Annotated in this window: 38 protein-coding genes and 3 pseudogenes (1 of these 41 running past the window's edge); 23 read left to right on the forward strand and 18 right to left on the reverse strand. The window is 72.3% G+C overall.

Annotated features, from left to right (window positions below; genetic code table 11):
* From AB0N17_RS33845 to AB0N17_RS33890, 10 genes and pseudogenes are all read left to right on the forward strand, one after another.
* Nucleotides 1-5,888, forward strand: a 5,888-nt coding sequence (locus AB0N17_RS33845) for an SDR family NAD(P)-dependent oxidoreductase (protein ID WP_366015428.1), incomplete at its 5' end; no start/stop codon positions are given.
* Between the two features lie 4 nt (nucleotides 5,889-5,892).
* Nucleotides 5,893-9,879 (forward strand): alpha/beta fold hydrolase, encoded by a 3,987-nt coding sequence (locus tag AB0N17_RS33850; protein ID WP_366015429.1) that lies wholly within the window; start codon nucleotides 5,893-5,895, stop codon nucleotides 9,877-9,879.
* Nucleotides 9,861-10,877 carry a 3-oxoacyl-[acyl-carrier-protein] synthase III C-terminal domain-containing protein gene (locus AB0N17_RS33855; RefSeq protein WP_366015430.1) on the forward strand — a complete coding sequence of 339 codons (1,017 nt, stop codon included), beginning with the start codon at nucleotides 9,861-9,863 and terminating at the stop codon, nucleotides 10,875-10,877. The genes AB0N17_RS33850 and AB0N17_RS33855 overlap by 19 nt, the downstream gene beginning before the upstream one ends.
* Nucleotides 10,874-12,355, forward strand: a complete 1,482-nt coding sequence (locus AB0N17_RS33860; RefSeq protein ID WP_366015431.1) for an NAD(P)/FAD-dependent oxidoreductase — start codon at nucleotides 10,874-10,876, stop codon at nucleotides 12,353-12,355. Before AB0N17_RS33855 ends, AB0N17_RS33860 begins: the two co-directional genes overlap by 4 nt.
* Entirely contained in the window at nucleotides 12,352-13,410 is a 1,059-nt protein-coding gene (locus AB0N17_RS33865; RefSeq protein WP_366015432.1) for an AfsA-related hotdog domain-containing protein, read from the forward strand. Before AB0N17_RS33860 ends, AB0N17_RS33865 begins: the two co-directional genes overlap by 4 nt.
* Before the next feature lie 48 nt (nucleotides 13,411-13,458).
* A complete protein-coding gene (locus AB0N17_RS33870) occupies nucleotides 13,459-14,775 on the forward strand; it encodes an FAD-dependent oxidoreductase (protein WP_366015433.1) in 1,317 nt (438 codons plus the stop codon).
* A complete protein-coding gene (locus tag AB0N17_RS33875) occupies nucleotides 14,772-15,614 on the forward strand; it encodes an SDR family oxidoreductase (protein WP_366015434.1) in 843 nt (280 codons plus the stop codon). The genes AB0N17_RS33870 and AB0N17_RS33875 overlap by 4 nt, the downstream gene beginning before the upstream one ends.
* A gap of 17 nt (nucleotides 15,615-15,631) precedes the next feature.
* Complete coding sequence (locus tag AB0N17_RS33880) at nucleotides 15,632-16,648, forward strand: acyl-CoA desaturase (protein WP_366015435.1); 1,017 nt, start codon at nucleotides 15,632-15,634, stop codon at nucleotides 16,646-16,648.
* A 44-nt stretch (nucleotides 16,649-16,692) separates the two neighbouring features.
* Nucleotides 16,693-18,318, forward strand: coding sequence for an AMP-binding protein (locus tag AB0N17_RS33885; RefSeq protein ID WP_366015436.1), 1,626 nt, complete (start codon nucleotides 16,693-16,695; stop codon nucleotides 18,316-18,318).
* A 90-nt stretch (nucleotides 18,319-18,408) separates the two neighbouring features.
* Nucleotides 18,409-20,249, forward strand: a pseudogene (locus AB0N17_RS33890) (acyl-CoA dehydrogenase).
* A gap of 17 nt (nucleotides 20,250-20,266) precedes the next feature.
* Here the strand turns inward: AB0N17_RS33890 and AB0N17_RS33895 are convergent.
* The 5 genes from AB0N17_RS33895 to AB0N17_RS33915 form a co-directional block, all read right to left on the reverse strand.
* Complete coding sequence (locus AB0N17_RS33895) at nucleotides 20,267-21,052, reverse strand: alpha/beta fold hydrolase (RefSeq protein WP_366015437.1); 786 nt, start codon at nucleotides 21,050-21,052, stop codon at nucleotides 20,267-20,269.
* A gap of 131 nt (nucleotides 21,053-21,183) precedes the next feature.
* Entirely contained in the window at nucleotides 21,184-21,426 is a 243-nt protein-coding gene (locus tag AB0N17_RS33900) for a DUF5302 domain-containing protein (protein ID WP_366015439.1), read from the reverse strand.
* Nucleotides 21,427-21,525: 99 nt separating this feature from the next.
* Nucleotides 21,526-22,941: a DEAD/DEAH box helicase gene (locus AB0N17_RS33905; protein ID WP_366015441.1), complete on the reverse strand. Its 1,416-nt coding sequence runs from the start codon at nucleotides 22,939-22,941 to the stop codon at nucleotides 21,526-21,528.
* Between the two features lie 105 nt (nucleotides 22,942-23,046).
* Entirely contained in the window at nucleotides 23,047-23,535 is a 489-nt protein-coding gene (locus AB0N17_RS33910) for a GNAT family N-acetyltransferase (protein ID WP_366015442.1), read from the reverse strand.
* Between the two features lie 216 nt (nucleotides 23,536-23,751).
* Nucleotides 23,752-24,174: a secondary thiamine-phosphate synthase enzyme YjbQ gene (locus AB0N17_RS33915; protein ID WP_366015443.1), complete on the reverse strand. Its 423-nt coding sequence runs from the start codon at nucleotides 24,172-24,174 to the stop codon at nucleotides 23,752-23,754.
* A 188-nt stretch (nucleotides 24,175-24,362) separates the two neighbouring features.
* Between AB0N17_RS33915 and AB0N17_RS33920 the strand changes: the two genes are divergently transcribed.
* Nucleotides 24,363-26,333 (forward strand): potassium transporter Kup, encoded by a 1,971-nt coding sequence (locus AB0N17_RS33920; protein WP_366015444.1) that lies wholly within the window; start codon nucleotides 24,363-24,365, stop codon nucleotides 26,331-26,333.
* 140 nt (nucleotides 26,334-26,473) lie between these two features.
* Here the strand turns inward: AB0N17_RS33920 and lysA are convergent, their stop codons facing one another.
* Both lysA and AB0N17_RS33930 read right to left on the reverse strand, forming a co-directional pair.
* A complete protein-coding gene (gene lysA / locus AB0N17_RS33925; protein ID WP_366015445.1) occupies nucleotides 26,474-27,808 on the reverse strand; it encodes a diaminopimelate decarboxylase in 1,335 nt (444 codons plus the stop codon).
* 14 nt (nucleotides 27,809-27,822) lie between these two features.
* Nucleotides 27,823-28,158, reverse strand: a complete 336-nt coding sequence (locus tag AB0N17_RS33930; protein WP_366015446.1) for an SAV_915 family protein — start codon at nucleotides 28,156-28,158, stop codon at nucleotides 27,823-27,825.
* 319 nt (nucleotides 28,159-28,477) lie between these two features.
* Between AB0N17_RS33930 and AB0N17_RS33935 the strand changes: the two genes are divergently transcribed.
* Nucleotides 28,478-29,044: a universal stress protein gene (locus tag AB0N17_RS33935; protein ID WP_366015447.1), complete on the forward strand. Its 567-nt coding sequence runs from the start codon at nucleotides 28,478-28,480 to the stop codon at nucleotides 29,042-29,044.
* Nucleotides 29,045-29,049: 5 nt separating this feature from the next.
* Here the strand turns inward: AB0N17_RS33935 and AB0N17_RS33940 are convergent.
* The 5 genes and pseudogenes from AB0N17_RS33940 to kdpF all read right to left on the reverse strand — a co-directional run.
* Nucleotides 29,050-29,502, reverse strand: a pseudogene (locus AB0N17_RS33940) (ATP-binding protein); the annotation flags it as partial.
* Nucleotides 29,503-29,768: 266 nt separating this feature from the next.
* Nucleotides 29,769-30,476, reverse strand: coding sequence for a potassium-transporting ATPase subunit C (locus AB0N17_RS33945; RefSeq protein ID WP_366015449.1), 708 nt, complete (start codon nucleotides 30,474-30,476; stop codon nucleotides 29,769-29,771).
* A 5-nt stretch (nucleotides 30,477-30,481) separates the two neighbouring features.
* Entirely contained in the window at nucleotides 30,482-32,608 is a 2,127-nt protein-coding gene (gene kdpB, locus AB0N17_RS33950; RefSeq protein ID WP_366015450.1) for a potassium-transporting ATPase subunit KdpB, read from the reverse strand.
* Nucleotides 32,605-34,269, reverse strand: a complete 1,665-nt coding sequence (gene kdpA, locus AB0N17_RS33955) for a potassium-transporting ATPase subunit KdpA (protein WP_366015451.1) — start codon at nucleotides 34,267-34,269, stop codon at nucleotides 32,605-32,607. The genes kdpB and kdpA overlap by 4 nt, the downstream gene beginning before the upstream one ends.
* A gap of 8 nt (nucleotides 34,270-34,277) precedes the next feature.
* Nucleotides 34,278-34,367: a K(+)-transporting ATPase subunit F gene (gene kdpF, locus AB0N17_RS33960; RefSeq protein WP_016434100.1), complete on the reverse strand. Its 90-nt coding sequence runs from the start codon at nucleotides 34,365-34,367 to the stop codon at nucleotides 34,278-34,280.
* 929 nt (nucleotides 34,368-35,296) lie between these two features.
* On the opposite strand from kdpF, the gene AB0N17_RS33965 reads away from it, so the two are divergent.
* Complete coding sequence (locus AB0N17_RS33965) at nucleotides 35,297-35,755, forward strand: DoxX family protein (RefSeq protein WP_366015452.1); 459 nt, start codon at nucleotides 35,297-35,299, stop codon at nucleotides 35,753-35,755.
* A 242-nt stretch (nucleotides 35,756-35,997) separates the two neighbouring features.
* Nucleotides 35,998-37,074, forward strand: coding sequence for an NAD(P)-binding domain-containing protein (locus AB0N17_RS33970; RefSeq protein ID WP_366015454.1), 1,077 nt, complete (start codon nucleotides 35,998-36,000; stop codon nucleotides 37,072-37,074).
* A gap of 12 nt (nucleotides 37,075-37,086) precedes the next feature.
* Here the strand turns inward: AB0N17_RS33970 and mltG are convergent, their stop codons facing one another.
* Together mltG and AB0N17_RS33980 are read right to left on the reverse strand one after the other, a co-directional pair.
* Entirely contained in the window at nucleotides 37,087-38,022 is a 936-nt protein-coding gene (gene mltG / locus AB0N17_RS33975; protein WP_366015455.1) for an endolytic transglycosylase MltG, read from the reverse strand.
* A gap of 54 nt (nucleotides 38,023-38,076) precedes the next feature.
* A complete protein-coding gene (locus tag AB0N17_RS33980) occupies nucleotides 38,077-39,879 on the reverse strand; it encodes an ABC transporter ATP-binding protein (protein WP_366015456.1) in 1,803 nt (600 codons plus the stop codon).
* Nucleotides 39,880-39,993: 114 nt separating this feature from the next.
* Between AB0N17_RS33980 and AB0N17_RS33985 the strand changes: the two genes are divergently transcribed.
* Nucleotides 39,994-40,443: a MarR family transcriptional regulator gene (locus tag AB0N17_RS33985; protein ID WP_366015457.1), complete on the forward strand. Its 450-nt coding sequence runs from the start codon at nucleotides 39,994-39,996 to the stop codon at nucleotides 40,441-40,443.
* 81 nt (nucleotides 40,444-40,524) lie between these two features.
* Here the strand turns inward: AB0N17_RS33985 and AB0N17_RS33990 are convergent, their stop codons facing one another.
* The gene (locus AB0N17_RS33990; protein ID WP_366015458.1) at nucleotides 40,525-42,135 is read right to left on the reverse strand and encodes a peptide-N4-asparagine amidase; all 1,611 of its coding nucleotides are present in this window, start codon (nucleotides 42,133-42,135) and stop codon (nucleotides 40,525-40,527) included.
* Between the two features lie 151 nt (nucleotides 42,136-42,286).
* Here AB0N17_RS33990 and AB0N17_RS33995 point away from each other — a divergent pair, with 151 nt between their 5' ends.
* From AB0N17_RS33995 to AB0N17_RS34020, 6 genes are all read left to right on the forward strand, one after another.
* Nucleotides 42,287-43,867, forward strand: a complete 1,581-nt coding sequence (locus AB0N17_RS33995) for a M1 family metallopeptidase (RefSeq protein WP_366015459.1) — start codon at nucleotides 42,287-42,289, stop codon at nucleotides 43,865-43,867.
* Nucleotides 43,868-44,101: 234 nt separating this feature from the next.
* Nucleotides 44,102-46,045, forward strand: coding sequence for a peptidoglycan recognition family protein (locus AB0N17_RS34000; protein ID WP_366015461.1), 1,944 nt, complete (start codon nucleotides 44,102-44,104; stop codon nucleotides 46,043-46,045).
* Nucleotides 46,046-46,678: 633 nt separating this feature from the next.
* Complete coding sequence (locus AB0N17_RS34005) at nucleotides 46,679-48,484, forward strand: ABC transporter ATP-binding protein (RefSeq protein WP_366015462.1); 1,806 nt, start codon at nucleotides 46,679-46,681, stop codon at nucleotides 48,482-48,484.
* On the forward strand, nucleotides 48,481-50,262 hold the full coding sequence (locus AB0N17_RS34010; protein ID WP_366015463.1) for an ABC transporter ATP-binding protein: 1,782 nt from the start codon (nucleotides 48,481-48,483) through the stop codon (nucleotides 50,260-50,262). The genes AB0N17_RS34005 and AB0N17_RS34010 overlap by 4 nt, the downstream gene beginning before the upstream one ends.
* A 651-nt stretch (nucleotides 50,263-50,913) precedes the next feature.
* On the forward strand, nucleotides 50,914-51,384 hold the full coding sequence (locus AB0N17_RS34015; protein WP_366015464.1) for a DUF5709 domain-containing protein: 471 nt from the start codon (nucleotides 50,914-50,916) through the stop codon (nucleotides 51,382-51,384).
* A gap of 60 nt (nucleotides 51,385-51,444) precedes the next feature.
* Nucleotides 51,445-51,699, forward strand: a complete 255-nt coding sequence (locus tag AB0N17_RS34020) for a type B 50S ribosomal protein L31 (RefSeq protein ID WP_366015465.1) — start codon at nucleotides 51,445-51,447, stop codon at nucleotides 51,697-51,699.
* Nucleotides 51,700-51,713: 14 nt separating this feature from the next.
* Here AB0N17_RS34020 and AB0N17_RS34025 read toward each other — a convergent pair whose 3' ends face one another.
* Nucleotides 51,714-52,508: a metal-dependent hydrolase gene (locus AB0N17_RS34025; protein ID WP_366015466.1), complete on the reverse strand. Its 795-nt coding sequence runs from the start codon at nucleotides 52,506-52,508 to the stop codon at nucleotides 51,714-51,716.
* Nucleotides 52,509-52,653: 145 nt separating this feature from the next.
* Here AB0N17_RS34025 and AB0N17_RS34030 point away from each other — a divergent pair, with 145 nt between their 5' ends.
* On the forward strand, nucleotides 52,654-55,167 hold the full coding sequence (locus AB0N17_RS34030; protein WP_366015467.1) for a DUF3516 domain-containing protein: 2,514 nt from the start codon (nucleotides 52,654-52,656) through the stop codon (nucleotides 55,165-55,167).
* A gap of 19 nt (nucleotides 55,168-55,186) precedes the next feature.
* Complete coding sequence (locus AB0N17_RS34035) at nucleotides 55,187-56,056, forward strand: acyl-CoA thioesterase II (RefSeq protein ID WP_366015468.1); 870 nt, start codon at nucleotides 55,187-55,189, stop codon at nucleotides 56,054-56,056.
* 601 nt (nucleotides 56,057-56,657) lie between these two features.
* Here the strand turns inward: AB0N17_RS34035 and AB0N17_RS34040 are convergent.
* Nucleotides 56,658-57,443: pseudogene (locus tag AB0N17_RS34040) on the reverse strand (DUF6397 family protein); the annotation flags it as partial.
* 125 nt (nucleotides 57,444-57,568) lie between these two features.
* Nucleotides 57,569-57,671, reverse strand: the 3' portion of a protein-coding gene (locus AB0N17_RS34045; RefSeq protein WP_366015469.1) for a roadblock/LC7 domain-containing protein. 311 nt of this gene lie beyond the right edge of the window; 103 of the gene's 414 nt are visible here — the last part of the coding sequence; its start codon lies off the right edge, out of view; its stop codon occupies nucleotides 57,569-57,571.

Below are 57,671 nucleotides of genomic sequence, written 5' to 3' on the forward strand. Positions count from 1 at the left end.
CGGCGGCCCTGCTCGACCTGGTCCGCGAGGAGACCGCGGGCCTCGCGGGCACGGACCCGCTCGACATCGACCCGGAGATGGCCTACCGCGACTACGGCTACGGCTCCCTCGCGGCCGTGGAGCTGACCGGTCGGCTGAGCCGGGCCACCGGCCTCGAACTGCCGCTCACCCTGCTCTTCGACCACCCGACGGCGGCCGCCGTCGCGGAGCACCTGCTCGGCCTGCTCGGCTTCGCGCATTCCGAGGACGAGGCCCCGGAGGCGGAAGCGGCGGGCGTCGGCGCGGGCCCCGGACCTGACGACGACCCCATCGCGGTGGTGGGCATGGCCTGCCGCTACCCGGGCGGCGTGGCCTCCCCCGTCGGCCTGTGGGACGTGGTGGCCGAAGGGCGCGACGTCATCTCCGGTTTCCCCCGCGACCGGGGCTGGGACCTCGACCGCCTCTTCTCCGCCGATCCCGAGCAGCCCGGCACCAGTTACGCCCGTACCGGCGGATTCCTGGACGCGGTCGCCGACTTCGACGCGGAGTTCTTCGGCATCGCGCGCCGCGAGGCCCTGGCGATGGACCCGCAGCAGCGGCTGCTCCTGCAGACCGTCTGGGAGTCCCTGGAGAACGCGGGCATCGACCCCGGCCGCCTGAGGAAGTCGCCGACCGCCGTGTACATGGGCAGCAGCGGCCAGGACTACGAGAACGTGGCACGGTCCGGCCCCGGCGAGCTGGAGGGGTACTGGGGCATCGGCTCCGCGGGCAGCGTCCTGTCGGGCCGGGTCTCCTACGCGTTCGGCTTCGAGGGCCCGGCCCTCACCGTCGACACGGCCTGTTCGTCGTCGCTGGTGAGCGTCCACCTGGCCGTGCAGGCCCTGCGCAACGGCGAGTGCACGCTGGCCGTTGCGGGCGGCGCCTGCGTGATGGCCACGCCGAAGGTCTTCACCGAGTTCAGCAGGCAGCGGGCGCTCTCGCCGGACGGCCGGTGCCGTTCGTACGCGGAGGCCGCCGACGGCACCGGCTGGGCGGAAGGCGTCGGGGTCCTCCTCCTGGAGCGCCTCAGCGAGGCCCGCCGCAACGACCACCGCGTCCTCGCCCTCATCCCGGGCACGGCGGTCAACCAGGACGGCGCCAGCAACGGCCTGACCGCCCCGAACGGCGGCTCCCAGCAACGCGTCATCAGGCAGGCGCTCACCGACGCCGGCCTGCGCCCCCGTGACATCGACGCGGTCGAGGGGCACGGCACCGGCACCACGCTCGGCGACCCCATCGAGATCGACGCCCTCACGGCCGTGTTCGGCCAGGACCGCCCCGCCGGACAGCCCCTGCGGCTGGGCTCGCTGAAGTCCAACATCGGGCACAGCCAGGCCGCGGCGGGCGTCGGCGGACTCATCAAGATGATCCAGGCACTGGATCACGAGGTGCTCCCGCGGACTCTGCACGTCGACCGGCCCACGCCGAAGGCCGACTGGTCCGGCGACGTGGTCTCCCTGCTGACCGAGGCCACCCCGTGGCCGCGCGGCGAGCGGGTCCGCCGGGCCGGGGTGTCGGCCTTCGGCGTGGGCGGGACCAACGCGCATGTCCTGGTGGAGGAGGCGCCCGCCGTGCAGACGGAGACCGCCGCGCCCGAGGCCCGGACGCCGGGCTCCGAACCCTCCTCCCCCGGCGCGACGCCCCCCGCGGTGCCGTGGGTGCTGTCCGCCAGGACGCCGGCCGCCCTGCGCGCCCAGGCCCGCCGCCTGCACACCCACCTCACCACCGCCCACCCGGACGCCACCCCCCTCCAGGTCGGAGCCGCACTCGCCCACACCCGCACCCACTTCGACCACCGAGCCGCCCTCACCGGCACCACCCGCGCCGAACTCCTCGACGCGGTCGCCGCGCTCGCCCGGGGAGAGGAGGCGGATCAGCTGACCCGGGCCCGCGCCCGCACCGGAAAGACCGTCTTCGTCTTCCCCGGCCAGGGCTCCCAGTGGCTCGGCATGGCACGCGAACTCGCCGCCGCCGAACCGGTGTTCGCCGCCGAGCTCGGCGCGTGCGCCGACGCGCTCGCGCCCTACACCGACTTCTCGTTCGACGAGGTCCTGAACGGGGCGCCCGGCGCTCCCCCGCTGGACCGGGTGGACGTCGTACAGCCCGCGCTGTTCGCGGTGATGGCGGCACTCGCGGCGCTCTGGCGCCACCATGGCGTGCAGCCGGACGCCGTGGTCGGGCACTCGCAGGGCGAGATAGCCGCCGCGTACGTCGCCGGGGGCCTCTCGCTCCAGGACGCCGCCCGCGTGGTGGCGCTGCGCAGCAAGGCCATCGCGGACATGGCGGGGCTGGGCGGCATGGCGTCGGTGACGGCGTCGCCCGAGCGGCTGCTGCCGCTCCTGGCGGACTGGGACGGACTCATCTCCGTGGCCGCCGTCAACGGCCCCTCGTCCATGACGGTTTCGGGGGACCCCGACGCCCTGGACGGGCTTCTCGCCCGCTGCTCGGCCGAGGACATCTGGGCCCGGCGGATCCCCGTCGACTACGCCTCGCACTCCCCCCAGGTCGAGTCGCTCGAACAGCGTCTGGCCGAGGTCCTGGCACCGATCGCGCCCCGCTCCGCAGAGGTGCCCTTCCACTCCACGGTCACCGCGGGCGCGTTCGACACCCGCGGCCTCGACGCCGGCTACTGGTACCGGAACCTGCGCCGGACCGTGCGGTTCGAGGAGGTCGTCCGCGCGCTGCTCGACCAGGGGCACACCACGTTCATCGAGGTGAGTCCGCACCCGATCCTCACCTTCGCGGTGGAGCAGACCGTGGAGCGGGCAGGGGGCCGCGAAGGCGGGACCGGCCGGTCCGCCCCGGCCGTCCTGGGCTCCGCCCGGCGCGAGCGGGAACAGGCGCAGTTCACCGCCTCCCTGGCCGCCGCGCATGCCCACGGGGTGCCCGTGCGCTGGGACGCGATGTTCGACCCGGCCGCCGCGCGTGACGTCGAACTCCCCACGTACGCCTTCGAGTCGACCCGTCACTGGGCGGCGCCCCGGGCCGCCGTGGGCGACGTCGGAACAGCCGGACTGCATTCCACCGGGCACCGGCTGCTGACCGTCGGAGCCGAACTGGCCGACGGCAGCGGGTGGGTCTTCACCGGGCGCGTCTCGCGGGACACCCACGGCTGGCTGGACGACCACGCGGTCCACGGCACGGTCCTGCTGCCGGGCACCGCCTTCGTGGACATGGCCGTCCTCGCCGCCTCGCACGTCGGCTGCGACATGGTCGAGGAACTGACGCTGGAGGAGCCGCTGGTACTCCCCGACGAGGGTGCCGCCGACCTCCAGGCGTCGGTCGGCGCCCCGGACGGCCGGGGACGACGGCCGGTGGCGGTCCACTCCCGGCCGGCCGACACGGCGGGCGGCGGCGAGTGGACACGGCATGCCGCGGGTTTCCTGGCGCCCGCCCCGGCGCACGGTGACGGCGCCCCCGGCCCCGTCTCCTGGCCCCCGTCGGGCGCCGACCCGCTGGACGTCGACGGCCTCTACGACCGGCTCGCCGACCGGGGCTTCGGCTACGGACCCGTCTTCCGCGGGCTGCGCGCGGCCTGGCGGCGCGACGGTGCGCTCCTCGCCGAGGTGGACGCCACGACGACCGCCGACGGCGGGGGCGCCGAGGGGTACGGGGTGCACCCGGCCCTGCTCGACGCCGCGTTCCACGCCCAGCTGACCGAACTGGCCGATGACGGCGGGGCGTCCGGGCAGGCGTGGCTGCCGTTCACCTGGTCCGGGGTACGCGTCATCCGGGCCGGCGCCACACACCTGCGGGTGTCCCTCACCGCACTCGGCGAGGGCACCGTCCGGATGTCCGCGTTCGACGAGGCGGGCGCCCCCGTGGTCACCGTCGACTCGGTCGTGGCCCGCCCGGTGGACCCCTCCCGCCTGGCCGGCGGGCGCGGGCCGGCCGACTCCCTCTTCCGTGTGGACTGGCAGGCTGCACCGGCCCCGGACCTCGGACCCGTGTCCGGACACTGGGCGGTCCTGGCCGAGGACGGGATGACCATGGCGCGCCCGGGTGCCGTGAGCGGCTCGGACGCCGGGGCCGGCTCGAACGCCCCCACCGGCTCCGCAGCCGCGCACCTCCCCGCCTACCCCGCCCTCGCCGACCTCGCCGGCGCGCTCGACGCGGGCGGACCCGTGCCGGACACCGTCGTCGCGTTCGTGCCTGCGGCCCACGGCAGGCCCACCGCTGAGGCGGCACGTGCCCGCGCCGACCACACCCTCGCACTGCTGCGCGGCTGGCTGGCCGATGAGCGGTTCGCCGACGCGCGCCTGGTGCTGGTCACCCGGAACGCCGTGGCCACCGCTCCCGGCGCGGCCGTCGCCCCCGACCTCGCGCCCCTGTGGGGGCTGGTGCGTACCGCGCAGTCCGAGCACCCCGGGCGCTTCACGCTCGTCGATCTGGCCGGTGACGCCTCCGAGGATCCCGCACGTCTCCTGCCCGTCGCGCTGGCCGCCGGGGAACCTCAGGTCGCCGTACGCAACGGCGTGCTCCACGTCCCTCGTGTCGTTCGTGCCCGCGGCACATCCGGCGGGCCGTTCCCCTTCGACCCGGACGGCACGGTCTTGATCACCGGGGGCACGAGCGGAATCGGCGCTCAGCTGGCCCGGCATCTCGCCGCCGAACGGGGTGCGCGGCATCTGCTCCTGGCCAGCCGTCGCGGCCCGGACGCCGAGGGCGTGTCGGAGCTGACGGCCGAACTGGTCGGCCTCGGCGCCCAGGTCACGGTCGCGGCCTGCGACGTCACGGACCGGCCGGCGACGGCGGCGCTCCTCGCGTCGGTCGACGCCGCGCATCCACTGACCGCCGTCGTCCACTCCGCGGGAACGCTCGACGACGGCCTTCTGGAGGTGCTGACGCCCGAGCGGCTGGACCACGTGCTGCGCCCCAAGGTGGACGCGGCGCTGCACCTGCACGAGCTGACCGAGTCCGTGCCGCTCGCCTCGTTCGTCCTGTTCTCCTCGGTCGCGGGCACCTTCGGCGGCCCGGGGCAGGGCAACTACGCGGCGGCCAACACGTTCCTCGACGCGTTCGCCCACTGGCGGCGCGCCCAGGGGCTGCCCGCGCTCTCGCTGGCCTGGGGCCTGTGGGAGGAGGCGAGCGACATGACCCGCCACCTCGGGGCCACCGAGGTGGCGCAGCTGGGCAGGTCGGGGCTGGCGCCGCTCGCCACCGACGAGGCGCTGCACCTGTTCGAAGCGGTGCACGGCACGCAGGACGCGCTGCTGCTGCCCGCTCGGCTCGACCCGGGCGCGCTGCGTGCCCAGGCCCGGGAGGGTTCACTGCCCGGCGTGCTGCGGGCCTTGGTGCCGGCCGCGCAGAACCTCGCGGACCGGTCGGGCGCGGCGCTGCCCGCGCGCCTCGCGGCCGCTCCGCCCGAGGAGCGGGACGCGCTGGTGCTGACGGCGGTCGCGGCGGAGGTCGCCGGGGTCCTCGGGTACGGGGACACGGGCGCGGTCGACCCGGAGCGTCCCTTCAAGGAAATGGGCCTGGACTCGCTGGGCGCGGTGCGGCTGCGCAACCGGCTGAGCCGGGTGACCGGGCTCAGCCTGCCGTCCACCCTGGTGTTCGGCCACCCGACGGTTCCGGCGCTCGCCGCGCACCTGCGCACCCTGCTCGATGCGCACGCCGCCGGGAACCAGAAGGCGACCGGGCCCGGTGTGCACGCGGATCTGGACCACCTCACCGAGCTGCTCCCGTCGGTCGCCGAGACCGACGTGGCGGCGGTGCGCACGCGGCTGCGGTCGCTGCTCGCGGCCCTCGACGACCGAGGCGGCGACGACAGAGGCGACGACGGTGGCGGCCTGCACCGGGACCGCATCGACGAAGCCTCCGCCGACGAGCTGTACGACCTGATCGACAACGACTTGGGGGTGGGCTGAAACCATGCCGGACGACGACAAGGCACTGCTGTACCTCAAGCGTGTCACCGCCGAACTGCAGTCCGCCCGACAGCAGTTGAGGCAGGTCGAGCAACGCGCCCACGAGCCGGTCGCGGTGGTGGGCATGGCCTGCCGCTATCCGGGCGGCGTGGCCTGCCCCGACGAGCTGTGGGACCTGGTGGCCGCCGGCCGCGACGTGGTCGCGGACTTCCCCGCGGACCGGGGCTGGGACCTGACCCGGCTCTTCCACGACGACCCGGACCACACCGGCACGACGTACGCCAGGGCCGGCGGGTTCCTGGAGGGGGCGACGGAGTTCGACGCGGAGTTCTTCGGCATCGGCCGCACCGAAGCCCTGGCGATGGACCCGCAGCAGCGGCTGCTCCTGCAGACCGTCTGGGAGTCCCTGGAGGACGCGGGCATCGACCCGGGCGGCCTGCGCGGTACGCCGACCGGTGTGTTCGTGGGGACGACGGGCCAGGACTACGCGCAGTTGGCGCGGTCGGGGCCGGCCGAGCTGGAGGGGTACTGGGGCATCGGCTCCGCGGGCAGCGTCCTGTCGGGCCGGGTCTCCTACGCGTTCGGCTTCGAGGGCCCGGCCCTCACCGTCGACACGGCCTGTTCGTCGTCGCTGGTGAGCGTCCACCTGGCCGTGCAGGCCCTGCGCAACGGCGAGTGCACGCTGGCCGTTGCGGGCGGCGTGACGGTGATGTCCACGCCGGGCGTCTTCACCGAGTTCAGCAGGCAGCGGGCGCTCTCGCCGGACGGCCGGTGCCGTTCGTACGCGGAGGCCGCCGACGGCACCGGCTGGGCGGAAGGCGTCGGGGTCCTCCTCCTGGAGCGCCTCAGCGAGGCCCGCCGCAACGACCACCGCGTCCTCGCCCTCATCCCGGGCACGGCGGTCAACCAGGACGGCGCCAGCAACGGCCTGACCGCCCCGAACGGCGGCTCCCAGCAACGCGTCATCAGGCAGGCCCTCGCCGCGGCGCGGCTGCGTCCCGACGACATCGACGCGGTCGAGGGGCACGGCACCGGCACCACGCTCGGCGACCCCATCGAGATCGACGCCCTCGGGGCGGTCTACGGCCGCGAACGGACCGCCCCGCACCCGCTGCGGCTGGGCTCGCTGAAGTCCAACATCGGGCACAGCCAGGCCGCGGCGGGCGTCGGCGGACTCATCAAGATGATCCAGGCGCTCCGTCACGAAGTGCTGCCCAGGACCCTGCACGTCGACCGGCCCACGCCCAGGGCCGACTGGTCCGGCGGCGGCATCTCCCTGCTGACCGAGGCCACCCCGTGGCCGCGCGGCGAGCGGGTGCGCCGGGCCGGGGTGTCCTCGTTCGGCATCAGCGGCAGCAACGCACACGTCGTGGTGGAGGAGGCGCCGCTCGACGCGTCCCCCGACGCCGGGGCGGCGCCGGCACCGGAGGCCCTGCCGGTGGTGCCGTGGGTGCTGTCCGCCAGGACGCCGGCCGCCCTGCGCGCCCAGGCCCGCCGCCTGCACACCCACCTCACCACCGCCCACCCGGACGCCACCCCCCTCCAGGTCGGAGCCGCACTCGCCCACACCCGCACCCACTTCGACCACCGAGCCGCCCTCACCGGCACCACCCGCGCCGAACTCCTCACGGCGACGGCGGCGTTCGGCGCGGGGGAACTGCCGGGCAACGCCGTGCTGGGGGTGGCGGCGCGGGCACGCAAGACCGCCTTCCTCTTCTCCGGGCAGGGGTCCCAGCACGCCGGCATGGGCAGCGAACTGGCCGCCGCCCACCCGGTGTTCGCCGACGCCCTGGACGCGGCCCGCGCCGAGCTCGACCGGCATCTGGACCTGCCGCTGCGCCAGGTGATGGACGCTCCGGAGGGCACCACCGAGGCGGAGCTGCTGCACCGCACGGACTGGACGCAGCCGGCCCTGTTCGCCCTGGAGGTGGCTCTCTACCGACTCTTCGAGTCCTGGGGTTTCACGCCGGACTTCCTGATGGGCCACTCGATCGGTGAGCTGTCCGCCGCGCATGTCGCCGGGGTGCTGTCCCTGGCCGACGCGAGCGCGCTGGTCGCCGCGCGCGGCAGGCTCATGCAGGCCCTGCCGGAGGGCGGCGCGATGGTCGCCGTGGAGGCGACGGAGGCCGAGGTCCTGGAGTGTCTGCCCAGCGACGGCCGGCTGGCCGTGGCCGCCGTGAACGGGCCCCGCTCGGTCGTCGTGTCAGGCGCCGCCGGCCCCCTCACGGCCTGGTTGCGACCATGGCAGGAGCAGGGCCGCCGCACCCGTCGGCTGCGCGTCAGCCATGCCTTCCACTCGCCCCTGATGCGTCCCATGCTCGACGAACTCGCCGCCGTGGCCGACGGTTTGAGCTACCACGCGCCTGCCGTGCCGGTCGTCTCGAACGTGACGGGGACGTTCGCCGACGCGGCCGCCCTGGCCACTCCCGGCTACTGGGTCCGCCACGCCGAGCGCCCCGTCCGCTTCCACGACGGGGTACGGTGCCTGGAGGGCGCCGGGGTGACGGCGTTCCTGGAGCTCGGGCCGAGCGGTGTGCTGACCTCGATGACCCGGCACTGCCTGCACGACCCGGGGTCCGCGGTGCTCGGCGCCGCCCTCGACGGGCGCGCGCCCGAACCCACCGCGCTCATGACCGCGCTCGCCGAGCTGCACACCCACGGGGTGCGCGGGGACCTGGCGGCCGTCCTCCCCCGGGACGCGGCTCGCCGGGTGCCCCTTCCCACGTACGCCTTCCAGCCGCGCCGCCACTGGATCGACGCACCGCAGGCCGTCCGGGGCACGGACCCCGGCCCGTCCGCCGACCAGGCGGCCCCGGCACCGGCACCGGCACCGGCACCGGCCGCACAGGAACAGCCGGAGCGGCACGGACCGGAGCGGCACGGACCGGAGCGGGCGGACCAGGAGCGGGCGAACCAGGAGCGGGACGTCCTCGGGATGGTCCGCACCCAGGTGGCCCTCGTCCTCGGCTACGAGGACGGCGCACTGATCGACCCGGACCGGACGCTGCTGGAGCTCGGCATCGATTCGCTCGGCGCCGTCCGCTTCCAGCGGCGCCTGGTCTCGGTCACCGGCCTCGACCTTCCGGCGACCCTCCTGGTCGACCACCCCACGCCCTCGGCCCTCGCCGAGCACCTGCGGCCGCTGCTCGCGCCGAGCCCCCCGAGCGGCCCCGCCCACCTGCTCAGGGACCTGCACCGACAAGGGCGGCTGGGTGACGCCGTGCCGCTGCTGCGGGCTGCCGCCGCGGACCGGCCCGTCTTCACCACGGCCGAACGGCCCGCGGGCCCGGTGGAGTCCGTGCTGGTCTCCGACGGCCCCGCCACGCCCGCCGTGATCTGCGTGCCGTCCTTCCTGGCCGGTTCGGGACCGCACCAGTTCGCCCGGTTCGCCGCCGGATTCACCCGGCGGCCGCGGATGTCCGCCCTCACCCTGCCGGGTCTCGGCACCTCGCCGCTGCTGCCCGGCTCGTGGCGGGCGGCGGTCGACAGCCTGGCCGCAGCCGCGCTGTCCACCGCGGGCGGTGCCCCGCTGATTCTGGCCGGGCACTCCATCGGCGGCGCCCTCGCGCACGCCGCCGCCGCGTCGCTGGAGCGCGCCGGGCACCGCGTCGAAGGGGTCGTGCTGATCGACACGTACTGGCCCGAGCCCGCGCAGCAACAAGCGGTGTTCGCCTGGGCGATGGGCCGCATTCTCGACCGGGACGGCGCGCCCGCCGACATCGACGACGCCGGCGTGCTGGCCATGGGCGGCTATCTGGGGCTCTTCGACGACTGGGCGGCCGACCCGCTGACGGCGCCCGCGCTGCTCCTGACCGCCGAGCGGGGGCCCGACGCGCCCGACGCGGCGGCCTGGCGACTCTGGCAGGCCGCGGCCACCGTCACCCCCGTCACCGGCGACCACTTCTCGCTCCTCGAGGAGCACGCCGCTCACACGGCACGCACCGTCGAGGACTGGCTTCGAAAGGAACTGTCATGCAGCCCGTCGGCATAGTCGACTTCGGGAGCTATCTGCCGGAGAACGTGGTGGGGCCCGAGTTCTTCCTCGACGAGAGCGCCCCGGTGGACCCGCTCGCCAACACACCGCTGTTCCGTGTGCCCCCGACCCGGCACCACGTCGCCCCCGGCGAGCGGGCCGCGGACATGATCGCCAAGGCGGCCCGGCCGGTCTTCGAGCGCCTCGGCAAGGAGCCGGCGGGCCAGGTCGACGTGCTGCTGACGAACGTGCTGCTGCCGGACGAGCCGTTCATGGGCGTCGGCGCCCAGGCCGCGCACGCCCTCGGCATCGAGCCCGAGTGGATCGTGGACCTGCACAACGGCGGCTGCGCCTCGTTCCCGTACATGCTCGCGCTGGCCCAGAAGATCATGGCCGACGGAGCGGCACGCACCGCGCTGATCGCCAATGTGCAGAACACCGCGGGCCAGATGTTCGCCCAGTCCGAGGTGCGCAAGCTGTCGCACGCGCCGATCCCGGGCGACGGCTGCGGGGTGGCCTACCTGGCGGCCGGTGCCGGCTCGCCGCTCCTCGGAGTACGGACCCGCAGCATCCCCGCGTACTCCGTGGACCTCGGCATCAAGACCCCGGACGGACGCAAGTACTGGGAGCCGGGGCAAGGCCAGATGGACATCGGCTTCGACACCGACAAGACGACCGAGATCCTCCAGCGCGGCAACACGCTCGTACCCGAACTCGTCGGGAAGCTCTGTTCCGACCTCGGGGAACGGCCGTCCGACATCGACGTGCTCGTCACCAACCAGCCGAACCGGATCTTCCTGAAGAACTGGCGGCAGGCCCTGAAACTGGACGAGGCACGGCACCTGGACACCTTCGACCGCTACGGGAACCTGTACGGCGCGGCCGTGCCCGTCACCCTCGACCGGGCGGCCCGCGACGGAGACCTGCGCGACGGCGACCTCGTGGTCATGTCGGGGTTCGCGCACGCCGGGGACTTCGCGGCCGCCGCGGCGGTGCGCTGGACCGGCGCCTCATGAGCCGGCCGTCCCAGCGGGCCGGGCGGTCCGGCGAGAGCGACCGGTTCGAAGCGGCGGATCGGGTCGAGGCGAGAGAGCGGTCCGGTGGTGCGGAACACCCGCTCGGAAACGAGGAGTTCGACGTGATCGTGGTCGGCGCGCGCTGCGCCGGGGCCACGCTCGGCGCGCTGCTCGCACGCCGCGGTCTGCGCGTCGCCGTGCTCGACCAGGCCACCGAGATCCGCTCGACCCTCTCCTCGAACATCCTCCAGGCCGACTCCCTGGCGTTCCTGAGCCGGCTCGGCGTGTGGGAGCGGCTGCGCGCGGCCGGGGCCACCACCATGAGCCACATCGACATGCGCCTGGAGGAGTTCCGCTGCCGGGCCGCGTTCCCGCAGGAGCCCGGTGACGTGGGCGGCGCGGCGTGCATCCGCCGCGAGGTCCTCGACCCGGTCCTGGTGGAAGCGGCCCGCACGTCCGGCGCCGAGGTGCGGCTGGGCACCCGCGTCGTCGCGGTGGTCCGGGAGGGCGGCCGTGTCACGGGAGTCCGGGCGGTGTCGGGCGGTGTCGAGACGCGGCTGCGGGCCCGCCTGGTGGTCGGCGCCGACGGGCGCAACTCGAAGGTCGCCGAGGCGTGCGGGTCCCGCATGTACCACGTGAGTCCCGGGGAACGCAGCTACTACTGGACGTACTTCGAGGGCGCGGACACCGGTCCGCGGCCGACGTTCGTCTTCCACCGCTGGGGCGACCGGCACATGCTGGGTGGCCCCGCCGACAACGGTCTCTACATCGTGGGGGTCTCCCCGCAGCAGCACGAGCGGGAGAGCTTCCGCGCCGACCTCGACGGCTCCGTACGCGCCCACGCGATGCGCTGCGCGCCGATCGCCGAGGCTCTCGCGGGCGCCACCAGGGCGAGCAGGATCTACGGCATCCGGCGCTTCTACGGCTACTTCCGCGAGGCGGCGGGCGCCGGCTGGGTGCTGCTCGGAGACGCCGGGCACTTCAAGGACCCGGCGGGCGGGCGCGGTATCGGTGACGCCTTCCACCAGGCGGAACGACTCGCCGACGGGGTCGCCGACACCATCGGATCGCGCGCCGGACTCGACCGCGCCGTCGCGGACTTCGGCCGATGGCGGGACCGCACCTACGCCGAGTACTACGGCCTGGCCGCGGATCTCGGCGTGACCGGACCCATCGCGGGCGTCGTCCCCCGGGTCGTGCGCGGGCTGCACGCGCGCGGCAAGCTCGACGGCGTCCTGAACCTGCTGAGCCACCGGTCCTCCGTCCTGGAGGTGCTCACCCCGGCACGGATGCTCGGCGCCACGGGCGGGCACCTGCTGCGCGCCCCGGGCCGACGCCGCGCCACGCTCGGCGAGCTGGGCCGGCTCGCGAGCACCGAGATCCGGCGCAGGAACGCGATGCGCAAACCCGTCTTCCAGAGCAGCCCGGCGCCGGCCCCGGCGCAGCAGGACACGCCCGAACCGGAGTTGAGCCGATGACCAGCCTTGTCCCGCCCGCCGCCGCGCGCGGCACACTGCCGCCTCCTGGCGTGGAGCTGACCTTCGACCGGACGGTGCCCCGATCCCTCGCCCATCGCCGTCAGATCGGGGAGGTGTTCGTCAGTGACTCCGCGCAGGGACCCGGCGGCGACTTCCACCTCTCCTTCCAGATCCCGCGCGCCCACAGTCTCTGGTCGGACCAACGCGACGGCTTCCACGACCCGTTCGCGTCCGCCGAGGCCGCGCGGCAGTCCATCTTCGTGCTGCTGCACCGCCACGTCGGTGTGCCCGTCGGACTGCCCTTCAGCCTCCAGCGCATCAGGCTGCGGGTGACGGACCCGCAGGCGTACGCCAGCGACGGGACGTCGGCGCTCCAGGGATACCTGCGCTACCGGGTCGCCGAACGCCAGAGCAAGGGCTCCGACCTGGTGAGCATGGTCCTCGAAGGCGCCATGGAGATCGGCGGACGCCCGGCGATGACGCTGAGCGCGGTGCTCGCCTTCATGTCGCAGGAGGACTACGACATCTTCCGGGCCTTCCAGCGGGCGCAGAAGCCGGTGGCCGACGCCCGCCCGACCCCGGCACGCCGGCTGGACCCCGGCCTGGTGGGGCGCGAGAACCCGCGCAACGTCGTCATCGGGCTGCCGGAACAGGAGGCGGGAACGGACGGCGGGCCCGACGACGGCGCGTCCCGCTACCTGCTGGCGGCCGACCCGCACCACCCCGCCTTCTTCGACCACGAGTACGACCACGTACCGGGCCCCCTGATGGTCGAGGGCATGAGACAGGCCGCCGTGGCCGCGGCCTGCCGGGCCGGGGTGATGGCCACCCCGCACGCCCTCACCGTCGGCTGCGAAGCGGCCTTCCTGGACTTCGCCGAGTTCGAGGCCGACCTGGTCCACGAGGCGGAGGCCGGCGCCCAGGGCGCCGACGGCCGCATCCCCGTGGCCGTGGTCCTGCGGCAGTTCGGCAAACCGATCGTCGAGGGCCGTATCGACCTTCTTCCCGACGCGGCCCCGCGTCCCCAATCGACCGCGCGAGCGCACGGAGTCTGATCCATGGCAGTTGCACACACAGGTAGAAGCGCAAGCCACCGGCGGCGCGTGGCGGTCGTGGGGGCGGGCATCTCCGGCCTCACCGCCGCGCTCCGCCTCGACCTCCTCGGGTACGACGTCGAACTCGTCGAGGCGGCCGGGGTCCTCGGCGGCCGCTTCGGCCTCGACAAGCTCGGCGACCGTCAGGTGATGACGGGCGGCAAGAACATCGGCCGCCGCTACCACACGTTCCGCTGGTTCACCTCGGAGCTCGGCGTGGACGCGTACGAGTCCTTCGGTTACAACGCGTCCCGCGTCAAGGACGGCGAGATCCTCACCCTCGACAGCGAGCGGCGGAGCCAGACCCTGAGAAACATCCGGCGGATGGGCTCGGCCCGCGACCTCGCGCGGATGGCGGCGATGGCGGCGCGGATCCGCGCCGACGAGCGCAACCGCTTCCTCGGTTCGCGCTACTTCAGCGGCATCTCGCGGCGCCACGACCACGCCCCGCTCAGCTCGTTCTTCGGGACCGAGATGACGGACATGCTGGTGCGGCCCATGGTCATCCGTAACAACGGGGCAGAACCCGACGAGGTCTACCCCGGCACGTTCGGCACCAACCTGGCCATGCTGATGGACCATTACGATCAGCTGGCCGGTGGCATCCAGCCGGTCCTGGACGCGTTCGCCAAGCGGGTCCCCGTGCGGCTCGGCGCCACCGTGGAAGGCCTGGAGGTCCGCGACGGCAAGGTCACCGGACTGCGCGTCTCCGAGAGCGGGGCGCCCGCGCGGACCAGCGACTACGACGGCGTGGTGCTCGCCACCCCGGCCTACGCGACAGCCGAGATCGTCCGTTCCGTGCGGCCCGCGCTCGCCCGGCGGCTGTCGAACGTGAACTACTTCCCGTCCACCGTGGTACTCGTCGAGTACGACCGGCCCGTCTTCAGCCACGACGTGCGCGCCCTCGCCATGGACGACGGGCCCTGCAGCAACGCCGGTTCGTACGGCATGGAGGAGCGGCACATCGTCCGTTACACCTACAGCGGGCGTGAGGGACGGCTGACCGACCACAGCCCGGAGAACATCGACCGGCTGACCGGTGAGGCCGAGGCGCGGCTGGTGAAGTACCTGGGGGCGCCTCGCGCCGAGCGCGTCAACCTCCTGGTCAAGCACTGGGAAGCGGCCTACAGCGGCTACCTTCCGCACCACGCCGACTTCCTCGCCGAGGTACGGGAGAGCGTCGCCGGCATAGCGGGCCTGGAACTCGCGGGCGACTACATCCAGGGCGTGTCCATCGAAGCGTGCGCCCGGACGGGCCGTGCCGCGGCCGGCCGGCTGGCCGCACACCTCACCTCGCCCTCGGCACCCGCTCCGGTGGCGGCGTGAGCGCCCCGGCCGACTGGGCCGTGGTCACCGGTGCCTCGTCCGGCATCGGCGAGCACCTCGCCCGGGGCCTGGCAGCGCGGGGGTACGGGCTGTGGCTCGTCGCCCGCTCCACCGACGCCCTCGAAGCACTGGCCAAGGAGCTGCGTGACCGGCACGGAGTGCGGGTGCGCGTGCGGACCTGTGATCTCGCGGACCCGGCCGCGCGTCGGGCACTCGAAGAGGAGCTGGCCGGGCAGCCGGTCTCCGTGCTCTGCGCCAACGCGGGCTTTCCCACGTGCGGGCCGTTGGCCGAGAACGACCCCGCCCAGGAGAGCGCCGAGGTCCAGGTCAACGTCGTCTCGCTGCACGCGCTGACGCAGGCGCTGCTGCCCGGCATGCTGGCCCGGCGGCGCGGCGGGATCCTGGTCACCGGCTCGACCGCGGGCTGCCAGCCCGTGCCGACCGCGGCCACCTACTCGGCCAGCAAGGCCTTCGCCAACACCTTCGCCGAGTCGCTGCACGTCGAACTGCGCGGCACCGGGGTCAACTGCACCCTGCTCGCCCCCGGCCCCGTACGCACCAACTTCTACTCGGTGGGCGGCATGTCACGGCTCCAGGAGCGGAAGTTCCTGGCCTGGCTGACGCCCGAGCGGGTCGCCGAGGCGGGCCTGCGCGGTCTGGCGCAGGGGCGCCGCGTGGTGGTCCCGGGGCCGGTCGCCAAGGCCCAGTACCTCGCGGGCCGGCACACGCCGCGTCCCGTGCTCTTCCCCGTGCTGCGCGCGGCGGTGCTGCCCGTTTTCCGCAACGCCCGAAACGGCTCCCGCGGGCGGCCCGTCAGCCGGTTTTCCCCACTTCCGTAAACGAGAGGCACAGGTAAATGGACGGCAGAAAGCACCGGTGGTTCATCCTCGGGGCGTCGCTGATACCGCTGGTCGCGGTGTTCGGCGCCATGGCCCTGCTCTGGAACGAGATCTTCAGCTGGTCGGACGTGGTGGTCCTGATCATCATGTACGCGGTCTCCGGCTTCGGTATCTCGGCCGGTTACCACCGGATGCTCACCCACCGCTCGTTCGAGACGTACAAGCCCATCCGCGTCGCCCTGGCCACCGCCGGGGTGATGGCCGGGCAGGGTCCGCCGCTGATCTGGGCGGCACACCACCGCAAGCACCACCGCGTCGCCGACAAGCCCGGTGACCCGCACAGCCCCCACCTGGACTTCGAGCCGGGCTTCAAGGGCACGATGGCCGGTCTCTGGCACGCCCATCTGGGCTGGCTCTTCGACGTCGACCTCAGCTCCGAACCGATGCGCTACTGCCCGGATCTGGTGCGCGAGAAGCCGCTGCGCTGGCTGAGCGAGAACCTCGTCCTGGTGACCGCCTCCAGCGTCGTGCTGCCCGGCCTCATCGCCTACGCCATCACCGGCGGCGCCTGGCAGGCCGGCCTGACCGGCATGCTGTGGGGCGGCTTGGTCCGCATCTTCCTGATCAATCACATGACCTACGCGGTCAACTCCGTCGGCCACGTCTTCGGCCGCCGCCGCTACGAGACCACCGACCAGTCACGCAACGTCGCCTGGCTCGCCATCCCTTCGTTCGGCGAGGCCTGGCACAACAACCACCACGCCTTCCCGCGCTCCGCCCGCCACGGCATGAAGTGGTACGAGATCGACCTCTCCGCGATCCTCATCTGGAGCCTGGAGAAGACCCACCTCGCCTGGAAGGTCGTGCGCATCGACCCCGAACGCATGGAGATGCGCGAGGCAGGCGTCAGCCGCGTCCAGGCGGCCTCCCTGGACAAGCGGGAACTCCTGGAGACCCAGCAGAACATCGCGCCCATGGCGGAGCGCCGCCGCGAGGCCCGTGAGGCCGGCACCTCGCTGGTGGACGTGGAATAGCCCGGCCCGCCGGACGAGCAGACGAGTAGACGGGGATCACGTACATGGAGTTCTTCCGCGCCCTGACCAACGGGGCTTCGCACGGCGTGCTGCACGAGTGGACGGGCGACGAGTTCGAGCACACCCCCTGGCGCGACGTCGTCAGGGACGCTCACGGCATGGCCACCGAGCTCCGCACCCTCGGCGTCGGGCCGGGCACCCGGGTCGCCGCCATCCTCACCAACACACCCGACGCCGTCCGCGGCCTGCTGGCGATCTGGCTGGCCGGCGGCGCGGTGGCCTCGCTGCCGCTGCCGACCCGCGGCCAGAGCCAGGAGGCGTACGGCGAACAGCTGGTGGCGCTCTCCGCGCGGCTGGACCCGACGCTGCTCCTGGTCGACGACTGGCTGACCGCCATGGTCCCCGCGGAGGTCGGCAAGGAGCTGCCGGTCCGCGGCTGGGCGGCGCTGCGCGGCGGGGGACGCATCGAACCGAGCCCGCCGGGCCGGAACGACGTGGCCTTCATCCAGTACTCGTCCGGGTCCACCAGTACCCCCAAGGGCTGCGCGCTGACCACCCGCGCCATCGAGCAGCAGCTGGAGATCATCCTGCACCTGACCGGCGGCCGCCCCGGCGCCGACACGGTCGCCTCCTGGCTGCCGCTCTCGCACGACATGGGCATGTTCGGCTGTCTGCTGTACTCGTGGGCGTACGACTTCGACTTCGTGCTGTCGTCGCCCGACCGGTTCGGGATGGCGCCGCGTACCTGGTTCCGGGACATGTCGGAGTACGGGGCGACCATGACGGCGGGCACGAGCACCGCCGTGTACCTCGCGGCGCGGGCGCAGGGCCGCGGGACGCTGCCCAAGGAGCTGAAGCTGCGGGCGGCCGTGATCGGGGCCGAGCGCGTCGACTGGGACACGCTGGCGGCGGCGACGGAGAAGTTCCGGCCGTTCGGTCTGTCCGACACCGCGTTCCAGCCCGCCTACGGCATGGCCGAGGCGACGCTCGCGGTGACCGGGAAGCCCTGGGCCCAGGCGCCCAAGGCGCTCCGCTTCGACGGTCCCGCGCTCGTCGAGGGCTCGGTGGTCGAGGTCGAGCCCGACCATCCGAAGGCGGTCCGGCTGGTCTCCAACGGCGTGACGCTGCCCGGGGTGTCGGTCCGGGCGGGGAGCGGCGGCGGCATCTCGGAGATCCAGGTGTCGTCACCGAGTCTGGCCGAGGGCTACTACGGGGACCCCGGGCGCACCGCCGCGCGGTTCCAGGACGGCTGGCTGCACACCGGCGACCTCGGCTTCGTGCGCGACGACGAGCTGTACGTCCTCGGGCGGGTCGACGACATGCTCTCGGTGGGCGGCCGGAAGGTCTACGCCGCCGAGATCGAGTCGGCGGTCGACTCCCTGAAGAACGTCCGCAAGGGCTGCGCCGCCGTCGTCGACGCGGGCGACTCGGGCATCTCCCGGCTCGTGCTCATGGTGGAGCCCCAGGGCAACCCGAAGGACTTCCGGCCGATCGCCGAGGAAGCCGCCTCGCTGGCCCTGGAGAAGGCGGGGGTCGCGCTCGCGGAGTGCCTGTTCCTGGCGCGAGGAGTGCTCCCGAAGACGCCCAGCGGGAAGATCCAGCGGTTCCGCTGCCGCGCGCTGCTCGACGACGGCCGGCTCGCGCCCGTGGCGCGGGTGACGTTCGCCTGACGGGCACGGGGCGGTGAGGGCACCGGCTTCGCCGGACCCGATCCGCCCGATCCGCCCCTGTCCGGAAGACCCGCGAGGAGACAACCGGCGATGAGCCACTACAAGTCGCATCTCAGGGACGTGGAGTTCAACCTCTTCGAGGTCCTCGGCCGCGCGGAGGCGTACGGCCGCGGCGCCTTCGCGGGCACCACGCCCGAAACCGCCCGCGATCTCCTGGGCGAGGTCGAGCGCCTGGCCGTCCACGAGCTCGCGGACGCCGCCGTCGAGGCGGACCGCACCCCGCCGCTGTACGACCCCGGGAAGCGCACGGTGACGCTGCCGGCTTCCTTCAAGGAGGCGTACGCCCGCTGGACGGAGTCCGGGTGGCACCTGATCGACCTGCCCGAGTCGCTCGGCGGCGCGGGTGTGCCGCCGTCGCTGCGCTGGGCCGTCGCCGAGCTGGTGCTGGGGGCCGACCCGGCCCTGTACATGTACCAGGCGACCGCCGGCTTCGCGAGCGTGCTCGACCGCCTCGGCACACAGGAGCAGCGCGGGCTGGCCCGGCTGCTCGTCGGGCGGGCGTGGGGCGCGACGATGGTCCTCACCGAACCGGAGGCGGGCAGTGACGTGGGCGCCTGCCGGACCAGGGCCGTCCGGCAGGCGGACGGCAGCTGGCACATCGAGGGCGTGAAGCGGTTCATCACCTCGGGCGAGCACGATCTGTGCGAGAACATCCTGCACTTCGTCCTGGCCCGCCCCGAGGGACACGGCCCCGGCACCAAGGGGCTCTCCCTCTTCCTGGTCCCCAAGTACCGCGTGGCCGACTGGGAGACCGGGGAACTCGGCGAGCGCAACGGTGTGTTCGCCACGTCGCTGGAGGACAAGATGGGCCTGAGGGCCTCCGCCACCTGCGAGCTCACCTTCGGCGCCGAGAGCCCCGCGGTCGGAGTGCTGCTCGGCGAGCGGCACGACGGCATCCGGCAGATGTTCCACATCATCGAACAGGCCCGGATGATCATCGGCACCAAGTCGATGGCGACGCTCTCCACCGGCTACCTCAACGCCCTGGAGTACGCCAAGGTCCGCACCCAGGGAAGCGATCTGACCGCTCTCGCGGACAAGTCGGCTCCCCGGGTGCCCATCCTGCGCCACCCCGAGGTGCGCCGCTCGTTGCTCCTGCAGAAGGCGTACGCCGAGGGGCTGCGCGCCCTCGTCCTGCACACGGCCACCGTGCAGGACCGGATCGCCGAGGCGGAGGCGGCGGGCACCCGCGACGACGCGGCGCACGCCCTCAACGACCTGCTCCTCCCGATCGTCAAGGGCTACGGCTCCGAGAAGGCCTACGAGCAGTTGGGGCACGCCCTTCAGATCCTCGGCGGTTCGGGGTACACGAAGGACTTCCCCCTGGAGCAGTACATCCGCGACACCCGGATCGACACGCTGTACGAGGGCACCACCGCGATACAGGGCATGGACCTGTTCTTCCGCAAGATCGCGAGGGATCAGGGCGGGGCGCTCACCGCCCTCCTCACCGAGGTGGAGAAGACCGCAGCGGACGCGCCGGAGAGCGGCGAACTCGCCGACGCGCACGCGCTGCTCGGCCGTTCCGCGGTCCACCTGCAGGCCATGGCGACCGGGCTCGGGGGGCACCTCCTCGCGTCCCTGAGGACCCTTCGGCCATCTATCAGGTGGGGCGCGGTACGACCCGGCTGCTGATGGCGGCGGGCGACGTCCTGGTGGCCTGGCTGCTGCTGCGCCAGGCAAAAGTGGCGGCCGAGCGCCTGGCCGGCCCCACGGGCGGGGCACGGGGGGCCCGACGCTCCTTCTACCAGGGGAAGGTGGCGACGGCCGCGTTCTTCGCCCAGGAGGTGCTCCCGCTGGTCGCCGCCCAGCGGGAGATCGCCGACCGCGAGGACCGCGTCCTCATGACGCTGGACGAGGACGCCTGGTAGTCCGGCGCGGGGTTCCGTCAGGCGGTCGCGTGCCGCCGCGCGGCCCCGGCCTCCCCGGCCACCGCCCGGATGACGTCGAGGAGGGGTGCGCGGTCCTCGCGGAAGTAGAAGTGACCGCCGGGCAGGGCCAGCCGACGGGTGATGCGGTCCAGGTGCCGGGCCCAGCCCGCGCTCTCGACGGCGAGGCGGTCCTGCTCCCCGGTGCCGCACAGCAGTGTCGCCGGAACGTCCAGCGGGGGCTCCGGCTCGTGGACGTACGTCTCGAAGACGCTGATGTCGGCGCGGAGCGGGCCGAGGACCAGTCGGCGCAGCCGCGCGTCGGCGTGCACCTGCTCGGGCAGCGGACCCCAGCGCGCCTCGGCCGCCGTGATCAGTTCCTCGTCGGAGAGGGTGTGCAGCGACCCGGCCGGTCCGCCGGTGCCGAAGGTGTGCGGGGCGGGGCAGGAGGACAGGATCAGATGCTCGGGCAGATCGCGTCCCTCGCGGCGCAGCGCCCTCGTCGTCTCGTACGCCACGAGGCCGCCGAAGCTGTGGCCGAGCAGCACATAGGGCACGGTGAACGCGGACTGGGAGACCAGGTCGGCGACGAGGGGGCCGATCGCGGTGTGCGCGGGCTCCGCGCGGCGCGTGGAGCGGCCGGGCAACTGTACGCCCCACAGCTGCACTTCCGTCAGTTCTTCCGCCCACACCAGGTATTCGGCGCTGGAGCCGCCCGCGTGCGCGAAGACGTAGACGTTCACCGGTGCCTGGGGGCGCTCACGGCGGCGGACCAGCCAGCGCGCCGGTCGTGTACGGGGATCCATGGGCACCTCGGGACGGTGAGGGGCGGCCCGGCCACCGACCGGACCGCCACGGGATCACCAGGTCTACCATCACCCGCCGCGGAGGATGGCGCGAGTGCCGGTGAAGCCGTCAGATCTCGGGACTCACCGACTCAGCCGCCGCTCTTGCGCCTGAACGACCGCTGGCTCGCAGCCGGGCCGTGCGCCGAACGCACTTTCGACGCATCGGACTTGGCGGCAGTGTCAGCGGCGTCCGCCTGCGCACCGCGCTTGCGCGCCAGGGCTTCGCGGAACTTGCGCTTGAGGTCGTAGTTGCCGTCGCCGTCCGGCTGCAGAGGGGGCGTCTCGGGGGCAGCAGGCTCCGAACCTTCGGTAGACAAGGGCTCTGCTGTCATGGTGACCTCCTGGGTTCGGGGGTGGGCAGGCACAGCTTGTCATGCTGGGCGCGGTGCGAGGCGCCGGCGACGCCATCCAGGCTGCCGGGACAACGGCTCTCAGCCGTTGCGACGCACGAGGGCGGCCCTGCGGGCCTCGGCGAGCTTGCGGGCCTCGGCCGCCTTTCGGGACGTGCCGCCGGCACCGCGGGAGGTGTCCTTGCTGGTGCCGAGACCGCGGAAGGGAGCGTTGGTGTTCTTGGGCCGGGGGACGGCGGGCCCCCCGTCGAGCGGGATCCCGGAGGGAGCCTTGGCGCCGGTGATCCGGGTCAGTTCCGCCTCGCCCGAGCGCACCTTGGTGACGGTCGGCTCGATGCCGGCCCCGGCCATCATGCGGCTCGTCTCACGGCGCTGGGCCGCCAGCACGAGCGTGACCACGCTGCCGGACTCACCGGCGCGGGCGGTGCGGCCCGCCCGGTGCACATAGTCCTTGGCGTCGGTGGGCGGGTCGACGTTGACCACGAGATCGAGGTCGTCGACGTGCAGGCCGCGGGCCGCGACATTGGTCGCCACCAGAACGGTGATCTGGCCGTTCTTGAACTGCGCCAGGGTCCGTGTGCGCTGTGGCTGGGACTTACCGCTGTGCAGGGCTCCGGCGTGCACCCCGCTGGCCCGCAGATGCCGGGTGAGCTGGTCGACGGCGTGCTTGGTGTCGAGGAACAGCAGTACGCGGCCGTCGCGGGCGGCGATCTCCGTGGCGACGGCGTAGCGGTCAGGACCGTGGACGACCAGAACGTGGTGCTCCATCGTCGTGGCCGTGCCCACGGCCGGGTCGACCGAGTGGACGACGGGGTCGTGGAGGTAGCGGCGGACCAGCTGATCGACGTCACGGTCGAGCGTGGCCGAGAAGAGCATCCGCTGACCGTCGGGGTGCACCTGGTCGAGCACGTCGGCGACCTGCGGCAGGAATCCCAAGTCGCACATCTGGTCGGCCTCGTCCAGCACGGTGATTCTCACCCGTCCCAGGCGGCAGGCGTTGCGCTCGATCAGGTCGTGCAGGCGTCCGGGGGTGGCGACGACCACCTCGGCCCCCTGGCGCAGCGCGGCGACCTGCCGACCGATCGACATGCCACCGACGACCGTGGCCGTCCGCAGCCGCAGTGCCTCGGCGTACGGCGCCAGCGCCTGGGTGACCTGTTGGGCCAGCTCCCGGGTGGGCACAAGGATCAGAGCCAGGGGCTGCTTCGGTTCGGCGCGCCGCCCGGCCGTACGTGTCAGCAGCGGCAGGCCGAAGGCGAGCGTCTTGCCCGATCCGGTGCGCCCGCGTCCCAGGATGTCGCGCCCCTGCAGGGCATCGGGCAGTGTGGCGGCCTGGATCGGAAAGGGTTCGCGCACCCCGAGTCCGCTCAGTGTCCGCAGCACCTCCGCCGGCAGTTCCAGACCGGCGAAGGAGACGGCCGGGGGCAGCGCCGGGGTCGTCGCCCCTGGCTGGGCGGGGCTGCTGTGAGCGATGCCGGAGTCATTGGGGTGCTTCATGAACAGCCTTCCGCAAGTGAACGTACCGAGGAAGGCCCGGCAGGTAGCACGCAAAAGAGCGATATTAACACAGGGCCCGTCCGGTGGCTCCTGCGGCACACCGCGTCATCCCGAAGAAATCCGAAACTCGAATTCGGGACGGTCCCACGGCACGGCGGGCGGGTTCGCCAAGGCGGTCCCGGTGCGCACCGCACCGACGCGGTGGTAGAAGTCCTCGGCGGGAAGGTGCGACACGACCTTGAGACGGTCGATCCCGGCGGCACGGGCCTCGGACTGCATGTGCGCGACGAGCATCCGTCCGATACCCCGTCCTTGCACTTCGTCGGCGACGAACAGCAGGTCGAGCTCCGGTGGCGCGAGGACGAGCGAGTAGAACCCGAGGACCCGGCCTGCGTGCTCGTCGGCGCCGACGGCCACAAAGGTGCGGTGGGCCTCGATGTAATCAGGACCGACCCGGTAGCCCGCGACTGCGGATGCGTACTTTCCCTCGTAGGCGCCTGAGCCGCGCACGAGCCGCGTGAGCCGTTTGGCATCCCGCGCGACGGCCCTCCGTATCGTGACCGGCCGGCTGACCGGGGAAGTGCGTGAACCCATCGGGAGAGTATTTCGCACCGGGGAGTGCCTCCGTGCGGCGGGTCGGCTCCTTGGGCAGGCGTTCCTGCGGCTCGGTGATGCCGAGGATGCCTCCGAGCCTGCCCTCCCGATCGGGTCCGTCGGAGGCCCGGAGTACGCGCACTTCTCCGAAGAGCGGGAGGGCGTCTGCCATCTTGGAGGCAGTCCTTTCCGATCACTTGGTCGTGGGCACATGCATCAGCCGAGGAAGCTCAGCCGGACCTTGCGTTCGGGGTTGTCCTTGTTGGTGTCCACCAGGCACACCGACTGCCAGGTGCCCAGTTCCAGGCGTCCGCCGATCACGGGCAGGGTGGCGTGCGGCGGGACGACGGCCGGCAGGACGTGGTCGCGGCCGTGGCCCGGGCTGCCGTGCCGGTGCTGCCAGCGGTCGTCGGCGGGGAGCAGGGTGTGCAGGGCGGCGAGGAGGTCGTCGTCGCTGCCGGCGCCGGTTTCGATGACGGCGATCCCGGCGGTGGCGTGCGGGACGAAGACGTTGAGCAGTCCGTCCCGGCCGGCCGCGGCCTCACGCAGGAACTCCTCGCAGTCACCGGTGAGGTCGACGACCCGTTCCCGGGATCCGGTGGAGACGTGCAGCATGCGGGTGGTGAAGGCATCTGACATGCCCCCATCCTGACCCCTGCGCCCGGTTTCACACCCGGTGGCGCGGCCCACGAAGGCGGCGACGCCCGCCCGGGCCACTCATGCGGAACTCTCCGGCGCGCGCTGCGGACGGTCGGGCGAGTGATCGGTATGGTCGCGCCGTAAGTCATCCGACCTGCAGCGCAGTGGCCCGAGCGAAGAAGGATGCCATGGCCGATCCCCGGCACGGGGCCCCGTCCGGCGGCGGATCCCCAGCCCTGCCACCCGGGGACCGTGGTCCGAGCGCACACGGCACCGTGCGTCTCGCGCTGGTCGTCGGTGCTCTCGGCGTCGTCTTCGGTGACATCGGGACCAGCCCGATCTACACCCTCCAGACCGTGTTCAACCCGAGCGACCCGCACCCCGTCCCGGTCGGCACGCAGAACGTGTACGGCGTGGTGTCGCTCGTGTTCTGGTCAGTGATGATCATCGTGACGGTCACCTACGTACTGCTGGCGATGCGCGCCGACAACGACGGCGAGGGCGGCATCATGGCGCTGATCACCCTCGTACGGCGGTGGGGCTCGCGGCGTGGCCGGCGGGCCACGGCCGTCCTCGCGGCGCTGGGCGTCTTCGGCGCTTCGCTGTTCTTCGGCGACAGCATGATCACTCCGGCGATCTCGGTGCTCTCCGCCGTCGAGGGACTCAAGGTCGTCCAGCCGTCCCTGGAAAGCGCGGTCGTCCCGATCACCGCGGTGATCATCGTCCTGCTGTTCCTCGTGCAGCGCAGGGGAACCGCGGCGGTGGGCCGGATGTTCGGGCCGGTCATGGTCGCCTGGTTCGTGGCCATCGGGGCGTGCGGTGTGGCCGGCATCGTCGGCCATCCGACCATCCTCAAGGCGCTGTCGCCGTCGTACGCCCTGGGTTTCCTGACCGGTCACTTCGGCACCGCCTTCTTCGCCCTGGCCGCGGTGGTGCTCTCGGTCACCGGCGCGGAAGCGCTCTACGCGGACATGGGGCACTTCGGCCGCCGGGCCATCACGCGCGGCTGGATGTTCCTCGTCCTCCCGGCGTGCGTGCTGAGCTACTTCGGCCAGGGCGCACTGATCCTGGCCGATCCCCGCAACATCAGCAGCCCCTTCTTCCTGCTCGTGCCGGACTGGGGCAGGTGGCCGATGGTCCTGCTGGCGACGGCTGCCACGGTGATCGCCTCGCAGGCGGTGATCACCGGTGCGTACTCGGTCACCTCCCAGGCCGCCCAGCTCGGCTATCTGCCGCGGCTGCGGATCGCGCACACCTCCGAGTCCACGATCGGACAGATCTACGTCCCCTGGATCAACTGGCTGCTGATGGTCTCGGTCCTCACCCTGGTCTTCGCCTTCCGCAGCTCCACGGCGCTGGCCTTCGCGTTCGGCATGGCGGTCACCGGCACCATCACCATCACCACCCTGCTGTTCTTCTGCGTCGCCCGTGCCAAGTGGGGCACGCCGAAGTGGCTGACCGTCGTCGGTGCGACCGTGCTGCTCTTCGTGGACCTGCTGTTCGTGGCGGCCAACGTGACGAAGCTCCTCCACGGCGCGTGGCTGCCGCTGCTGATCGGCCTGACCGCGTTCACCGTCATGACCACCTGGCAACGCGGCCGCGAACTCGTCACCGCCGCACGCGTACGCGAGGAGGGTCCGCTGCCCGAGTTCGTCGACCGCCTCCGCAGTGGCGAGGTGCAGACGCTGCGGGTTCCCGGCACGGCCGTCTTCCTCAACCGGGGCAAGCAGACCACGCCCCTGGCCATGCGGGCCAACGTCGAGCACAACCACGTGCGGCACGACCAGGTCGTGATTCTTTCCCTGGAGACCGAGCCGGTGCCCCGCGTCCCGGCCGACCGGCGGCTCGTCGTCGATGACCTCGGCTACGCCGACGACGGGATCATCCATGTCACCGCCCGGTTCGGCTACATGGAGACCCCGGACGTGCCCAGCACCGTGGCCCTGCTCGAACCGGCTCGGACCGAGGGGCCGTTGCGGCTCGACCAGGCGTCCTACTTCCTGTCGAAGATCGATCTCCGGCGGGGCAAGGCACCGACGATGGCACCCTGGCGCAAGCGACTGTTCATCGCCACCTCGTACATCACCGCGGACGCCGCCGAGTACTTCGGCCTGCCCGGTGACCGCACGGTCATCATGGGCTCGCACATCGAGGTGTAGGCACCGGTCGGCGATCGTCCGCACGGACCCCGGCACGGTGTGCCTCCGCTGCGGTCGTGCGCCTCCCGGTACGGCCCGGGCGGGTCGGTCGGCGAGGGAGGGAGGACCGGCCCGCCCGGGAGCTCAGGAGTGCGGGTGGATCACAGGCCCACGTCGCGGCGGCGGATGTCCTCCAGGGATTCCCGGCGGACGAGGAGGCGGGCGTGCCCGTCGCGTACGGCGGCCACGGGCGGGCGGCCGACGAGGTTGTAGCCGGAGGCCATGGACAGGTGATAGGCGCCGGCCACGGGTACGGCGAGCAGGTCGCCGGGGTGGACGTCGGCGGGAAGGTCCACGTCCGCGGCGAGGACGTCGCCGGCCTCGCAGTGCCGGCCCACCACGGTCACCCGCGTGCGGTGGGCCGTACCGGCCCGGCCGATCAGGCGGGGTGCGTAGCGGACTCCGTAGAGCGCCGGGCGGGGGTTGTCGCTCATGCCGCCGTCCACGGCCACGAACACGGTGTCTCCGGTGTGCTTCACGGACAGGACACGGTAGAGGGCGACGCCGGCCGGGCCGACGATCGCCCGGCCCGGTTCGATGACGAGGCGGGGCACGGGGAGTCCGGCCGCGGCGCAGGCGGCGTCGAGTTCGGTGCGGACCTTGCGGGCGAGAGCGGTCAGGTCGAGGGCGGGCTCGCCGGGGCGGTAGGCGATGCCGTGGCCGCCGCCGAGGTCGAGTTCGGGCAGGACCAGGCCGTGCTGCTCGTACAGACGGCTCATCAGGCCGACCGTGCGGCGTACCGCGACCAGGTACGGCTTGACGGTGGTGATCTGTGAGCCCAGGTGGCAGTGCAGTCCGGTCAGTTCGAGCTGCGGCTGGTCGAGGATGCGGGCGATGGCGTGCTGGGCGTAGCCGTCGGCGGTGGACAGCCCGAACTTCTGGTCCTCGGTGCCGGTGCGGATCTTGTCGTGACCGCCCGCGCTGATTCCGGGGATCACCCGGACCATCACCTTCTGGTGGCCGTCCGGTCCGACGGCGGCGGCGAGCCGCGCGATCTCGGCGGGGCTGTCGATGACGATGCGTCCGACGCCGAGTCGCAGGGCGGTGTCCAGGTCGCGCGGCGACTTGGCGTTGCCGTGGAGGACGATCCGCTCGGGCGGGAAGCCGGTGGTGACGGCGAGTTCGAGTTCTCCGGCGGAGCAGACGTCGAGGCCGAGGCCCTCCTCGTCGATCCAGTGGGCCATGGCCCGGCACAGGAACGCCTTGGCGGCGTAGAGGACTTCGGCGTCGGGGAAGGCGTCGTGGTAGGTGCGGCAGCGGTCGCGGACCTCGGCCTCGTCCAGGACGTAGACGGGGGTGCCGAAGCGGTCGGCGAGATCGGCGAGCGGTACGCCGCCCACGGCGAGGCGGCCCTGGCGGGGCTCGGTGGTGGAGGCCGGCCAGACCGACAGGTCGGCGGCCGTGACGGCGGTGGCGGGCTCGTGAACCGTGGTCATCGTGGTGTCCCCTCTCAGGCGGTCCGCAGCGCGAAGACGCGTGCCGGTGCGGGCATCGGCCTGGCGGCCGGGGCGGTGAGCTGCGGGTCGACCGTGAGCACGGTGACGCCCAGCGGTGCGGTCAGTGCGCGCAGGGCGGGTTCGGCGAGGCGGATCCACGCCTGGCCGGCGCCGAGGGTGGCGGTCAGCCGGTGCTCGGAGGTGAAGCCGACGGCGGTGCGTTCGCCGAGCGGGGTGCGGAAGAGGCGGGCCGCGCATCCGGAGGGGCCCGGCCGGACGGGGACGTACAGGGGTCCGGCCGGGAGTCGATCGGAGGGCTCGGGGTCTTCGCCGTAGGGGAGTTGTGCCATGGGATGCCTCCGTAAAGGCCGTGAGCGTGGGATCTGGCAGACCCGGGACGCGGGGAGGCGGACCGGGGCTCGCTGTCGACGTTATGCCCCGGACCCCCGGTTCCCGGACCGGTCCTGACGGGACGCTGACGAAGGTCCGGCCGACCTTGACGGGATGCTGACAGCCCTGGTGGCGGGGCGGGGAAACCGCCGTCAGAAGGGCGCCAAGAACGGGCGTGCGGGCTGTTCGAAGGCCTCGGGACGGAGGTGAGATGGAGCGGTTCTGAGAAGGATCGCCGACCGGGGACACTTCGGTCGGCGAGTGCAGAAGGCGGAAACGATGTCCGAGACCCGCACGCCCCCGACCGCCCGTGTCGTGGTCGGGGTGAGCGGCTCGCCGGGGAGTCTCACCGCCCTGGGCCGGGCCGCTGACGAGGCCCGGCACCGGGGAGCCGAGCTGTGGCCGGTCCTGACGTGGCAGGCGCCGGAGGGAGATCTCGCCGCCCGGAGGTTCCCGGCCGCGGCCTCCATGGTGCCGGAATGGGAGCGGCTGGCGCGGGAACGGCTGGTGGGAGCGCTGCGGGACGTGTTCGGCAGCACCGGTACCGGGCTGCCCGGTCAGGCGCTCGTCGTCCGGGGCGCCCCCGGACCGGCACTGGTACGGACCGCCGACCGGGACGACGACATGCTGCTCGTCGGCGCCGGTGGCCGGGGCCGGCTGCACCGGGTGCTGCGACCGTCGGTCAGCCGCTACTGCCTCGCCCACGCCGGCTGCCCCGTCCTCGCGGTGCCGCCCTCCCCGCTGCAGGCGACGCTGGCGGCCGTGCACCGCCGCAACGCCCTGCGGCTGCGCCTGGACACCGGCCACCTGGAGCGGGAGTTCGAGACCGCGCCGCCCGACGCCTGACGGTCTCAGGAGGTCGCGGCCGCGGGCAGGTCCGGCCGCCGCCCCGGCCGCCCGCGCTCCGGTGCCGTGGGCACCGCGAGCACCATCGTGAGGCCGCCGCCCGGCGTGTCCTCGGCGCGCAGGGTGCCGCCGACGGTCTCGGCGAAGCCGCGGGCGAACGCGAGGCCGAGGCCGCCGCCGACCCCGCGGGGCGAGTCGCCGTACCGCTGGAACGGTTCGAAGACGCGGTCCTTGGCCTCGTCCGGGATCCCGGGTCCGCGGTCCACGACCCGCAGCTCGACCCGGTCGCCGAGGGCACTCGCGGACACCAGCACCCTCTCCCCCGGCGGGTTGTACTTGACGGCGTTCTCGACGACGTTCGCGACGGCCCGTTCCAGCGGTCCCCGGTCGACGTGGGCCATGGGCAGCGTCTCGGGGATGTCGAGTTCCACGCCGTCCTCGGGGACACCGCCGAGTGCTGCCGTGCGGCGGCCGGCCGCAGGGCGGTGGCACCGTCGGGGGCCGCGTCCACGCCGTGGTGACGTGTCTGCAGGTTGTGACGAGGGCCCGTACGAGCTGCGGGTCGTCCTCCACGACGAGCACCCGGGTCATGGCTGTGCGCCTCTCCTGTCGTACGTCGGGCCGTGGCCGCCACGAGCGGGGCGACCGGCGTCATGGCGGCGGGAGCCGGCGGAACCGGGATGCCACCCGGACCGCCGGCTCCGTCGTGTATCGCGTAAGACCGTCATCGCTTCGCTGTGAGGTCCTTGAGTGCGATGTTGAGCTGCAGGACGTCGACCCGCGGCTCGCCGATGAAGCCGAGCGAGCGGCCCTGGGTGTGGTCCTCGACCAGCTTCTCGACCTGCGCGACGGACAGACCGTTCTCAGCGGCGACCCGGTGGACCTGGAGTTCGGCGTAGGCCGGGGAGATGGCCGGGTCCAGGCCGGAGCCGGAGGAGGTCACGGCGTCGGCGGGCACCTGGGAAGGCGTCACCGTGTAGCCGGGGACCGAATTGTCTTTGACGACGGCGGCCTTGGCGGCGAGCACCTGGGCGCAGAGCGTGCCGTCGTCGGGCTTGGCCGGGCACGTGCCGTTCACCGCACCGCTGTCGGCGGCCAGGTTGGTGGCGCCGGACAGGATCAGCTTGTACTGCGTGTTGACGCTGTTGGCGCCGAGGCCGTTCTGCGGGCGGCCCTGGAACCACTTCAGGTCCGGCTCCGGGGCCGTCCGGCCCTTCTTCAGCGGCAGGTTGTACGACTGCCCGATCAGGGACGAGCCGACGACCCTGCCGTCCGCCTTGATCTCGGAGCCGTTCGCCTTGTCGCTGAACAGCCCCTGGGCGATGCCGGTGACGACCAGCGGGTAGATGACGCCCGTCACCAGGGTCAGCACGAGCAGCGCCCGCATACCCGCCCCCAGCAACCGGGCCGTGTTCACAAAGGAGTTGTTCATGGCGATCAGCCGATTCCGGGGATGAGGGAGATGAGCATGTCGATGATCTTGATGCCGATGAAGGGCGCGATGAGGCCGCCGATGCCGTAGATGCCGAGGTTGCGCCGCAGCATCCTGTCCGCGCTCATCGGCCGGTAGCGCACGCCCTTCAGGGACAGCGGCACCAGCGCGATGATGATCAGGGCGTTGAAGACGACGGCCGACAGGATCGCGGAGTCGGGCGAGGACAGGTGCATGATGTTCAGCTTGTCCAGGCCCGGGTAGACCGCCGCGAACAGCGCCGGGATGATCGCGAAGTACTTCGCGACGTCGTTGGCGATGGAGAACGTCGTCAACGCGCCTCGTGTGATGAGGAGTTGCTTGCCGATCTCGACGATCTCGATGAGCTTGGTCGGGTTGGAGTCGAGGTCGACCATGTTGCCGGCCTCCTTGGCGGCCGACGTGCCGGTGTTCATCGCCACGCCGACGTCGGCCTGGGCGAGGGCGGGCGCGTCGTTGGTGCCGTCACCGGTCATCGCGACCAGCTTGCCGCCGGCCTGCTCCCGCTTGATGAGGGCCATCTTGTCCTCGGGGGTGGCCTCGGCGAGGAAGTCGTCGACGCCCGCCTCCTCGGCGATCGCCTTCGCGGTCAGCGGGTTGTCACCCGTGATCATGACGGTCTTGATGCCCATGCGGCGCAGCTCCTCGAACCGCTCCCGCATGCCCTCCTTGACGACGTCCTTCAGGTGGATGACACCGAGCACCCGGGCGCCGTCGACGTCCTCGATCGCGACCAGCAGCGGTGTGCCTCCGGCCTCGGAGATGCGGTCGGTCAACGCCTGGGCGTCCGCGGCGACCTCGCCGCCCTGTGCCTCGACCCAGGCGATGACGGAGGCGGTGGCGCCCTTGCGGATCTTGCGGCCGTCGACGTCGACGCCGGACATGCGGGTCTGGGCGGTGAACTCGATCCACTCGGCGTGCGCCAGTTCGCCCTGGTGGCGTTCGCGCAGCCCGTACTTCTCCTTCGCCAGGACGACGACGGAGCGGCCCTCGGGGGTCTCGTCGGCCAGCGAGGACAGCTGGGCGGCGTCGGCGACCTCGGCCTCGGTGGTACCGCGCACCGGCAGGAACTCGGCGGCCTGCCGGTTGCCGAGGGTGATGGTGCCGGTCTTGTCCAGCAGCAGGGTGGAGACGTCACCGGCGGCCTCGACCGCACGCCCCGACATCGCCAGCACGTTGCGCTGCACCAGGCGGTCCATGCCCGCGATGCCGATGGCCGAGAGCAGGGCGCCGATGGTGGTCGGGATCAGGCAGACCAGCAGGGCGACCAGCACGACCATGGTCAGGTGGGTGCCCGCGTGGTCCGCGAGCGGCGGCAGGGTGGCGCAGGCCAGCAGGAAGACGATGGTCAGCGAGGCGAGCAGGATGTTCAGCGCGATCTCGTTCGGCGTCTTCTGCCGGGCCGCGCCCTCGACCAGGCTGATCATCCGGTCGATGAAGGTCTCACCGGGCTTCGTCGTGATCTTGATGACGATGCGGTCGGACAGCACCTTCGTACCGCCGGTGACGGCGCTGCGGTCACCACCGGACTCGCGGATGACCGGGGCGGACTCGCCGGTGATCGCCGACTCGTCCACGGACGCGACCCCCTCGACGACGTCGCCGTCGCCGGGGATGATGTCGCCGGCCTCGCAGACCACCAGGTCGTTGATGGTCAGCGCGGTGCCGGGGACCTGCTCTTCGGTGTCTCCCACCAGACGGCGGGCGATCGTGTCGGTCTTGGCCTTGCGCAGGGTGTCGGCCTGGGCCTTGCCGCGGCCCTCGGCGACCGCCTCCGCCAGGTTGGCGAAGATCACGGTCAGCCACAGCCAGGCGCTGATGGTCCAGCCGAACCAGTCACCCGGGTGCTGGAAGGAGAACACCGTGGTCAGGACCGAGCCGATCCACACCACGAACATCACGGGGGACTTGACCATCACCCGCGGGTCGAGCTTGCGGAACGCCTCCGGCAGTGACTTGAGCAGCGCCTTGGGGTCGAAGAGACCCGCTCCGACACGGCCCTCGGCGGCGGTGTGCCCGATCGGCGCGTCCTGATGCGGCGCAAGGGTGGGAGTGGACATGGAGTCCTCGTGGTTTTCCGTTCGGGTGGTCATGACGCCAGCCCCTCGGCCAGCGGACCCAGCGCGAGGGCCGGGAAGTAGGTCAGACCGGTGATGATCAGGATCGCGCCGACCAGCAGGCCGGTGAACAGCGGCTTCTCGGTGCGCAGGGTGCCCGCGGTGACCGGGACCGGCTTCTGCTCGGCGAGGGAGCCGGCCAGGGCCAGGACGAAGACCATGGGCAGGAAGCGGCCGAGCAGCATCGCGAGTCCGGTCATGGTGTTGTACCAGTCGGTGTTCGCGTTCAGGCCGGCGAAGGCCGACCCGTTGTTGTTCGCCGCGGAGGTGAAGGCGTACAGCACCTCGGAGAACCCGTGCGCTCCGGAGTTGAGCATGGAATGCGGCGGGGTCGGCAGCGCCATGGAGGCCGCGGCGAAGACCAGCACCAGGGCGGGGGTGATCAGGATGTAGCAGGCGGCGAGCTTCATCTCCCGGCCGCCGATCTTCTTGCCCAGGTACTCGGGCGTACGGCCGACCATCAGACCCGCGATGAACACCGCGATCACGGCCATGATCAGGATGCCGTAGAGGCCGGAGCCGGTGCCGCCCGGCGCGATCTCGCCCAGCATCATGCTCAGCATGGTGACGCCGCCGCCGAGGCCGGTGAAGGAGGAGTGGAAGGAGTCCACCGCACCGGTCGAGGTCAGCGTGGTCGCCACCGCGAAGATCGACGAACCGCCGACGCCGAAGCGGACCTCCTTGCCCTCCATCGCACCGCCCGCCGCCTGCAGCGCCGGACCGTGGTGGGCGAACTCGGTCCACATCATCAGGGCGGTGAAGCCCAGCCAGATGGTGAACATCGTGGCGAGGATCGCGTAGCCCTGCTTCACGCTGCCGACCAGCACGCCGAAGGTGCGGGTCAGCGAGAACGGGATCACCAGGATCAGGAAGATCTCGAAGAGGTTGGTGAACGGGGTGGGGTTCTCGAAGGGGTGGGCGGAGTTGGCGTTGAAGTAGCCACCGCCGTTGGTGCCGATCTCCTTGATCGCCTCCTGCGAGGCGACCGCGCCACCGTTCCACTGCTGCGAGCCGCCCATGAACCGGCCGACCGCGTGGATCCCGGAGAAGTTCTGGATCGCCCCGCAGGCCACGAGGATCACCGCGGCGACGACGGCCGTCGGCACCAGGATCCGCAGGGTGCCGCGCACCAGGTCGGACCAGAAGTTGCCCAGCTCACCGGTGCGAGAGCGCGCGAAACCCCGTACCAGTGCCACGGCGACGGCGATGCCGACCGCGGCGGAGACGAAGTTCTGCACGGCCAGACCGGCGGTCTGCACGACGTGCCCCATGGTCTGTTCGCCGTAGTACGACTGCCAGTTGGTGTTGGTCACGAACGACACGGCCGTGTTGAACGACTGCGCCGGGTTGACCGAGGAGAAGTGCAGCGAGCCGGGCAGTACGCCCTGCAGCCGCTGCAGCAGGTAGAGGAAGAGGACGCCGACGGCGGAGAAGGCCAGCACACCGCGCAGATACGCGGGCCAGGTCATCTCGGCGTCGGGGTCGGCACCGATGGCCTTGTAGATCCACTTCTCCACCCGAAGGTGCTTCTTGGAGGAGTAGACCCGGGCCATGTAGGTGCCGACGGGGACATGGACGAGCGCCAGCGCGCCTATCAGGGCGAGCAGCTGAAGCACGCCTGCGAGTACGGGACCCATGTGGTGGCTCAGAACCTCTCCGGGAAGATCAGGGCGAGGACGAGATAGCCCAGCAGGGCGACGGCCACGACCAGGCCGACGATGTTCTCGGCGGTCACAGCTTCGTCACCCCCTTGGCGACGAGGGCCACCAGCGCGAAACCCGCGAGCACGGTGACGACGAAGGCCAGATCGGCCATCGCTGACTCCTGGAGTGAGGTTCGGTTGAATCGGACGTGTTCGAGGAAAGCGCGTCTGTGGCCTGTTCTGGTCGCCCGTTGACGGCCCTCTTACGGCGGCCCCGTCACCTTTGACGGGTCTCTTACGGCCGCTGATCCGTACCGGCCGCCGGGCCGCTCCGATCGGCGGTCCGGGCGTCGCCGTAGAAGCCGACCGCCTTCGTATGGGGCGTCCGCAGGCGCCCCTTCCCCGCATCGCCGCTGGACAGCAGCATGTTGGCGGCCTGGGCGTCCATGTCGTTCAGGGCCAGGTCGAGGTCGGCGGCGCCGGTGGTGCGGGGGGGCGTCGCGGTCGGCCACGCCGTTCCAGGTGCCGTTCATGGCCGGTCCGGCCGCGAGCAGGAGCGCGGCGAGGGCGGTGGCGAGCAGGACCGAGGTCGCGCGCAGAAGACGCAGCCGCGCGGGCACGGATGCCCAGTAGCGGCGGCGCAAAGCGGCCCGCGCGGCCCCGGTCCGTCACCCCGGGCGCAGCCACCGACGAACTGACGGCGGTACGGCAGTACGACGGCATCTCCTCCCACCTGGTCCTGCGCGACATCCACGGCCACCGCCTGGAACTCGCCCCCCGCACCCTCACGGCCAACCCCCTGCTCCGGCATGAGCTCGACACAGGAGTCCACCGCTCCCCTGCGTCGACTCGGGCAGGACCCGCACGACGGCCGAGCCGACGGCGCAAGGGACATGCCTCAGAGGAAGTTCAGAGCTTCCGGCGTCTGGCGCTCTCCCGCGTCCCGAGCTAGATGTGGGATGTCATGCTCATGACCGAATCCTGACCGCCGCCAGGCTTCGCGGACCTGAGGAGTAACCCCCATGAACTTCTCGTCGACGCCCACGTTACGCACCGTGCGTCCGGTCGTGCAGGCAGCATTCCGCCTGGTGACCGGGTTCCTGTTCGCCTGCCACGGCGCGGCGTCCCTGTTCGGCGTCCTGGGCGGAGCCCACGGCGGCGGCACCGTACCCGCCCTGCAGTGGCCCGGATGGTGGGCCGCGCTCATCGAGCTGGTGGGCGGGGGCCTGGTGACCCTCGGCCTGTTCACGCGGACGGCGGCCGTCGTCTGCTCCGGATCCATGGCCTACGCCTACTTCAGCGTTCATCAGCCGAACGCACTGTTCCCGATCGACAACGGAGGTGAGCCGGCCGTCATGTTCTGCTGGACGTTCCTTCTCATCGCCTGCCTGGGCCCCGGCGCCTACGCCGCCGAGACTCTGCTGAGGAGAGGCGCACCAGCCGGAGCGGACGACGGGGTGACACCAGTCCCCACCTCGTAGTCCTCACGACCCCGTAGTCCTCACGACCCCGTAGTCCTCACGTCCGGCCCTCCGCCGGACGTCGGGCGAGCGCGGGAAAGCCCCTCGGCGGATACCGGGGGGCTCTTCCCCTGAGTCCGTCACCCGTGCAGCCTCCCGGCCGATCGGGAGCCGCCGTTCACCCGGGGATCCTCCGTGGTGCGCCCGTTCGCACAAACCGAGTGCCCCGGAAGATCCGCACCCTCCGCCCTGTTGGTAGAAGCGTGAACGAAACGCGTGAGGTCGAGGTCGTCGTCATCGGCGCCGGTCAGGCCGGGCTGTCCAGCGCCTACCACCTGCGGCGCACCGGCTTCGTGCCAGACCGCGACTTCGTGGTCCTCGACCACTCCCCCGGGCCGGGCGGCGCCTGGCAGTTCCGGTGGCCCTCACTGACGTACGGCAAGGTGCACGGGATGCACGCGCTGCCCGGTATGGAGCTGACGGACGCCGATCCGGAGCGCCCGTCGGCGGAGGTGATCGCCGAGTACTTCGACCGGTACGAGCGCGCCTTCGACCTGCGGGTACGGCGGCCGGTGGACGTACGGACGGTCCGCCAGGGGGACGGCACCCGGCTACTCGTGGAGACCTCGGACGGGAACTGGTCCACGCGGGCGCTGATCAACGCGACCGGCACCTGGGACCGGCCGTTCTGGCCCCGTTATCCCGGCCAGGAGACCTTCCGCGGACGGCAGTTGCACACCGCGCAGTACGCGGGGCCGGAGGAGTTCGCCGGGCGGCGGGTCGTGGTGGTGGGCGGCGGCGCTTCGGGCACCCAGCACCTGCTGGAGCTGACCCCCTACGCGGCTGCCACTACCTGGGTCACGCGACGGCCTCCGGTGTTCCGTGAGGGACCGTTCGACCAGGAGGCGGGCCGCGCCGCGGTCGCGCTGGTGGAGGAGCGGGTGCGCCAGGGGCTGCCGCCGCGCAGTGTGGTCTCGGTCACCGGGCTGCCCCTCAACGACGCGATCCGGCGGGGCCTCGCGGACGGGGTGCTGGACCGGCGGCCGATGTTCGACCGGATCACCCCGGAGGGCGTGGCATGGGACGACGGCCGGCAGGTGGGCGCCGACGTCATCCTGTGGGCGACCGGGTTCCGGGCCGCGCTCGACCACCTCACCCCGCTGCGGCTGCGGGAGCCGGGCGGCGGGATCCGGGTCGAGGGCACCCGGGCGGTGGCCGATCCGCGTGTCCACCTCGTCGGTTACGGCCCCTCGGCCAGCACCGTGGGCGCCAACCGGGCCGGACGCGCGGCCGTCCGGGACATCACGCGGCTGCCGGCCGAGGAGCAGACCGCCGCGTGACGCCCCGCCGGATCAGCGCACCGCGGGCTGGGAGGAGGCCGGGGGCTGCGCCGGGGACTGGCCCGGCGACCGTTCGGGTGACTGGCCCGGCGACTGCTCCGGGGACTGCGACGCCGCGGCGCTCTCGCGCAGGGCGTTGAACTCCGCCACGTTGCGCAGGTGCGTCGCGTAGTCGGTGGTGAAGCGCGTGTCCCCCGGCTTGATGGTGACGAAGTACAGCCAGTCGCCCGGTGTCGGGTTGGTGGCGGCGCGCATCGCCTCCTCGCCGGGGTTGTCGATCGGGGTGGGCGGCAGGCCCATGCGCTGGTAGGAGTTGTACGGGCTCGCGATGCGGGTGTCGTCCTCGGTGGTGCGCAGGGTGGTGCGGTTCAGCGCGTAGTTGATCGTGGAGTCCATCTGCAGCGGCATCCCGCGCTGCAGCCGGTTGAAGACGACCCGGGCGACCTTGCCCATGTCCTCCTTCGTCGCCGCCTCGGCCTGGACGATGCTGGCGACGGTGACGATCTGGTGCAGGCTCATGGCGTTGTGCTGCGCGCCGGCCGCGACCGGCACCCCGCCGAACTTCTTGTCGGCGGTGTCGACCATGAACCGCAGCAGGGATTCGGGCGTCGTGCCTTTCGGGAGCGGATACGTGGCCGGGAAGAGAAAGCCCTCGGGGTTGCCCTTGGCATCGCCGGGCAGCTTCAGCCCGGCCTTGCCGACGGACTTGCGGGTGCTGCCGGCCGGCAGCTTCAGCGCCCTGTCGATCGCGTCGTAGACCTGGCCGGCGCGCCAGCCCTCAGGGATGACCAGCGTGGCGGGTGGCGCTTCCGCCTTCGGCTTGCCACCCAAGGTCAGCAGCGGCACCACCACGGCGGTACCGGCCACGACGGCGCCGGCCACGAGGAGGGCGAGTCTGCCCCGCCGGGTCAGTTGGATCGTGTTCCATGGCGGAAATTTCATCTGCATGCGGGCACGGTAATACGCATATCGTCATAAACCCGGCATTAGCCCTACGTATCGTCAGCTTGTCGGCTCGAGCTGGGCGTCGCGGCGCACCAGGGCGGCGTACCGGCCGTCCAGCTCCAGCAGCTCCTCGTGCGTACCACGTTCGGCGACCTGCCCGGCGTCCAGGACCACGATCTGGTCGGAGCCGCGGACGGTGGACAGACGGTGGGCGATGGTGATGGTCGTCCGATCGGCCGACAGGGCGTCGATGGCCTCCTGGACGGCCGCTTCCGTACGGGTGTCGAGCGCGCTGGTCGCCTCGTCCAGGATGAGGACGGGCGGGTCGCGCAGGATGGTGCGGGCTATGGCGAGACGCTGCTTCTCACCGCCGGAGAAGCGGTGGCCCCGCTCGCCGACGACGGTGTCGTAGCCGTCGGGCAGGGCGGCTATGTGGTCGTGGATCTGGGCCGCCTTGGCCGCCGCGTGCAGCTCCTCGTCGGTGGCGTCCGGCTTCGCGAAGCGCAGGTTGTCGGCGACGGAGGCGTGGAAGAGGTACGTCTCCTGCGAGACGACGCCGACCGCGCGGGCGAGCGTGTCGAAGTCGAGGTCGCGGACGTCGATGCCGTCCAGGGTGACGCGGCCCGCGGTGACGTCGTAGAGCCGGGGCACCAGATAGCCGAGAGTGGACTTGCCGGCGCCGGTCGGACCGACGACGGCGAGGCTGTGGCCCGCCGGGACGGTGACCTCGATGCCGTCGAGGACGGGGCCGCCCTTGTCGTCGTAGCGGAACCCGACACCCTCGAAGCGGACTTCGCCCTTGATCTGGTCGAGACGGACCGGCCGCTCGCGCTCGGTGATGTCGACGGGCAGGTCCAGGTACTCGAAGATGCGCTGGAAGAGCGCGAGCGAGGTCTGTATCTGGACGCCGGTCGCGAGCAGGCTGACGGCCGGGCGGAACAGGCCCTGCTGGAGCGAGACGAAGGCGACGATGGTGCCGAGGGAGACCTTCGGGCCGCCGAGCTGGAGCGCCAGCCCCGCGGTCCAGTAGATGACGGCGGGCATGGCGGCCATGACGATGGTGATCACCGCCATGCGCCAGCGTCCGGCCATGTTGGAGCGCACCTCGAGGTCGACCAGCCGCTCGGACTCGTCGGCGAAGGACGCGGTCAGCGAGTCGGAACGGCCCATCGTCCTGCCGAGCAGGATGCCGCTGACGGAGAGCGACTCGGTGACGGTGGCCGCCATCGCGGCCATCTGCTTCTGCCGCTGGGTGGTGATCCGCTTGCGCTCGTTGCCCACGCGGCGGCTGATCCACACGAACGCCGGCAGCAGGACCATCGAGACGATCGTGAGCCGCCAGTCGAGGGCGGTCATCGCGACGATCGTGGCGACGACGCTGGTGGCGTTGGAGACCAGGGAGGTGGCGGTGGAGGTGACGGTCGCCTGCATGCCGCCGATGTCGTTGGCGATGCGGGACTGCACCTCGCCGGTGCGCGTGCGCGTGAAGAAGGCGAGCGACATGCGCTGCAGGCGGCCGTAGACGGCGGTGCGCAGGTCGTGCATGACGCGCTGGCCGACGGTGGTCGAGATCAGGGTCTGCAGCACGCCGAAGACGCTGGAGAGGACGGCGCTGAGGATCATGCCGAGCGCGAGCAGGCTCAGCAGACCGGTGCGGCCCTGGGGGATCGCGACGTCGAGGGTCTCCTTCAGCAGGAACGGTGTGGCCACCGAGACCAGCGAGGAGGCGCCGACCAGCAGGCCGACGATCGCCAGCCGCCCCCGGTAGGGACGGAAGAGCTTCAGGATGCGGCGCACCTGCCGGGGCTGTTCCTCGGCGTCGGCAGGCGGGGTCCAGGAGGGTTCGCGGTCGGGATGCATGGGCTCCTACGGAGATGAACGGGCGCCGGACAGGACTGGCCGACGATGACGGATCGGATCGTAGCTCATTGTTACCTATACTCACAATGAACGGCATCCTGATATTGTTCCCGCATGACCACCCCGGATTCCGACGGCCTGCTCGCCGAGCAGTTGCTGCGGCTGACCCGCCGGGTGCACCGCATCCAGAAGCGCCATCTGGAGCGGCGCGACCTGGGCGTCACCCCGGCCCAGTCCCGGCTGCTGCGCACCCTCGCGCACTACGACTCGGCGCCGCGCATGGCCGATCTCGCCGAGCGCCTGGAGGTGGTGCCGCGCGCCGTGACGACGCTGGTCGACGGACTGGAGGCGAGCGGAAAGGTACGGCGGGTGGCGGACCCGGCGAACCGGCGCGTGACCCGGATCGAGCTGACGGACGAGGGACGCGCGACCCTGCGCCAGCTGCGCGGCGCCCGCCGCTCGGCGGCCGAGGAGATCCTCGCCCCGCTCACGGAGAAGGAGCGTGAGGTGCTCGGCGTCCTGCTGGACAGCCTGATCGACGGGGACACGGCCAAGCCCTGCTGACCTGCTCGCGGCCCCGCCCCACCATGGCGGTGGAGGGGGCCGCGTACCGCGAGGCGGCGCGTCGGGACGCACCGCACCGGCTCAGCAGCCGTCGCGGTCCTGCGTCAGCACCCCCTGAACCGATGTCAGCGAGCGGTCGTAGCAGCCGTCGGAGCCGTAACGGCGGTATCGCTCGGTCGACGTACCGACCGCGTGCCGCTGGTCGCGCGGGACGTTGACGGTGTACGCGGCGTCTCCGCGGTAGGTGTCGTCGAGCCGCGACCAGGCGGTGCGCCGCCCGTCCCGGAGTTCCGCGACCCCCGCCCGGTCGCCGAGGGTCAGCACGGTGCGCAGGCGGTTGTCCGCATCGAGGGTCGTGGCACCGTTCATGGTGAACGTCCGGTGCGTGTGCGTCGTGCGCGCGGGACCGTGCCCGCCGACGGTGACCTTCTCGTCGTCCGTCCAGGTCGCGTCGAGTCCGTCGGTGTTCTCGCCGTCGGTCCAGCGATGGACGGAGGTGGCGGCGAGGGTGCGGGTGACAGTCGTGGTCACGCGGCCGTGCGAGGTGTCGAGGTATCCGGAGACGGTGAGCCGGTGTCCGGCCTCGGTGTGCACGCGGTTCTCCGGGCCGGGCGTGTAGGTGGAGGAGTCGGCGATGTCGCTCGCCCTGTCACCGGTCAGCCCGCCGGTGACCCGCGCGCGGTGGGCGTCCTGCCAGACGAGCACGTTCACCGGGGTGCTCCACCCCGTCTGCCCCGCGGGCACGCCGACGACGGAGACCTCGACGCGGTGCGGCCGGCCGTCGTCGAGGAGGCCGGCGAAGGGCGTGAGGTCGTACTCGATCGGCCGCACGTCGAAGGCGTGCGGGGCCGGAACCACGTACCAGAGGAAGGGGTTGGACCAGCCGCCGGTCCACACGTTCGGGTACGGCGCGGCGATTCCGGCGAGTCGACCGTCGACCTTGATCTGCACCTCGCGGTAGGGCCCGTGGTCGGCCTTGCAGGAGTACGACGCCGGGTCGGCCACGGTCAGGTACCAGAACTCCTCGCAGCCGCCGCCCGAACCGGTCGCGTACACCTCGGCGACGATCCGCTCGCTGTTGCGCGGGGTGGTGAGGGTGGTGCCGTCGGGAGTGTCGGCGAGGGTGAGCACCCGGTCGGGGGTCCGCTGCGCGGGGCGGCCCGCGTAGAAGGTCAGGGTGACGTGCACGTCGATGACGCCGGTGTACGTGTCGTCCACGACGTTGCCGATCAGCATCTCGACGTCCCGCGCACCGCGGAAGGTGTCGCTGTAGCGGGTGACGTCCTTCTCCACGTGCCACTCGATGCCGTCGGGTGAGGGCTCGGGGGTGGAGGTGCGCAGGATCTCGACCCCGCCCACATGGAGATAGCCGAGTCGGTCGTACTGACGGCCCTTCACCTTGCCGTCGAGGCGCAGGACGACCTTGCTCCAGTGGTCGCCGCAGCTCTGCGGCGGGGTGTACGTGCCGCGATAGGGGGTGAAGTCGCGGAACTGGGCGTCGGCCAGGGTGACCTGACACGACCTGGTGTGCGGCCGGTCGACGGGCGGGGCCGCGGCGACCGGGTCGTGCCAGTCGGTTCCGAACTCGGCCGGGATGTCGGCGGCCCCGGCGGCCGCCGCTCCGGTGCCGAAGAGCGCACTCGCCAGGAGGGTCGCTCCCGCGAGCATGGACATGACCATCCGTCTTCTCATGGCCGCTGTTCTACGGGGAGTTGGCCGCCGACCGCAACGAGGAGACCGGACGTCGGCCACCGCGAGAGCGTGCCCGCGTCCGACCTCCGTCATGCGGCCGCCCGGCGGGACATTTAGTGCTATAAGCGCACTAGGCTGACATAGTGCGGACATGGAGATCATGCCCGTCGGCCGCCCAGCGAGGCCTCCGCGCCAGGAGACCCGACGAAGGCGCCCCCGCCCCGTCCTCCGCACCCGTCGAGCGGCCCTCGCCTTCACTCTCGCCGGTGCCGGCGCCCTCGCCGGTGCCGGTGTGTTCGCCCACGTGCTCCCGCGCGCAGGCCACGGCTCGCCCGCTCCCGGCCCGGCCGCCTCCTCCGGCCCGGCCCCGTCCCCCGGCGCACCGGGCATCGGCGACCCGCTGATGCCGCTCGCCGGCAACGGCGGCTACACGGTCCGCCGCTACACCCTCGACGTCGACTGGCGGGCACCGCGCACACCTTTCCCCGCCGGCGCCACGATCAGCGCGACCGCCACTCAGCCCCTTTCCCGCTTCGACCTCGACTTCGCCGGCAACACGCTGCACACCGTCACGGTCGACGGCGCCCCGGCCGCCTTCGCACGCGACGGCGACGAACTCGTCGTCACCCCCGCGCACCCGGTCCCCCGCGGCCGCACGTTCACCGTCCGCGTCGCCTACACCGCCGACCCGGCACAGCACCGGCACCGCGACGACGCGATCCAGGACTACGGCTGGGTGCCCACGGCCGACGGCACCATGGTCTGCGCCCAGCCCGACGGCGCGAAAATGATCTTCCCGGCGAACGACCACCCGAGCCTGCGGGCGCCGGTCACCTTCCGCATCACCACCCCACCGGGGCTCAGCGCGGTGGCCAACGGACGGCTCGTCACCACCGCCCGCAGGCCCGGCGGACGCATCACCTGGACGTACGACTCCGAGCAGCCGATCGCGGCGCAACTGGTCCAGCTGGCGATCGGGAGGTTCACGTTCGCCACCGGCACCGGACCGCGCGGACTGCCCCTACGGGACGTGGTCCCGGACGGACTGGTCGGCGACACGCGGGAGGTCCGCTCGCTCACCCCGGAGCATCTCGCCTGGCTGGAACAGCGGCTCGGTCCGTACCCGTTCCGCCGCTACGGCGTGCTCGTCGGGGACAGCGACCTGCCGGTGGCGCTGGAGACACAGTCGCTGTCGGTCGTACCGAAGGACGACCTGACGGGTGACCAGGTCGACGCCGAACGCAATCTCGTGCACGAGCTGACGCACCACTGGACGGGTGACAGCGTCGCCGTCCGGCGCTGGTCCGACCTGTGGCTGAGCGAGGGTCATGCCCGTTTCTACGAACGCCTGTACTCCGGCGAGCACGGCGGCGTCGCCCTGGAGGACGCGATGCGGGCGGCCTACGAGCAGCACGACCAGTGGCGTCACGACGAGGGCGCGCCCGCCGAGCCCACGGAGCCGACGCTGTTCAAGGTGATGCGCTACGACGGCTCGGCGCTGGTGCTGTTCGCCCTGCGGGAGAAGGTCGGCGAGGAGACCTTCGGCAGGATCGAGCGGTCCTGGGTGACGACGTACCGGGGCCGTGCGGCCGGCACCCAGGACTTCATCGCACTCGCGTCCCGGGTCGCCGGCGAGGACCTGAAACCCTTTCTGACGCCGTGGCTGTACGGGCCGCACACCCCTGCGATGCCGGGACACCCCGACTGGCAGGTGGACCCGGTCGAGGACTGAGCCCGCGCACCGCCGACCGAGTGGCCCCTGCCCGGTCGATCGGCCACCCCGGTGACCCTTGGCGCGACGTGGCGCGTCAGGCACGGAAACGTACAGGGGGTGGCGTGCAGGACAACTCCCTTTCCCAGGGTGCCGTCCTGATGGTGACGAACATGTCTGGAGAACCGCCCTATGAGAAGACCCGCCGCCCCACGTGTTCCCAACAGTCTCCGCAGCTGCCGTCGAACGGCCTGCGTGATCGCGTCGGCGGCGGTGCTGACGCCGCTGCTGCTCATCCCGTTGTCCGCGGACGACGACGCACAGGACCGAGTGCTCCAGGACGCCTTCGCCGACGCCGCTCGCGAGTATCACGTGCCTCGCAATGTCCTCATGGGTGTGTCCTACATGCAGTCACGCTGGGACTCCCACCCGGGCGCCCCCAGCGTCGCGGGCGGCTACGGGCCGATGCACCTGGTGGACCCCGGCCGCGCCAAGCCCCCGGCGCTGGCGGCGGGCCCGCAGGGCGGCAACGGCGTCCCGCCCGGGACGGTGGGGACGCCCGCGGCAGCGGCGGCCGGCGCCTCGGGCGGCCGCGCCGTACAGCCGGCGGACCTGGAACGCGCCGCACGTCTGATCGGCGCCCCGGCGGGACGCCTGCGGACGGACGCCGTCGCCAACGTACGGGGTGGCGCGGCGCTCCTGGCGGCGACGCAGCGCCAGCTCGGCAAGCCCCTGAGCGACAACCCGGCGGACTGGTGGGAGGCGGTGAAACGTTTCCCCGGAACGGCTGACGTCACGTCGGCCGCGACCTACGCGAACGACGTCTTCTCGCTGATCCACAAGGGAGCGCACCGCACCACCGCCGAGGGGCAGAAGATCTCCCTTCCCGCCAGCCCCGGTGTCCACCCACGGGCCGTCCACGTCCGGGACGCGCGGCGGTCGAAGAACGTCGAGTGCCCCGCCGAGCTGACCTGCGACTGGCTCGCCGCGGCCTACCAGGAGATCGACGACGACGGCGACTACGGCAACCACGATCTCGGCGACCGGCCCAAGGACCAGAAGATCGACTCCATCGTCATCCACGACACCGAAGCGTCCCTGCAGAGCATGTTCCAGACCGTGCAGGACCCGACCGAGGCGTCGTGGCACTACTCGATCCGCTCCAGCGACGGCCATGTCACCCAGCACATCCGGACGAAGGACGAGGCCTGGCACTCCGGCAACCAGTTCATCAACGCCCGCTCCATCGGCATCGAGCACGAGGGATTCCTCAGACAGCCGGGCACCTGGTTCACGGAGACGATGTACCGGACCTCGGCCCGCCTGGTGCGCTTCCTGGCCAAGAAGTACGGCATCCCGCTCGACCGCCAGCACATCTACGGCCATGACAACGTCCCGGCGCCCACGACCGACAGCATCCCCGACATGCACGACGACCCCGGCCCCTTCTGGGACTGGCGGCACTACTTCGACCTGCTCGGCGCGCCGCTGCGGGCCACGGCCGGCCCGGACAGCGACATGGTGATGATCCTGCCCGACTACGCCACCCACAGTCCGCTGTTCACCGGCTGCACCCGCTCGGCCCGGACGTGCCCGAAGCACGGCTCCAGCGCCGTCCGCCTCTACACCCGGCCGGACGAGAGGGCGCCGCTCATCCAGGATCCGGGGCGCCACCCGGACGGCGAGAAGTCCACGGTGGACGTCAACGACCTCGGGTCGCGCGTCTCCGCCGGGCAGACCTTCGCCGTCGCCGGACGCAGCGGCGACTGGACGGCGATCTGGTACCAGGGCCAGAAGGCGTGGTTCAAGAACCCGAAGGCGCACCCGACGGCCGTCGGTGCGAGCGGCCGGATGGTGACGCCCAAGGAGGGGCTGGACGAGGTCCCGGTGTTCGGCCGTGCCCTGCCGGAGGCGGAGGCCTACCCGGAGGACGTGGAGGAGCAGCCCGAATCCCCACTGCCCTACCGCCTCCTGGCGGGCCAGCGGTACGTCACCCAGGACACCGTCGGGGGTTCCTATGTCGCCAAGTCGACCTTTGTCACCACACCGAACCCGGTGGTGCAGGGCGAGGAGGAGTACTACGAGATCCAGATCGGCCACCGGCTCGGCTACGTCCGCGCGAACGACGTGGACGTGCTGAGCACACCCGCCGCGGCGGGACCGCCGGCGGCGCAGCAGGACCGCCCGGCCGGGCACTGACCCCCACCGCCCCGGCCAGGCGTCCGGGCGCAGCCGTGCCGATGCGCCCGCGTTCTGGCCGTACGGCAGCCTGCCGCCGGGGCCGGGGCGCACACCGCCCGCGTCGAAGCGGGTGAACCCGCTGAAGTGCACCGACGCCTGGAATACGGGCTGGGTCGGCCGGGGGGCGAGGACACGGTCGGGGCGTGCGGGGGCGGGCCACCGAGACCCGGCGCTCCGCCGGTGCTGGCGGGGGCGGGCGCGAGGCCGGCGCTGGCGGGACCGGCGCGAGGCCCGTGCGAGCGGGGACGGGCGCGAGGCCCGTGCTGGTGCTGAGGTCGGCACGGAGGGCCCCGCCGGCCGCCGCCGTGAGCCCCGCATGCCACGCGCTACCGGTCCGCATCGGAGCACGGTGGCATCGCACACCGGCTGATCGTGCCGTCTTCCCGCGTTCACCGTGCCGGGTGACCGGTGCCCCGGGCGGCGCACACGCGCGGCCCCGCATGCCTGGCCGGAAGTCGGCGGACGGTCCGGGCGGCCCAGGAAAACCGTTTGAAATCACCCACTCTGCGACGCGACCCTGTCACGGCTTGTTGCCGCTCCTCGCCGCTCCTTGCCGCTTCCCCCTCCCCTGACACGAGCCACTGGGACGTCATGCAGATTCAAGACCTTCCGTATCCCGACCCGGGCGTGCCGGACGCGCGTTCGGGTCCCCGATTCCTGTGGTGGCTCTGGCGCAATCAGCTGGGCGGGCAGCTGAAATCGCTCGCCTGGGGCCTGCTCCACTTCGTCTCCGTCTCCCTCCTGCCCTTCTGTGTCGGCCTCGCCGTCCAGGCGGTCGTCGACCGTTCCGGCAGCCGGCTCGCCCTGACGGGCGGTCTGTTGCTGCTGTGCGGCACGGGCATCGCCGTCGGCGACACCTTCCTGCACCGCACCGCCGTCACCAACTGGATCACGGCCGCCGCCCGCGTCCAGCAACTGCTGGCCCGTCAGGCCGCCCACCTGGGCTCCGCGCTGACCCGGCGGGTCGCGGCCGGTGAGGTGGTGGCCGTCTCCACCGGTGACGTGGAGAAGATCGGCTGGTTCGTCGAGGCGGTCTCCCGGTTCACCGCCGCCGCGTCCACGGTCGTGGTGGTCGGTGTCGGCCTCCTCGTCTACCAGCCCGCGCTGGGCATGATCGTCGCCGTCGGCCTGCCCGTCGTGGCCCTGGCGGTGCTGCCGCTGCTGCCCCGGGCCACGCGCCGCGCCGACATCCAGCGCGAGAAGGCGGGCCGCGCCACCGAACTGGCCTCCGACACCGTCGCCGGACTGCGTGTCCTGCGCGGCATCGGCGGCGAGGAGCTGTTCCTCGACCGCTACCGCCGGGCCTCGCAGGAGGTGCGGCACGCCGCGGTGCGCAGCGCCCGGATGTGGTCGCTGATCTCCGCCCTCCAGGTGCTGCTGCCCGGGCTGCTGCTGATCGCGGTGGTCTGGCACGGCATCCACCTGGCCCGACAGGGCCGGATCGCGATCGGCGAACTCGTCACCGTCTACAGCGCGGTGATGGTCCTCAACTATCCGCTGCAGCACTTTCAGGAGATCGCCATGGCGTACTCCTTCTCTCGCCCCTCGGCCAAACGGGCGGCGCGCGTGCTGTCGCTGCGGCGGGCCACGGACACCGACGGCACCCGCGAGGCCGAGGTGCCCGGCGGGGATCTGTACGACCCCGGCACCGGGCTGCTCGCAGCCACCGGCCGGTTCACCGCCGTGGTGTGCGGCGACCCCGACGCGGCCGGCCGGCTCGCGGAGCGGCTGGGCGGCCACCCGGCCGAACCGGGCCGCGCGGTGCTGCTCGGCGGGGTGCCGCTGGACGAACTCCCCCTGGACAGCGCCCGTACCGCCGTCCTCGTCCAGGACAAGGACCCGGTGCTGTTGTCCGGCACGCTGCGCGAGCTGCTCGACGTCCCCTCCTCCGGAGCCGTATCCGCCGCGGACGCACTGGCGGCGGCGCAGTGCGAGGACGTCCTGGACGCGCTCGTGCAGGGATCGCTGGACGCGGCCGACCCCATGGACGCCCGCATCACCGAGCGCGGACGGTCCCTGTCCGGCGGCCAGCGCCAGCGGCTCGCGCTGGCCCGGTCCCTGATCACCGACCCCGAGGTGCTGGTGCTGGACGAACCGACGTCCGCGGTCGACTCGCACACCGAGGCGCGGATCGCCGACGGGCTTCGCCGACTGAGGTCGGAGCGAACGACGGTGGTCTTCACCTCGTCCCCGCTGCTGCTCGACCACGCCGACCGGGTCGCCCTCGTCCACGAGGGCGCGGTCGTCGCGACCGGCGTGCACCGAGAGCTGGTCGACAGCGAACCCCGGTACCGGGCCGTGGTGACACGCGAGACGGACGACGAGCTGACCGCGGCCGACGAGGACGCCCTGCTGGGCGCCCTCCAGGAGCTGGAAGAGATCGAGGAGAGCGCATGATCGGCGTTGCGCCGCCGGCGTACGACCCGGCGGCCCCGACGACCGCCACCACCCTGCCCGTCGGCGCCACCGCGACCGTGCGCGCCTACGTCACCGAGCTCTTCCGCCGGCACCGCCGCGCCTTCCTGCTGCTCATCGCCGTCAACACGGTGGCGGTCGTCGCCTCCATGGTGGGCCCGTACCTGCTCGGCGGCCTGGTCGAGCGGGTCTCCGACGGCGCCCCGGAGCTCCATCTGGGCCTGACCGTCGGCCTGTTCGCGCTCGCGCTGGCCGTCCAGGCCGTGTTCGTCCGGCAGGTGCGGCTGCGGGGTGCGATGCTCGGCGAGCGGATGCTGGCCGACCTGCGCGAGGACTTCCTCGTCCGGTCGGTCGGGCTGCCGCCGGGCGTGCTGGAACGGGCGGGCACCGGCGACCTGCTCTCCCGCATCACCACCGACATCGACCGCCTGGCCAACGCCATGCGCGAGGCCGTGCCACAGCTGTCCATCGGCGTCGTGTGGGCCCTGCTGCTGCTCGGCGGGCTCGTCGTGACGGCCCCGCCGCTCGCCGCGGCCGTGCTGCTCGCCGTGCCGGTGCTGGTGGTCGGCTGCCGCTGGTACTTCAAGCGCGCGCCCTCCGGCTACCGCTCCGAAGCCGCCGGGTACGCCGCCGTCGCCGCCGCCCTCGCGGAGACCGTGGATGCCGGTCACACCATCGAGGCCCACCGCCTCGGCGCCCGCCGCATCGCCCTGTCGGAGCAGCGGATCAAGGAGTGGACGGCCTGGGAGCGGTACACCCTCTGGCTCAGGTCCGTGCTCTTCCCCGTGATCAACGCCGTTCACGTCCTCGTGCTCGGCTCGGTCCTGATGGTCGGCGGCGTGTTCGTCCTGCAGGGCTGGATCGGCGTGGGCCAGCTGACCACGGGCGCCCTCGTCGCGCAGATGCTCGTCGACCCGGTGAACCTGATCCTGCGCTGGTACGACGAGGTGCAGGTCGCCCAGGTGTCGCTGGCCCGCCTGGTCGGGGTGCGGGACATCGAGCCGGACGCCGGGGACGCCGCGCTGGCCCCCGACGGGCGGGACGTGCACGCCGACCAGGTGCACTTCGGCTACCGCGAGGGCGTCGACGTGCTGCGCCGGGTGTCCCTCGAGGTCGCGCCCGGCACCCGGCTGGCTCTGGTCGGCCCCTCGGGCGCGGGCAAGTCCACGCTGGGCAGGCTGCTCGCCGGGATCTACGCGCCCCGGGACGGCCGGATCACCCTGGGCGGCGCCGAGCTGTCCCGGATGCCGGCGGAACGCGTCCGCGCGCACGTCGCCCTCGTCAACCAGGAGCACCACGTCTTCGTCGGTTCCCTGCGCGACAACCTGCTGCTGGCCCGTGCCGACGCCACGGACGCCGAGCTGTGGGCGGCCCTGGGCGCCGTGGACGCGGACGGCTGGGCACGGGCGCTGGACGACGGCCTGGACACGGAGGTCGGCTCCGGAGGACTGGCGCTGACCCCGGCGCAAGCCCAGCAGATCGCGCTGGCCCGGCTGGTGCTCGCCGATCCGCACACGCTCGTCCTGGACGAGGCGACCTCGCTGCTCGACCCACGCGCGGCCCGCCATCTGGAACGCTCCCTGGCCCGCGTCCTCGACGGCCGCACCGTCGTCGCCATCGCCCACCGGCTGCACACCGCCCACGACGCCGACGTGATCGCGGTCGTGGAGAACGGACGCATCAGCGAGCTGGGCAGCCACGACCAGCTGGTGGCCGAGGACGGGGCGTACGCGGCACTGTGGCGCTCCTGGCACGGTTGACGGCTGGGAAGGGGCGCCGGGTGCTGTGATCCGGCGCGGCGGGCTGCCGTCGGCGGCGGGTGAGCTGGTGCCGGCAGGTGGGCTAGTGCCGGTGAGGAAGGCACCGGGTGATCGGGCGCCGGTGGGGGTGCCGGCCGGGGCGCCGGTGGGCGGCTCGGTGATGGGACGGTGTCGGGTGGTCGGCTCGGTGGGGATGCAGGCGGTGGGTGCGGCGGCGGTGTGGCCTCCGTCGGTTTCGGTCGTGGGCGCGTCTGCAGGACTCCCGACGGCAGGACGGTCCCGGTCGCTTTCGGCTCCGGCGGCAGGACCATCCCGGTCCGCGGCAGCGGCCGGATCGGCTCCCGTGCTCGGCAGCACGGTCATGGCGACGCCGTCACCCTCGCTTCCGGTGCTCCGGGCACGAGGCGGCCGGGCCGTGGCGGGCCGGGGCCCGGCGGGTTCGTCCGGGGTGCGAGGCGCCTGCGCGGTCCCCGGCCGGGGCCCGTGCCGTTGCGCGGTGCCGAGCAGGGGTGGAAGGCTGGAAAACGGCACCGGTGCGGGGAACACCCGGGAACCACCCGGTTCGCGACGTGTGAGATCCGTGCCGCACGTGCCGACGGCCGGCCGTCCGCCTCGGCGGCACGCGGCCGTCCTCACCACCAGGAGGTACTCGTGGACAGCGCCGACGGCTGGGGGGACGACGTCTACCAGCCCGATTCCTCGGAGATCCGGGAGGACTCGGGGGTGCTCGACGTCGAGGACACACTGGACTTCGACGGCGTCGACGACCCCCTCGACCGTGGCTGGTCCCCTCCCGAGCGACCGTGGGCGGTCGACCACGTCGGTGTGACGGCCGCCGAGAGGAAGGCGGGGGAAACCCTCGACCAGCGGCTCGCCGAGGAACAGCCCGACCCCGCCGTCCCCGACGGCGACGACATCGGGGACTGCACCGGCACCGACGGGGAACCCCTGGACAACGAGGTCGGTCACCTCCGCTCCGGCCGCCTTGTCGCCCCGGACGAGGGAGCGCACGAGGACGAGGAGCCCGCCCTCGTCGCTACCGACGTCGGCATCGACGGCGCCGCCGCCTCGGCCGAGGAAGCCGCGATGCACGTCGTGGACGAGGACTCCCTGCCCGGCTGACCCGCGCATGCGGACCGATCCGCCGGCCCCTTGCCCGACCGACCCGCACCAGGAGCCGCCATGCAGCAGGACAAGCACCCCGAGTACCACCCCGTGGTCTTCCGCGACCGCGCCGCGGGCTACGCGTTCCTGACCCGCTCCACCGCACGGAGCGAGCAGACCATCGAGTGGGACGACGGGCAGACCTACCCGGTGATCGACGTGGAGATCTCCTCGGAAAGCCATCCGTTCTACACGGGCAAGGCCCGCACGATCGACACCGAGGGCCGCGTCGCCCGCTTCGAGCGCCGTTACGGCGAAGCGGACACGGCCTGACCGGGAGCCGGGGCTCAGATCACGTTGAGGGCCGCCGCGCAGCCCACTCCCCCGAGCAGCATGAACACGGGCATCAACACCCTCAGCTCCACCCAGCTGCCCGCACGGAAGCGCATCGCCTTCGGCGGGCCCAGCGGGTACCAGCGCTTGCGGCCCACCGGGATCGGCCACAGGATCGGGCAGCCGGACACGGTCAGCGCGTCCCCGATGTCGTGCACCAGCGCCCCCAGCACGATCGGCAGCCCCAGCCACAGGTACTGCTGCCCGGGCGCGGTGAACAGCCAGTCCGAGCCGTTGCCCGGCTTGTCCAGGATCCCGGCGAGAATCCACGCGCTGGTCCCCGCCAGCAGCCACACCAGAACATCGCTGCTGGAGCCCCGGGCCGCCCGCCACAGCAGACCCTCGATCGCCAGCACCATGTGCACGAACAGGATCGCCAGCACCGCCCAGCGGCCCCCGGTGATGGCTGCCGCCGAGCAGCCACCGCCGAGCAGCACCGCCCACACCCAGGTGTGCGTCAGCGTGCGGTGACCGCCGGAGCGGCGCGGGTCGCCCTGCTTCCTGGTCGACTTGTAGACGGCGTACGACAGCTTGTCCACGATCTCGCAGATCCAGCGGGAGAGCGGCCCGAACGCGCGCGAGATGGTGGCCGCCTTGTGGTCCAGGTCCGGGGCGAGTGCGGCGCCGGCACTGATCAGGGCGCCCACGAGGAGAACCGGCCAGGGCATGGGATGCCCGGCCGCCGCGGCGGCCGCTCCCACACCGAGCCAGGCCGCGGCCCCCGACAGTGAGTGTGCTGGTCCCATCATGGCCGCTTCCCGCCCCATTCCTCGTGTACCGCTGTCCAGTTGACCTGGTGCGCCGACGCCTCGTCGGCGACACAGCGTAGCGGCCATGATCTTCGTACCCGCAGCCGATTCCCCTCTCGGGGAGGAGGCCAGGCAAGATGGGGGCGTGACCCTCATCGATCAGCTGCCGCCGACCGCCGACCCCGACGCCCTGTACGAAGCCTTCGAGTCGTGGGCGCAGGAGCGCGGCCTCACCCTCTATCCCCACCAGGAGGAGGCACTGATCGAGGTGGTCTCCGGGGCGAATGTGATCGTCTCGACGCCCACCGGCTCCGGCAAGAGCATGATCGCCGCGGGTGCGCACTTCGCCGCGCTGGCCCGGGACGAGGTCACCTTCTACACGGCTCCGATCAAGGCGCTGGTGTCGGAGAAGTTCTTCGAGCTGTGCAAGCTGTTCGGCACCGAGAACGTCGGCATGCTCACCGGCGACGCCTCCGTGAACGCCGACGCACCCGTGATCTGCTGCACCGCCGAGGTGCTGGCCTCCATCGCGCTGCGGGACGGCAAGAACGCGGACGTCGGCCAGGTGGTCATGGACGAGTTCCACTTCTACGCCGAGGGCGACCGCGGCTGGGCCTGGCAGATCCCGCTGCTGGAGCTCCCCCAGGCGCAGTTCATCCTGATGTCCGCCACCCTGGGCGACGTCTCCTTCTTCGAGAAGGATCTCACCCGCCGCACCAGCCGCCCGACCTCGGTGGTCCGCTCGGCCACCCGCCCGGTGCCCCTCTCCTATGAGTACGAGCTCACCCCGCTCACCGAGACCCTCACCGACCTGCTGGCGAGCAAGCAGGCCCCCGTCTACATCGTGCACTTCACGCAGGCGCAGGCCGTGGAGCGGGCGCAGGCGCTGATGAGCATCAACATGTGCACGCGCGAGGAGAAGGACCAGATCGCCGAGCTGATCGGCAATTTCCGCTTCACCACGAAGTTCGGCCGCAACCTCTCCCGCTACGTGCGGCACGGCATCGGCGTCCACCACGCCGGCATGCTGCCCAAGTACCGGCGGCTGGTGGAGAAGCTGGCCCAGGCCGGTCTGCTGAAGGTCATCTGCGGCACGGACACGCTCGGCGTGGGCGTCAACGTGCCTATTCGCACGGTGCTGTTCACCGCCCTGACCAAGTACGACGGCAGCCGGGTGCGCACGCTGCGCGCCCGTGAGTTCCACCAGATCGCGGGCCGGGCCGGCCGCGCCGGCTTCGACACGGCCGGTCTGGTCGTGGCGCAGGCGCCCGAGCACGTCATCGAGAACGAGAAGGCTCTCGCGAAGGCGGGCGACGACCCGAAGAAGCGGCGCAAGGTGGTGCGCAAGAAGGCGCCGGAGGGCTTCGTCGGCTGGACGGAGAACACCTTCCAGAAGCTGATCGAGTCGCAGCCGGAGCCGCTGACGTCGCGCTTCCGGGTGACGCACACGATGCTGCTGTCGGTGATCGCCCGCCCGGGCAACGCCTTCGAGGCGATGCGCCACCTGCTGGAGGACAACCACGAGCCGCGCAGGCAGCAGCTGCGGCACATCCGCCGGGCCATCGCGATCTACCGCTCGCTGCTGGACGGCGGGATCGTGGAGAAGCTGGACAAGCCCGACGCCGAGGGCCGCATCGTGCGGCTCACGGTCGATCTCCAGCAGGACTTCGCGCTCAACCAGCCGCTGTCCACGTTCGCCCTGGCCGCGTTCGAACTCCTCGACCCCGAGTCGCCGTCCTACGCCCTCGACATGGTGTCCGTCGTCGAGTCCACCCTGGACGACCCGCGGCAGATCCTCGTCGCCCAGCAGAACAAGGCGCGCGGCGAGGCCGTGGCCGCGATGAAGGCGGACGGGGTGGAGTACGAGGAGCGTATGGAGCGCCTCCAGGACATCACCTACCCGAAGCCGCTCGAAGAGCTGCTCTTCCACGCGTACAACACCTACCGCAAGAGCCACCCCTGGGTCGGCGACCACCCGCTGTCGCCGAAGTCCGTGATCCGGGACATGTACGAACGGGCTCTTTCCTTCACCGAGTTGGTGTCCTTCTACGAGCTGGCCCGCACCGAGGGCATCGTGCTGCGCTACCTCGCCGGCGCCTACAAGACCCTTGACCACAACATCCCGGACGACCTCAAGTCCGAGGATCTGCAGGACCTGATCGAGTGGCTGGGCGAGATGGTCCGCCAGGTCGACTCCAGTCTGCTGGACGAGTGGGAGCAGCTCGCCAACCCGGAGGAGATGACCGCCGAGGAGGCCCAGGAGAAGGCCGACGAGGTCAAACCGATCACGACCAACGCGCGCGCCTTCCGTGTTCTGGTGCGCAATGCCCTGTTCCGCCGCGTGGAGCTGGCCGCGCTGGACCAGGTCGAGGAACTGGGCGAGCTGGACGCCGAGTCCGGCTGGGACGCCGACGCGTGGGGCGAGGCGATGGACAAGTACTGGGACGAGTACGACGACCTCGGTACCGGTCCTGACGCCCGCGGCCCCAAGCTCCTGGTCATCAACGAGGAGCCGGCGAACGGCCTCTGGCGCGTCCGCCAGATCTTCGACGACCCGCGGGGCGACCACGACTGGGGCATCAGCGCGGAGATCGACCTCACGGCCTCCGACGCCGAGGGCCGTGCGGTCGTCCGTGTGACCGACGTCGGCCAGCTGTGACCACAGGAGAATCCCACCGATGACGACGAACCCGGCCGAGAGACTGGTCGACCTGCTCGACCTGGAGCAGATCGAGGTCAACATCTTCCGCGGCCGCAGTCCCCAGGAGTCCTTGCAGCGGGTCTTCGGCGGCCAGGTGGCGGGCCAGGCGCTGGTCGCCGCCGGCCGCACCACCGACGGCGACCGTCCGGTGCACTCGCTGCACGCGTACTTCCTGCGGCCCGGCCGTCCGGGCGTGCCGATCGTGTACCAGGTGGAGCGTGTCCGCGACGGCCGGTCGTTCACCACGCGCCGGGTCACGGCCGTACAGCAGGGTCGCACGATCTTCAATCTGACCGCCTCCTTTCACAAGGCTGAGGAAGGACCGTTCGAGCATCAGCTGCCGCCGGCCCGTGAGGTGCCGCACCCGGAGTCGCTGCCGACGGTGACCGAGGAGATCCGCAGGCACTTGGGCGCGCTGCCGGAACAGCTGGAGCGGATGGCGCGCCGCCAGCCCTTCGACATCCGGTACGTCGACCGGCTGCGCTGGCACGCCGAGGAGATCGAGGGCGCCGAGCCGCGCAGCGCCGTGTGGATGCGCGCGGTCGGACCGCTGGGTGACGACCCGCTGGTGCACACGTGCGCGCTGACCTACGCCAGTGACATGACCCTCCTGGACGCGGTCCGTATCCCTGTCGAACCCCTGTGGAGCGCACGGAACTTCGACATGGCCTCGCTGGACCACGCCATGTGGTTCCACCGGCCGTTCCGGGCGGACGAGTGGTTCCTGTACGACCAGGAGTCGCCGATCGCCACCGGCGGGCGTGGTCTGGCGCGGGGGCGCATCTACGACCTGCAGGGGCGGCTGCTCGTCTCGGTCGTCCAGGAGGGCCTGTTCAGGTCCCTGTAGGGGGTCGATCGTCGGCACGGGCAGGTCGTCCCGGGCGCCGGGACCCTCGTGTGGGTTGCGGTCGGCACGGGATCACGGCCGGGCGTCAGGCCTGCGCGGGCTTCGCGGGCCGGGAGTTTCTCCGCCGCAGCCAGGCGCGCACGCCGCGGTCCGTCCCCGGCGGCGCCGAGTGGGGCGCGCGGTCCCGGCGAGCGGGTGGCCTGCCCGGCCCCACCGCCGGCCGGCCTCGCCGCTCGGCCACCCGTGGCGCCGGCTCACCGCCCACCTCGGTCGTCCCCGACGCAGACCTGCGGTCAGGCTCGCAGGCCGACGACACCGGATCAGCGCCGGGCTCGCGGCCCAGCGGCGTCCGCTCACTGTCCAGCCCGTGCAGCGGCGGCAGCCGTACGTCATCCTCCGGTGCACGGACCGGCGACGCGGGCCCGCTCCCGGGTGCGCAGACCAGTGTTGTCGGCCCACCGCCCGGCTCCGGCGTGGGTGCCGCGCGCCCCGCGGCCGGGGTGGACACCCGCGCTGCCGGCTGCGGGAGCCGTGTCACCGTTGCCGCCATGGGCGGGATGGGCCGTGCGACCGTGCGGCTCGCCGGCATGACGCGGCGCAAGGCCGGGCGCGGGGCGGGTGCGAGCATCCGGGCCTCCTTGAGCGCGCGTGCCAGGTCGCTGCGCAACCAGCCGATCTCGTCGGCGTCCTGCGCGATCGTGATCCGCTCGGCGAGGTCGGCGGCGGGCGATCCCGGATTGCCGTGAGCGGCCGGCGCGGGCCGGAACCGGTTCATGTGCACGCGCTCGTACGGGTCCTTGACGACGTCGGCGATCTCCAGGGGCGGGAGGAAGGCCGCCACAGCCCCGGCTCGGGCCCACGGATCCTCTGCCTGCCGCAGCAGGAAACCGAGGTGGCGTCCGCGCCAGTTGCGGGCCCGCAGGTCCACTCCCGTCGCGAGCCGCCCGCGCAGGCTGTCCGGCGTACGCCCCTTGAGCAGGCGCGCGTTCTCGGGGCCGGCCACGAACTCCCGCAATTCTTCGGCCAGATAGAGCCAGACCACGGCTCGGTAGCGGTTCAGGTAGAAGCGCACGGGCACGAGCAGGCCCAGGCGGGCGAGCCGGGTGAACCGGCCGGCCGGGATGCCCATCAGTTCGGCGCCCTCGGCAGTGCCGACGACCCGCACCCGCTCACGGAGCGTTTCGGGGAAGCCGTCCTGCGCACGCAGGCGGTCGATCTCCGCCCGCTCGACCCGCCGGCCTCCTCCGCCGCCCTCGTCGGGCACGGTCCGGATGCGGCCGAGATGCACGGCGAGGTCGAATTCGCTTCGCTTGATCCCCAGTTCCCGGGCGGCGCGGGTCGGTGTGCAGGTGACGGACCGGGGCGGGTCGAAGGTGCTTGCCGACATGGTCGTACTCCCCCGTGGAGTGAATGGCTCACGCCCTGCGCGTTCGCCGTGCACTCACAGTAACCAATTCGGCGCACTTCGTGGCGACCTGTGGATAACTTGCCGAGAAGCAGGAAAACCGCAGGTCAGAGATCTGTGATCGGAGCCCGCTCGGGTTGTCTGGCGTCGACGCCGAGGTGTTCGCCGACCCGGTTCACGAGCAGCGTCATCTCGTAGGCGATCTGGCCG

The sequence above is a fragment of the Streptomyces sp. NPDC051133 genome (assembly GCF_040682635.1).
Classification (GTDB): Bacteria; Actinomycetota; Actinomycetes; order Streptomycetales; family Streptomycetaceae; genus Streptomyces.

What these genes read in the sequence shown, in the direction of transcription:
- AB0N17_RS33850 (WP_366015429.1), top strand. Translation starts at nt 5,893, where the DNA reads ATGCCGGACGACGACAAGGCACTGCTGTACCTCAAGCGTGTCACCGCC.
- AB0N17_RS33855 (WP_366015430.1), top strand. Translation starts at nt 9,861, where the DNA reads ATGCAGCCCGTCGGCATAGTCGACTTCGGGAGCTATCTGCCGGAGAAC.
- AB0N17_RS33860 (WP_366015431.1), top strand. Translation starts at nt 10,874, where the DNA reads ATGAGCCGGCCGTCCCAGCGGGCCGGGCGGTCCGGCGAGAGCGACCGG.
- AB0N17_RS33865 (WP_366015432.1), top strand. Translation starts at nt 12,352, where the DNA reads ATGACCAGCCTTGTCCCGCCCGCCGCCGCGCGCGGCACACTGCCGCCT.
- AB0N17_RS33880 (WP_366015435.1), top strand. Translation starts at nt 15,632, where the DNA reads ATGGACGGCAGAAAGCACCGGTGGTTCATCCTCGGGGCGTCGCTGATA.
- AB0N17_RS33885 (WP_366015436.1), top strand. Translation starts at nt 16,693, where the DNA reads ATGGAGTTCTTCCGCGCCCTGACCAACGGGGCTTCGCACGGCGTGCTG.
- AB0N17_RS33895 (WP_366015437.1), bottom strand. Translation starts at nt 21,052, where the DNA reads ATGGATCCCCGTACACGACCGGCGCGCTGGCTGGTCCGCCGCCGTGAG.
- AB0N17_RS33900 (WP_366015439.1), bottom strand. Translation starts at nt 21,426, where the DNA reads ATGACAGCAGAGCCCTTGTCTACCGAAGGTTCGGAGCCTGCTGCCCCC.
- AB0N17_RS33905 (WP_366015441.1), bottom strand. Translation starts at nt 22,941, where the DNA reads ATGAAGCACCCCAATGACTCCGGCATCGCTCACAGCAGCCCCGCCCAG.
- AB0N17_RS33910 (WP_366015442.1), bottom strand. Translation starts at nt 23,535, where the DNA reads ATGGGTTCACGCACTTCCCCGGTCAGCCGGCCGGTCACGATACGGAGG.
- AB0N17_RS33915 (WP_366015443.1), bottom strand. Translation starts at nt 24,174, where the DNA reads ATGTCAGATGCCTTCACCACCCGCATGCTGCACGTCTCCACCGGATCC.
- AB0N17_RS33920 (WP_366015444.1), top strand. Translation starts at nt 24,363, where the DNA reads ATGGCCGATCCCCGGCACGGGGCCCCGTCCGGCGGCGGATCCCCAGCC.
- lysA (WP_366015445.1), bottom strand. Translation starts at nt 27,808, where the DNA reads ATGACCACGGTTCACGAGCCCGCCACCGCCGTCACGGCCGCCGACCTG.
- AB0N17_RS33930 (WP_366015446.1), bottom strand. Translation starts at nt 28,158, where the DNA reads ATGGCACAACTCCCCTACGGCGAAGACCCCGAGCCCTCCGATCGACTC.
- AB0N17_RS33935 (WP_366015447.1), top strand. Translation starts at nt 28,478, where the DNA reads ATGTCCGAGACCCGCACGCCCCCGACCGCCCGTGTCGTGGTCGGGGTG.
- AB0N17_RS33945 (WP_366015449.1), bottom strand. Translation starts at nt 30,476, where the DNA reads ATGAACAACTCCTTTGTGAACACGGCCCGGTTGCTGGGGGCGGGTATG.
- kdpB (WP_366015450.1), bottom strand. Translation starts at nt 32,608, where the DNA reads ATGACCACCCGAACGGAAAACCACGAGGACTCCATGTCCACTCCCACC.
- kdpA (WP_366015451.1), bottom strand. Translation starts at nt 34,269, where the DNA reads ATGGGTCCCGTACTCGCAGGCGTGCTTCAGCTGCTCGCCCTGATAGGC.
- AB0N17_RS33965 (WP_366015452.1), top strand. Translation starts at nt 35,297, where the DNA reads ATGAACTTCTCGTCGACGCCCACGTTACGCACCGTGCGTCCGGTCGTG.
- mltG (WP_366015455.1), bottom strand. Translation starts at nt 38,022, where the DNA reads ATGCAGATGAAATTTCCGCCATGGAACACGATCCAACTGACCCGGCGG.
- AB0N17_RS33980 (WP_366015456.1), bottom strand. Translation starts at nt 39,879, where the DNA reads ATGCATCCCGACCGCGAACCCTCCTGGACCCCGCCTGCCGACGCCGAG.
- AB0N17_RS33985 (WP_366015457.1), top strand. Translation starts at nt 39,994, where the DNA reads ATGACCACCCCGGATTCCGACGGCCTGCTCGCCGAGCAGTTGCTGCGG.
- AB0N17_RS33990 (WP_366015458.1), bottom strand. Translation starts at nt 42,135, where the DNA reads ATGAGAAGACGGATGGTCATGTCCATGCTCGCGGGAGCGACCCTCCTG.
- AB0N17_RS33995 (WP_366015459.1), top strand. Translation starts at nt 42,287, where the DNA reads ATGGAGATCATGCCCGTCGGCCGCCCAGCGAGGCCTCCGCGCCAGGAG.
- AB0N17_RS34005 (WP_366015462.1), top strand. Translation starts at nt 46,679, where the DNA reads ATGCAGATTCAAGACCTTCCGTATCCCGACCCGGGCGTGCCGGACGCG.
- AB0N17_RS34010 (WP_366015463.1), top strand. Translation starts at nt 48,481, where the DNA reads ATGATCGGCGTTGCGCCGCCGGCGTACGACCCGGCGGCCCCGACGACC.
- AB0N17_RS34020 (WP_366015465.1), top strand. Translation starts at nt 51,445, where the DNA reads ATGCAGCAGGACAAGCACCCCGAGTACCACCCCGTGGTCTTCCGCGAC.
- AB0N17_RS34025 (WP_366015466.1), bottom strand. Translation starts at nt 52,508, where the DNA reads ATGATGGGACCAGCACACTCACTGTCGGGGGCCGCGGCCTGGCTCGGT.
- AB0N17_RS34035 (WP_366015468.1), top strand. Translation starts at nt 55,187, where the DNA reads ATGACGACGAACCCGGCCGAGAGACTGGTCGACCTGCTCGACCTGGAG.